Origin of the sequence: Actinoplanes sp. M2I2 (genome assembly GCF_023544445.1) — a bacterium.
Lineage (GTDB): Bacteria > Actinomycetota > Actinomycetes > Mycobacteriales > Micromonosporaceae > Actinoplanes.
This window is the reverse complement of the sequence record NZ_JALPVJ010000009.1, coordinates 114,324-171,340: the sequence shown is the minus strand read 5'-3', so window position 1 is coordinate 171,340 and position 57,017 is coordinate 114,324. Positions and strand designations below refer to the sequence as shown.

50 protein-coding genes (2 of these 50 cut by a window edge) are annotated in these 57,017 nt (G+C 71.6%); 29 read left to right on the top strand and 21 right to left on the bottom strand.

What is annotated here, in order from left to right:
* Positions 1–144, bottom strand: partial view of a glycine--tRNA ligase gene (locus tag HJC40_RS19935; RefSeq protein WP_250002685.1) — the 5' end (the start) only. It extends 2,796 nt beyond the left edge of the window; 144 of the gene's 2,940 nt are visible here — the first part of the coding sequence; the start codon lies at positions 142–144; its stop codon lies off the left edge, out of view.
* A 44-nt stretch (positions 145–188) separates the two neighbouring features.
* Here HJC40_RS19935 and HJC40_RS19930 point away from each other — a divergent pair, with 44 nt between their 5' ends.
* A complete protein-coding gene (locus HJC40_RS19930; protein WP_250002683.1) occupies positions 189–1,334 on the top strand; it encodes an acyl-CoA dehydrogenase family protein in 1,146 nt (381 codons plus the stop codon).
* A 23-nt stretch (positions 1,335–1,357) separates the two neighbouring features.
* The gene (locus tag HJC40_RS46175; RefSeq protein WP_250002682.1) at positions 1,358–3,517 is read left to right on the top strand and encodes an FUSC family protein; all 2,160 of its coding nucleotides are present in this window, start codon (positions 1,358–1,360) and stop codon (positions 3,515–3,517) included.
* Positions 3,518–3,591: 74 nt separating this feature from the next.
* On the opposite strand, the gene trpD is transcribed toward HJC40_RS46175, so the two are convergent.
* Positions 3,592–4,677 (bottom strand): anthranilate phosphoribosyltransferase, encoded by a 1,086-nt coding sequence (gene trpD / locus HJC40_RS19920; RefSeq protein ID WP_250002680.1) that lies wholly within the window; start codon positions 4,675–4,677, stop codon positions 3,592–3,594.
* A gap of 290 nt (positions 4,678–4,967) precedes the next feature.
* Here trpD and HJC40_RS19915 point away from each other — a divergent pair, with 290 nt between their 5' ends.
* The gene (locus HJC40_RS19915) at positions 4,968–5,582 is read left to right on the top strand and encodes a hypothetical protein (protein WP_250002679.1); all 615 of its coding nucleotides are present in this window, start codon (positions 4,968–4,970) and stop codon (positions 5,580–5,582) included.
* Between the two features lie 28 nt (positions 5,583–5,610).
* On the opposite strand, the gene HJC40_RS19910 is transcribed toward HJC40_RS19915, so the two are convergent.
* Positions 5,611–5,985 carry a VOC family protein gene (locus HJC40_RS19910; protein WP_250002677.1) on the bottom strand — a complete coding sequence of 125 codons (375 nt, stop codon included), beginning with the start codon at positions 5,983–5,985 and terminating at the stop codon, positions 5,611–5,613.
* 55 nt (positions 5,986–6,040) lie between these two features.
* Between HJC40_RS19910 and HJC40_RS19905 the strand changes: the two genes are divergently transcribed.
* Entirely contained in the window at positions 6,041–7,096 is a 1,056-nt protein-coding gene (locus HJC40_RS19905; RefSeq protein ID WP_250002675.1) for a YafY family protein, read from the top strand.
* A gap of 7 nt (positions 7,097–7,103) precedes the next feature.
* Here HJC40_RS19905 and HJC40_RS19900 read toward each other — a convergent pair whose 3' ends face one another.
* Positions 7,104–8,615 (bottom strand): sensor domain-containing diguanylate cyclase, encoded by a 1,512-nt coding sequence (locus HJC40_RS19900; RefSeq protein ID WP_250002674.1) that lies wholly within the window; start codon positions 8,613–8,615, stop codon positions 7,104–7,106.
* A 275-nt stretch (positions 8,616–8,890) separates the two neighbouring features.
* Positions 8,891–9,529: a hypothetical protein gene (locus HJC40_RS19895; protein ID WP_250002673.1), complete on the bottom strand. Its 639-nt coding sequence runs from the start codon at positions 9,527–9,529 to the stop codon at positions 8,891–8,893.
* 171 nt (positions 9,530–9,700) lie between these two features.
* On the opposite strand from HJC40_RS19895, the gene HJC40_RS19890 reads away from it, so the two are divergent.
* Entirely contained in the window at positions 9,701–11,461 is a 1,761-nt protein-coding gene (locus HJC40_RS19890; protein ID WP_250002672.1) for a glycoside hydrolase family 6 protein, read from the top strand.
* 80 nt (positions 11,462–11,541) lie between these two features.
* Positions 11,542–12,300: a protein phosphatase 2C domain-containing protein gene (locus HJC40_RS19885; protein WP_250002671.1), complete on the top strand. Its 759-nt coding sequence runs from the start codon at positions 11,542–11,544 to the stop codon at positions 12,298–12,300.
* A 7-nt stretch (positions 12,301–12,307) separates the two neighbouring features.
* Here HJC40_RS19885 and HJC40_RS19880 read toward each other — a convergent pair whose 3' ends face one another.
* Positions 12,308–13,126: a hypothetical protein gene (locus tag HJC40_RS19880; protein WP_250002670.1), complete on the bottom strand. Its 819-nt coding sequence runs from the start codon at positions 13,124–13,126 to the stop codon at positions 12,308–12,310.
* A gap of 474 nt (positions 13,127–13,600) precedes the next feature.
* On the opposite strand from HJC40_RS19880, the gene HJC40_RS19875 reads away from it, so the two are divergent.
* From HJC40_RS19875 to HJC40_RS19860, 4 genes are read left to right on the top strand one after another with little or no spacing between them, the layout of a single operon-like run.
* On the top strand, positions 13,601–15,214 hold the full coding sequence (locus HJC40_RS19875) for a translation initiation factor III (protein WP_250002669.1): 1,614 nt from the start codon (positions 13,601–13,603) through the stop codon (positions 15,212–15,214).
* A complete protein-coding gene (locus tag HJC40_RS19870) occupies positions 15,211–16,680 on the top strand; it encodes an NADH-quinone oxidoreductase subunit NuoF family protein (protein ID WP_250002668.1) in 1,470 nt (489 codons plus the stop codon). The genes HJC40_RS19875 and HJC40_RS19870 overlap by 4 nt, the downstream gene beginning before the upstream one ends.
* Complete coding sequence (locus HJC40_RS19865; RefSeq protein ID WP_250002667.1) at positions 16,677–17,228, top strand: redoxin family protein; 552 nt, start codon at positions 16,677–16,679, stop codon at positions 17,226–17,228. The genes HJC40_RS19870 and HJC40_RS19865 overlap by 4 nt, the downstream gene beginning before the upstream one ends.
* Before the next feature lie 37 nt (positions 17,229–17,265).
* Positions 17,266–18,165 carry a cytochrome c biogenesis protein CcdA gene (locus tag HJC40_RS19860; RefSeq protein ID WP_250002985.1) on the top strand — a complete coding sequence of 300 codons (900 nt, stop codon included), beginning with the start codon at positions 17,266–17,268 and terminating at the stop codon, positions 18,163–18,165.
* A gap of 3 nt (positions 18,166–18,168) precedes the next feature.
* On the opposite strand, the gene HJC40_RS19855 is transcribed toward HJC40_RS19860, so the two are convergent.
* Complete coding sequence (locus HJC40_RS19855) at positions 18,169–18,417, bottom strand: PspC domain-containing protein (protein WP_250002666.1); 249 nt, start codon at positions 18,415–18,417, stop codon at positions 18,169–18,171.
* Positions 18,418–18,624: 207 nt separating this feature from the next.
* On the opposite strand from HJC40_RS19855, the gene HJC40_RS19850 reads away from it, so the two are divergent.
* Both HJC40_RS19850 and HJC40_RS19845 read left to right on the top strand, forming a co-directional pair.
* Positions 18,625–19,203 carry a helix-turn-helix domain-containing protein gene (locus tag HJC40_RS19850; RefSeq protein WP_250002665.1) on the top strand — a complete coding sequence of 193 codons (579 nt, stop codon included), beginning with the start codon at positions 18,625–18,627 and terminating at the stop codon, positions 19,201–19,203.
* A complete protein-coding gene (locus tag HJC40_RS19845; RefSeq protein ID WP_250002664.1) occupies positions 19,200–20,453 on the top strand; it encodes an MFS transporter in 1,254 nt (417 codons plus the stop codon). Before HJC40_RS19850 ends, HJC40_RS19845 begins: the two co-directional genes overlap by 4 nt.
* A 33-nt stretch (positions 20,454–20,486) precedes the next feature.
* Here the strand turns inward: HJC40_RS19845 and HJC40_RS19840 are convergent, their stop codons facing one another.
* Positions 20,487–21,206, bottom strand: a complete 720-nt coding sequence (locus HJC40_RS19840) for a PP2C family serine/threonine-protein phosphatase (RefSeq protein WP_250002663.1) — start codon at positions 21,204–21,206, stop codon at positions 20,487–20,489.
* Positions 21,207–21,403: 197 nt separating this feature from the next.
* Between HJC40_RS19840 and HJC40_RS19835 the strand changes: the two genes are divergently transcribed.
* Positions 21,404–23,836, top strand: coding sequence for a Tex family protein (locus HJC40_RS19835; protein WP_250002662.1), 2,433 nt, complete (start codon positions 21,404–21,406; stop codon positions 23,834–23,836).
* 6 nt (positions 23,837–23,842) lie between these two features.
* On the opposite strand, the gene HJC40_RS19830 is transcribed toward HJC40_RS19835, so the two are convergent.
* Positions 23,843–25,564, bottom strand: coding sequence for a serine/threonine-protein kinase (locus HJC40_RS19830; protein WP_250002661.1), 1,722 nt, complete (start codon positions 25,562–25,564; stop codon positions 23,843–23,845).
* Positions 25,565–25,679: 115 nt separating this feature from the next.
* Between HJC40_RS19830 and HJC40_RS19825 the strand changes: the two genes are divergently transcribed.
* On the top strand, positions 25,680–26,222 hold the full coding sequence (locus HJC40_RS19825; RefSeq protein ID WP_250002660.1) for a GNAT family N-acetyltransferase: 543 nt from the start codon (positions 25,680–25,682) through the stop codon (positions 26,220–26,222).
* Between the two features lie 73 nt (positions 26,223–26,295).
* Positions 26,296–26,679: a VOC family protein gene (locus HJC40_RS19820; RefSeq protein ID WP_250002659.1), complete on the top strand. Its 384-nt coding sequence runs from the start codon at positions 26,296–26,298 to the stop codon at positions 26,677–26,679.
* Positions 26,680–26,742: 63 nt separating this feature from the next.
* Here the strand turns inward: HJC40_RS19820 and HJC40_RS19815 are convergent, their stop codons facing one another.
* Positions 26,743–27,255: a GNAT family N-acetyltransferase gene (locus HJC40_RS19815; RefSeq protein ID WP_250002657.1), complete on the bottom strand. Its 513-nt coding sequence runs from the start codon at positions 27,253–27,255 to the stop codon at positions 26,743–26,745.
* 135 nt (positions 27,256–27,390) lie between these two features.
* Here HJC40_RS19815 and HJC40_RS19810 point away from each other — a divergent pair, with 135 nt between their 5' ends.
* Positions 27,391–28,176, top strand: coding sequence for an SDR family oxidoreductase (locus tag HJC40_RS19810; protein WP_250002656.1), 786 nt, complete (start codon positions 27,391–27,393; stop codon positions 28,174–28,176).
* 187 nt (positions 28,177–28,363) lie between these two features.
* The gene (locus HJC40_RS45360; RefSeq protein WP_284043451.1) at positions 28,364–28,495 is read left to right on the top strand and encodes a hypothetical protein; all 132 of its coding nucleotides are present in this window, start codon (positions 28,364–28,366) and stop codon (positions 28,493–28,495) included.
* A gap of 18 nt (positions 28,496–28,513) precedes the next feature.
* Here the strand turns inward: HJC40_RS45360 and HJC40_RS19805 are convergent, their stop codons facing one another.
* The 7 genes from HJC40_RS19805 to HJC40_RS19775 form a co-directional block, all read right to left on the bottom strand.
* Complete coding sequence (locus HJC40_RS19805; RefSeq protein WP_308200920.1) at positions 28,514–29,296, bottom strand: aldo/keto reductase; 783 nt, start codon at positions 29,294–29,296, stop codon at positions 28,514–28,516.
* A 488-nt stretch (positions 29,297–29,784) separates the two neighbouring features.
* A complete protein-coding gene (locus tag HJC40_RS19800; RefSeq protein ID WP_250002653.1) occupies positions 29,785–31,491 on the bottom strand; it encodes an HEXXH motif domain-containing protein in 1,707 nt (568 codons plus the stop codon).
* A gap of 128 nt (positions 31,492–31,619) precedes the next feature.
* Positions 31,620–33,734, bottom strand: coding sequence for a 1,4-alpha-glucan branching protein GlgB (glgB, locus tag HJC40_RS19795; RefSeq protein ID WP_250002984.1), 2,115 nt, complete (start codon positions 33,732–33,734; stop codon positions 31,620–31,622).
* A 58-nt stretch (positions 33,735–33,792) separates the two neighbouring features.
* Positions 33,793–35,112 (bottom strand): maltokinase, encoded by a 1,320-nt coding sequence (locus HJC40_RS19790; RefSeq protein WP_250002652.1) that lies wholly within the window; start codon positions 35,110–35,112, stop codon positions 33,793–33,795.
* The gene (gene treS, locus HJC40_RS19785; RefSeq protein ID WP_250002651.1) at positions 35,109–36,869 is read right to left on the bottom strand and encodes a maltose alpha-D-glucosyltransferase; all 1,761 of its coding nucleotides are present in this window, start codon (positions 36,867–36,869) and stop codon (positions 35,109–35,111) included. The genes HJC40_RS19790 and treS overlap by 4 nt, the downstream gene beginning before the upstream one ends.
* A 32-nt stretch (positions 36,870–36,901) precedes the next feature.
* Positions 36,902–38,869: an alpha-1,4-glucan--maltose-1-phosphate maltosyltransferase gene (locus tag HJC40_RS19780; RefSeq protein WP_250002649.1), complete on the bottom strand. Its 1,968-nt coding sequence runs from the start codon at positions 38,867–38,869 to the stop codon at positions 36,902–36,904.
* Positions 38,870–38,996: 127 nt separating this feature from the next.
* Entirely contained in the window at positions 38,997–39,761 is a 765-nt protein-coding gene (locus HJC40_RS19775; protein ID WP_250002648.1) for a spermidine synthase, read from the bottom strand.
* A 93-nt stretch (positions 39,762–39,854) separates the two neighbouring features.
* Between HJC40_RS19775 and HJC40_RS19770 the strand changes: the two genes are divergently transcribed.
* The 3 genes from HJC40_RS19770 to HJC40_RS19760 all read left to right on the top strand — a co-directional run bounded on the left by HJC40_RS19770 (position 39,855) and on the right by HJC40_RS19760 (position 42,066).
* Positions 39,855–40,427, top strand: coding sequence for a hypothetical protein (locus tag HJC40_RS19770; protein WP_250002647.1), 573 nt, complete (start codon positions 39,855–39,857; stop codon positions 40,425–40,427).
* A 195-nt stretch (positions 40,428–40,622) separates the two neighbouring features.
* A complete protein-coding gene (locus HJC40_RS19765) occupies positions 40,623–41,129 on the top strand; it encodes a SigE family RNA polymerase sigma factor (protein ID WP_250002646.1) in 507 nt (168 codons plus the stop codon).
* A complete protein-coding gene (locus tag HJC40_RS19760; RefSeq protein ID WP_250002644.1) occupies positions 41,119–42,066 on the top strand; it encodes a hypothetical protein in 948 nt (315 codons plus the stop codon). The genes HJC40_RS19765 and HJC40_RS19760 overlap by 11 nt, the downstream gene beginning before the upstream one ends.
* Before the next feature lie 373 nt (positions 42,067–42,439).
* Here HJC40_RS19760 and HJC40_RS19755 read toward each other — a convergent pair whose 3' ends face one another.
* Positions 42,440–42,901: a PPOX class F420-dependent oxidoreductase gene (locus tag HJC40_RS19755; protein WP_250002642.1), complete on the bottom strand. Its 462-nt coding sequence runs from the start codon at positions 42,899–42,901 to the stop codon at positions 42,440–42,442.
* 4 nt (positions 42,902–42,905) lie between these two features.
* Entirely contained in the window at positions 42,906–43,703 is a 798-nt protein-coding gene (gene ppgK / locus HJC40_RS19750; RefSeq protein WP_250002641.1) for a polyphosphate--glucose phosphotransferase, read from the bottom strand.
* A 211-nt stretch (positions 43,704–43,914) separates the two neighbouring features.
* On the opposite strand from ppgK, the gene HJC40_RS19745 reads away from it, so the two are divergent.
* The gene (locus tag HJC40_RS19745; RefSeq protein ID WP_250002640.1) at positions 43,915–44,679 is read left to right on the top strand and encodes an RNA polymerase sigma factor SigF; all 765 of its coding nucleotides are present in this window, start codon (positions 43,915–43,917) and stop codon (positions 44,677–44,679) included.
* A 173-nt stretch (positions 44,680–44,852) separates the two neighbouring features.
* On the opposite strand, the gene HJC40_RS19740 is transcribed toward HJC40_RS19745, so the two are convergent.
* Together HJC40_RS19740 and HJC40_RS19735 are read right to left on the bottom strand one after the other, a co-directional pair.
* Positions 44,853–45,410, bottom strand: coding sequence for a general stress protein (locus HJC40_RS19740; protein ID WP_250002639.1), 558 nt, complete (start codon positions 45,408–45,410; stop codon positions 44,853–44,855).
* Positions 45,411–45,456: 46 nt separating this feature from the next.
* A complete protein-coding gene (locus HJC40_RS19735) occupies positions 45,457–46,380 on the bottom strand; it encodes a phosphatase PAP2 family protein (protein ID WP_250002637.1) in 924 nt (307 codons plus the stop codon).
* 222 nt (positions 46,381–46,602) lie between these two features.
* Here HJC40_RS19735 and gsmA point away from each other — a divergent pair, with 222 nt between their 5' ends.
* The 8 genes from gsmA to HJC40_RS19695 all read left to right on the top strand — a co-directional run.
* Positions 46,603–47,760, top strand: coding sequence for a sporangiospore maturation cell wall hydrolase GsmA (gene gsmA / locus HJC40_RS19730; RefSeq protein WP_250002636.1), 1,158 nt, complete (start codon positions 46,603–46,605; stop codon positions 47,758–47,760).
* Positions 47,761–47,829: 69 nt separating this feature from the next.
* Positions 47,830–50,163, top strand: a complete 2,334-nt coding sequence (locus HJC40_RS19725; RefSeq protein ID WP_250002635.1) for an ATP-binding protein — start codon at positions 47,830–47,832, stop codon at positions 50,161–50,163.
* 58 nt (positions 50,164–50,221) lie between these two features.
* Positions 50,222–51,010: an aldo/keto reductase gene (locus HJC40_RS19720; RefSeq protein WP_250002634.1), complete on the top strand. Its 789-nt coding sequence runs from the start codon at positions 50,222–50,224 to the stop codon at positions 51,008–51,010.
* 59 nt (positions 51,011–51,069) lie between these two features.
* Positions 51,070–51,327 (top strand): type II toxin-antitoxin system Phd/YefM family antitoxin, encoded by a 258-nt coding sequence (locus tag HJC40_RS19715; RefSeq protein ID WP_250002632.1) that lies wholly within the window; start codon positions 51,070–51,072, stop codon positions 51,325–51,327.
* Positions 51,312–51,713 carry a PIN domain-containing protein gene (locus tag HJC40_RS19710; RefSeq protein WP_250002631.1) on the top strand — a complete coding sequence of 134 codons (402 nt, stop codon included), beginning with the start codon at positions 51,312–51,314 and terminating at the stop codon, positions 51,711–51,713. Before HJC40_RS19715 ends, HJC40_RS19710 begins: the two co-directional genes overlap by 16 nt.
* Before the next feature lie 71 nt (positions 51,714–51,784).
* Positions 51,785–55,693 carry an ATP-dependent RNA helicase HrpA gene (hrpA, locus tag HJC40_RS19705; RefSeq protein ID WP_250002630.1) on the top strand — a complete coding sequence of 1,303 codons (3,909 nt, stop codon included), beginning with the start codon at positions 51,785–51,787 and terminating at the stop codon, positions 55,691–55,693.
* A gap of 75 nt (positions 55,694–55,768) precedes the next feature.
* The gene (locus HJC40_RS19700; protein ID WP_250002628.1) at positions 55,769–56,149 is read left to right on the top strand and encodes a DUF6401 family natural product biosynthesis protein; all 381 of its coding nucleotides are present in this window, start codon (positions 55,769–55,771) and stop codon (positions 56,147–56,149) included.
* A gap of 102 nt (positions 56,150–56,251) precedes the next feature.
* Positions 56,252–57,017, top strand: partial view of a LamG-like jellyroll fold domain-containing protein gene (locus HJC40_RS19695; RefSeq protein WP_250002626.1) — the 5' portion only. The gene runs 2 nt beyond the window's last position; the window shows 766 of its 768 coding nt (coding positions 1–766); its start codon is at positions 56,252–56,254; the stop codon is cut by the window's right edge — 1 of its three bases falls inside, at position 57,017.

Genomic DNA, 57,017 nt, shown 5'->3' with positions numbered 1-57,017 from the left:
CGGCTCCGGACCCAGCACCCGCAGGAAGGTCGCCGGGTTGAGCGTCCCGGCACCGACCTCGGTGTTCATCGGCTGGACGGTCAGGCATCCCTGAGCCGTCCAGTACGCGGTCAACCGGGCCAGGGCGTCCTGCATGGTGAGCATGGCTTGGAAGTCTAGGGCGGCCCGTTCGCGGGTAGGAACGCAATATGCTCGCCGGAGACCTTTACGCCTTTCAGGACCTGCTTTCGGATGACGAGGCCGCGGTCGTGGAGCGGGTCCGCGCCTTCCTCGCCGACGAGGTCGCGCCGATCGCCAACGACCACTGGCAGCGCGCCGACTTCCCGCACCACCTGATCAAGAAGTACGCCGACCTCGGCATCGCCGGCCGGGAGGGCTCGTCGTCGCTGCTCAACGGGTGGCTGTCGCTCGAGATGGCCCGGGCCGACGCGTCGATGGCCACGTTCTACGGCGTGCACGCCGGCCTGGCCATGGGCAGCATCAGCATGTGCGGCTCGGCCGAGCAGGCCGAGCGCTGGCTGCCCGCGATGGCGGCCTTCGACGAGGTCGGCGCGTTCGCCCTGACCGAGCCGACGGGCGGCTCCGACGTGGCCGCCGGTCTGCGCACGACGGCCCGGCGCGAGGGCGACGAGTGGGTGCTCGACGGCGAGAAGCGCTGGATCGGCAACGCCACGTTCGCCGACCTGATCGTCGTCTGGGCCCGCGACGTCGCCGACAACCAGGTCAAAGGCTTCGTCGTACGCGGTGACGCGCCGGGCTTCGAGGCGACGAAGATCGAGAACAAGATCGCCCTGCGCACCGTGCAGAACGCCGACCTGCGGCTGACCGGGGTGCGCGTCCCCGAAGCCGACCGCCTGCAGAACGCGAACACGTTCAAGGACACCGCCAAGGTGCTGCGCCAGACCCGCAGCGGCGTCGCCTGGCAGGCGGTCGGCGTGATGCTGGCCGCGTACGAGATCGCCCTGGACTACGCGAAGGAGCGCGAGCAGTTCGGCCGCCCGATCGCCAAGTTCCAGCTCGTACAGGATCTGCTGGTGCGCATGCTGGGCAACGTCACCGGCACGCTCGGCATGTGCGTGCGGCTGGCCCAGCTGCAGGACGCCGGCCAGTACCGCGACGAGCATTCCGCGCTGGCCAAGGCGTACTGCACCACCCGCATGCGCGAGGTGGTCGGCTGGGCCCGCGAGCTGCTGGCCGGCAACGGCATCGTCCTGGAGTACAACATCGGCCGGTTCGTGGCCGACGCCGAGGCTCTCTACTCGTACGAGGGCACCCGGGAGATCAACACCCTGATAGTGGGCCGGGCCATAACCGGTGAGAGCGCCTTCGTCTGACCAAGCGTGCGAGACTGCGCCTTGTGTGGGGGTGGGTGCGCGGGCGGGATCCGCAGCTGATCGTCGTCCGGCGGGCGGTCCGGGTGACGTTGGTGGCCTGCCTGGGGTTCTACCTGTGCCGCTATGTGGTCGGCAGTGCGGACGCGGCGCCGTACGCGTTGTTCGGGGCGGTGGCGCTCGGGGCGCTCTCGCAGATCCCCGGATCGCCCCGGCAGCGGGCCCGCACCCTGATCGCGGTGCTGCCCGTCGGGTGGGCGCTGATCTCGCTCGGCACGCTGCTGTCGGTGAACGACTGGGTCGCCGCGGCCGGGATCTTCGTGCTCGGCTTCGCCGTCAGCTTCGCGGGCGTGGGCGGTCCGCGGCTCGTGGGGCTGGCCGCCGGCATGCAACTGCTCTACATCCTGCCGTCCTTCCCGCCGTACGACCCGGGGTCGCTGCCGGAACGGCTGGCCGGCTTCACCCTGGCCGTGGTGCTGCTGGCCGTGGCCGAGGTGGTGTTCTGGCCCGACCCGGCCCCCGTGCCCTACCGGCACCGCCTGGCCGACGCGGTCTCGGCCGTCGCGGCCTGTCTCGAGGCGCTGGCCGACGACTGGTCCGGCGACCCGACCGGACGCGAACGGCTCGCCGCGCTGGTGCCCGAGGCCACCGAGGCGGCCGACGCCCTGCGCCCCTCCCGGCTCCAGCCGATCGACCGGCCCGCCTCGGCCGGCCGCCGCGACCGCGCGCTGTCCTCGGCCGCCGGCACCTCCCGGCTGCTGCTCGGCCGCGTGGTCGACCTGTACTTCTCGGCCGACCGCGAGGCGATCACCCGGCCGGCCGCCATCGAACTGCTCCGCACCACCGCCGGCTGCGTCGGCGCTACCGGGGCCTGGCTGCGCGACGACGGGCCGCTGCCCGACACCAACCTGGTCGTGGCGGCGATCACCGACTTCCGCGTGGCCCGCATGAACACCGACCCGAACGGGCTGCCCCCCGAGCGTCTGCGGCTCGGCGCGCTCGCCCTGTCGCTCGGCGAGTGGACCAAGACGCTGGTCTTCGCCGTGCGCGTCGCCGCCGGTGAGCCGCCCCGGCACCCCGACCCCACTCCGGTCTCGGGCCGGCCCGGTCAGTTCTGGTTCGCGTACCGCCGCACCCCGGCCCTGTACTGGCACCGCCTGAAGGAAAATCTGACCCCGCGCTCGGTCGCCTTCCAGGGCGCCCTGCGCCTGGCCGCCGCGCTGGCGGTGGCCCGCCTGATCGCCGGCGCGCTCGACCTGTCACACGGCTTCTGGGTGCTGCTGACCATCCTGACCGTGCTGCGCACCTCGGCCGCCGAGACCCGCTCGGCGCTGCGCCCGGCCCTGATCGGCACGGTCGCCGGCTCGATCGTCGCCGCGCTGCTCCTGCTGCTCGGGGCCGACCCGCTGATCTTCGCGATCGCCCTGCCGGTCGTGATGATCGCCGGGTTCGCGGCCGGCCCGCTGCTCGGCCTGGGCTGGTCGCAGGCGCTCTTCACGCTGGTCATCACGCTGGTCTTCGCCCAGGTCACCCCGGTCGACTGGCGGCTGGCCGAACAGCGGGTCACCGACGTGCTGATCGGCGCGGCCGTCGGCGTGCTGATCGGCCTGTTCGCCTGGCCCCGGGGCGGCGCCGGCGAACTGAACCGCGCGACCGGCACGTTCCTGGCCGCGGCGGCCGAAGTCGTCCGCGAGACGATCGCCGTCATGGCCAAGGGCGCCGACCCGGGCGCCGCGCTGCCCGAGGCCCGCCGGGCCGGGCAGCTGGCCGAGGCGTCGTTCGCGCTCTACCAGAACGAGCGGCACCCGGCGGCGACGCTCGACTGGCAGGCCACGCTGGTCGCCGGTCACCACGCCGTCCGGGGAGCGGAGGCGCTCGTACGCTCGTGCCCGGCCGGAGGTCTGCTGCCGTGCGTCACGCAGCTGACCGCGCTGGCCGCCGACGTCGCCGGCTGGTACGACCGGTCGGCGGAGCAGTTGCTGCGCAACGAGACGCCGCCGCGGCCGGGGGAGCAGAAGGGGCCGATGGCATGGCCGGACGACCTCGGGCAGGACCTGTACATCGTCGCCGATCTGCGGGCCTGGCTCGACGGCCTCCGCGAGGACCTGACGAACATGACGGGCCGCCCCGAGCCGGGCGACGACCTGCGGGCCCAGGTGTCCCGGGTCGCCGACGGCGCGACCTGACCCGGTCCGGTCCGGCGGGCCGGTGGCGGCCAGGGCGATTCGGGCTTCGCCAGGGGACGGCTGAGACGCCCGTGTCAAGCAGCGCGGTGGCGATGCCGAGCCTGCGCCGCGCCGATCCATCGCGTCAATGTGTCGCCGGCGGCGCCAGTGTCGACTGCGTGAGCGCACTTCCCGAATGCGAGCCGGATCCGGTCTGTGACGGTGGCGTTCGAGGGAGTTGTCGCGGCCAGCGCAGCGGCGGCGTTGAGAAGGACCGCGTCGCGGATCGGCCCAGCTCTCCCGGCGAGCATTTCGTGCACAACCCGCGTGTTGGTGTCCGCGTCGGCGCCCCGCAGCGCATGGGCAGCGGGAGGGGTTACGCCGAGTGCGCTCGGGTCGATGATCTCATGGCGGACGAGTCCCTCGTGCATGGTCCAGACCTGCGAAGTCGTCGCAGTACTGATTTTGTCGAGGCCGTCGTCACCTCGGACGACCATCCCGCTGGCGCCGCGTGCGCGGAGGACCTCGACAAGGACGGGTAGAAGCGCTGCGTCCGCAACGTCGACAAGCCGGTGGGTCGGGTCAGCCGGGTTGATCAATGGGCCGAGCAGGTTGAACACGGTCGGCACGCCGAGCTCACGGCGGACCGGTCCGGCATGGCGCATGCCGGGGTGGAGGCGGGGTGCGAACAGGAACGTGACGCCTGCTTCAACGGCCACGGCGGCGAGGTCTTCGGCAGCAAGGTCCAACGGGATGCCGAGTCGTTCCACCACGTCCGCCGAGCCGGCGCTGGTCGACGAGGAGGCGCGTCCACCATGTTTGACAACAGTGGTGCCGGTGGCGGCGACGACGATCGCCGCCATGGTCGAGATGTTGACCGCGTTGGTGCCATCTCCGCCAGTGCCGGCGATGTCCAGTGTCGGTCCGGGTACCGATACGGGGACAGCGGCCCGCATGAGCGCATCGACGAAGCCCTCGATCTCCGCTGCGGTCTCTCCTTTGGCTCTGAGCCCGATCAGCACCGCGGCCAGCAGTACTGGTGGAGCATCGCCGCGGATGACCTGCTGCATGATCCAGGTTGTCGCACCGCTGCCCAGATCATGGCGGGCCATCAGTCGGGATATCAATGCCGGCCATGACTCGACCGCTCGTCCGGTCGGCGTCGAAGCGTTTGCGTCCATGGGGTCCTCCACGGGTTGGGCCGCTGGGTGCAAGCCGATTCCGTGGACACAAGAACGGCCGCCCCAGGCGGCCGTTTGAGGTGCATGAGCAAGGGCGGTCCGCCTACGAGACGGGCCACCAGTTGGTCATGCGATCGATCACCCAGACACCATAGCGGCGCAAATCTGCACACGCCACTACCAAAGGCGGTGTGACGCCGCAAGCGCGGCGGCGTCCGTTCGGATGGTGAATGGTGGCGGATTTGCGAATCGGCCGGTGCTTCGGAGTCGACTGGGCGAGGCTGTGACGGGTGAGCCAGAGCAGCCGGGCCGAGGTGACCCGCGGGGTCGAGCAGCGGCTGGAGACGACGCTGCACGCGTATCCCGGGTTGCGCCTCGACCCGGTTCCGGCCGCGCTGCTCACGTCGCCGCCGCCGGCCACCCGGGTCGTGCGCGGCGGCCGCCTGCCCCTGCTGGGTGATGAGACCCCCGAGGTGTACGACGTGACGCGCGACCTCTGGCAGCAGTCCGGCTGCCGCGTCGTCGACTCCGGGCCCGGGGACGGCCGCCGGCTCGTGATCGAGGACCCGGCCGGCTACGTGATCACGCTGGTGCAGCACCCGGGCGACGACCCGGTCCTCACCGTGGCCTCGCCGCCGCTGCCGGCCCGCCTGATCGACCCGCCGCTGCTGGCCGGACTGCTGAGCGGGCTGGCGCTGGGCTGCATCGGGCCGTGCGCCGCGGTCGGGCCGATGACCCTCTTCCCGTCGATGGCCGGGCTGGCCGCCCCGTTCTGGGCCTGGGTGCCGCTCTACCTGCTGATCGGCGTCGGCTCGGTCTGGCGCCCGGAGACCCGCCGTTTCGGCATCGGGCTCCTGGCCACCGGCGCCCTCGTCGGCGTCGCGGTCGCATGGGTCTTCTCGTAGCCGGATCGAGCCGTGCCCCCGGCGACCATCAGCGGGACGGTGGCGTGAACAAGTTGACCAGCGTTCCGTCGGGGTCGCGGACCAGCAGCGACCGGTTCCCCCACGGCATCGTCGTCGGCTCCTGGACGATCTCGCCGAGCACGTCGCGCAGCCGCGTGAAGGCAGCGTCGACGTCGTCCACCCGGAACTCGATGATCGCCGAGCGGTTGGCCGCCGGCTCGGCCGTGCCCTCGCCGAAGAGCCTGACCGTCGCCGTCCCGCCGATGGCCAGCGTCGCCCCGGGCAGGGCGATCTCGGTGAAGTCGGGCGTGTGCCGCCGGGCGGCGACCCCGGTGACCTGCTCGTAGAAGTCGGTGAGCCGGTCGACGTGGTCGGTGATGATGCGGACCGATGCGAAGTTCATGGAGACCACGCTAGGCTCGATACCGGGCACTTTCCGCCCGGTATCGAGGATCAGGATGACGCGACCGACCGCTCGAGTGCTCAGCCTCCTCGAGATCCTGCAGTCGGGCGGCACCCACACCGCCGGCGATCTGGCGGCACGCCTCGGCGTCGACGAGCGCACCCTGCGCCGCTACGTCGAGCATCTGATCGACCTGGAACTGCCCGTGGAATCGGTCCGCGGACGGTACGGCGGCTACCGGCTCGCGCCGGGCCTGCGGATGCCGCCGCTCATGCTGACCGGCGACGAAGCGCTCGCCGTCCTGCTCGGCCTGGTCCGGGCGTCGTCCCCGGCCGCCGGTTCCGCCGCCGCCAAGCTGCGCCGGGTGCTTCCCAAGGCCCTCACCGTACGTCTGGACGCGCTGTTCGCCAGTGCCGAGTTCACCTCGCCCGGGCCGGCCGAGCCGACGCCGGAAGCCGCCGTCCTGCTGACCCTCGCCGAGGCCACCCGGCACCGGCGGCCCGTGCTGATCAGCTACACCGACCGGGCGGGCCGGCCCTCCGAGCGGACGGTCCACCCGTACGGGCTCGTCGCCCACTCCGGTCGCTGGTACGTCACCGGGGCCGACTCCGTCTCGGCGGAGCGGCGCACCTTCCGGCTCGACCGGATCGCGCAGGCCCGGCCGGTCGACGGCGCCTTCACGAGACCCGACGGGTTCCCGGCCGCCGACGCGGTCCTGACCAGCCTGGCCGGCACGCCGTGGCGGCACCGGGTGGTGGTCGCGGTGCGCGGCCCGGCCGACGAGGTGCGGGCCCGGCTGCCACGCGGGCTGGCTGTGGTCGAGCCGTCCGCGGACGGCGCTCTGGTGCGGCTGCGAGCCGAGCGCCTCGACTGGATCCCGGGCCTCCTCGCCGGGCTGGAACTGCCCTTCGAGGTGCTCGAGCCCCCGGGGCTGCGCGACGTCGTGCGATCATGGGCCACCCGCTTCGCAAGCTGGGCAGCCGGAGACCGGCCAGCCGGAGACCGGCCAGCCGAGGCTCGGCCAGCCGGAGACCGGCCAGCCGAGGGTCGGCCAGCCGGACAAGGGCCGGCCGAGAAAAGGCCGGCCGAGGACCGGCCGGCTGAGGGCTGAGCCCCGCTCAGAAGCCGGCCCGGGCCCGCCGGAAGCCGCCGCCGCTGCCCTTGGTGGCCCGCTTGGCCTCGTACATCGCGGCGTCGGCCCGCCGCATCAGCTCCTCGTAGTCGGTGGCGTCGTCGGGGTAGAGGGCGATCCCCACGCTGCCGCCGATCGACAGCTCCCGGCCGTCGATGGCGAAGGGCCGGCGCAGCCGCTCGCAGATGCGGCCGGCGACGACGCTGGCCACCTCCTCGTCGGCGTCGTTGGTCAGCAGGATGGCGAACTCGTCGCCGCCCAGGCGGGACACCACGTCGTTGTCGCGGACGGTGCCCAGCAGGCGCTTGGCCACCTGCTGCAGCAGGACGTCGCCGACCTGGTGGCCGGCGGTGTCGTTGACCAGCTTGAAGCCGTTCAGGTCGAGGACCATCAGCGCCACCCGGCTGCGGGTGACCGCGGCGTCGCGGACCACGCGCTCGGCCCGTTCGATCAGGTGGGTGCGGTTGGGCAGGCCGGTGAGCGAGTCGTGGAACGCCTGGTGGCTGAGCTCGGCGACGTGGGCCTGGGCGGTCTGGCGCATGCCGGCGCTGTCGACGATCAGGCCGCCCTCGCCCGAGAGCTGCTCGGCCAGGATGCGGTCGCGGAACGTCCAGTCCCGGGTGCCGCTCGAGTCGCCGCACATGATCATGCCGACCGGGCCCTGGGCGGACCGCAGCGGCATGGCGACGAACGACTTGAGCTTCATCAGCAGGGCCAGGTCGCACGGGCGTACGGAGGAGGTGGCCGAGTCGTTGGCCAGCGCGACCTTCCCGTCCTTGATCGCCTGCCACACGGGCGACTCGGTCGCGGGCTTGCCCACCACCCCGGCCAGTGTCGCGTCGCCGTCGGGCAGCCCGACGCTGTGCACGTAGCGGACCGTGCTGTCCGGGTCGACCAGGATGACGGCGGCGTGCTCGGTGCGGAAGCCCTCGGCCGAGGAGGCGGCCAGCACCCGGCCGGCGGCTTCGACGCTGGCCGCGGCCATGCCCCGCTCGAAGAGGCCGCGGATCGTGTTCGCCGTGTGGGACACGAACTGGCGCTGCTTCTCGGCCGCCAGACCCTGCAGCGTGGTCGCGAAGTGCAGCGCGAGCGAGGCGAGCACGTCGGCGCGCAGGGCGGCGAGGTCGCTGCCGGTCAGCAGCAGCACGCCCACGGTCTGCCCGCCGATGCGCAGCCGGACGGCCATCTGCTCGCCGCTGACCAGCGGCTTGGCGCCGGCGGCCATCCGGAAGATCTTGCCCGCGGTCAGCTGGTCGCGCGGGCCGGGCGGGCCGACCCGGGCGGTCACCGTGAGCAGGCCGGTCTCCGAGTCGAGCTCGAAGACGGTGGCCGCGGTGAGGCCGGCCGCCTCGCGCAGGTGCGGCTCGCCCAGGTCGAGCACGTGCTGCACCGAGGGGGTGTCCTTGGTCATGAACGAGACGAGCTCGGCCAGCAGCGCGTCCTGGGGGTCCGCCCCGAGGACGGCTCCCGCCGGTCCGGTGCCGCTGCTCATGCTCATGCCATGAACGTCGGCATCCGCACGGTGCGCCTGACGAGCAGGGGGTCGCAGTTCGGGTGCAGACGCTTGCGCTCCGGGTGACCAGGATCAGGGGGGCGCGACCAAGATCAGGGGGCGCGGCCAGGATCAGGGGGCGCGGCCAGGATCAGGGGGCGCGGCCAGGATCAGGGGGCGGCCAGGATCAGGGGGCGGCCAGGATCAGGGGGCGGCCAGGATCAGGGGGCGACCGGGATCAGGGGGCGACCAGGATCAGGGGCGACCAGGATCAAGGAGGGTCAGTGACGGGACGGCGCCGCTTCGGCCTCGCCGGGGGCCGGCGTGGCGGCGGTCTGCCGGCGGGCCTCGGCGACGTCGGCCATCAGCTCGTCCCAGTCCGGGTCGGCCCGCAGCGAGGCGACGCCGACCGGGCCGCCGACGCGCGCGTTCGCGTACTCCCACCACGCCGCCACGCGTACCGGCCAGAGGCCGACCCGCATCGCCCCGGCGAGGAAGCACCGGTGGGCGAGCAGGGTCGCGGCCAGGGTCTCGGCTTCGAGCTCGAGAGCCGGATCGTCGATGGCCTTGCCGAGCGCGCGGACGTCGCGGTGCATCTCGGAGTACGAGATGAGGTTGGGCAACGCGGGCAGTTGGCGGTGGGCGCCCGGCTCGACCAGGTCGTCGGCGTAGGCCGGGTTGAACACCAGGTCGTCGACGGTCACGATCAGCGGCAGGACGGCCCGCCCGTCGCGGACGTCGAGCTGCACGGCCGGAGCCCGGGTGGGCACGAAGACCGGTTCGGCGGCCAGGATCTCGTCGGGATCGAGCCTCGCCGTGTCACCCAGCGCGGGCATGTGAATGGCCAGGAGCCCCCGGCGAACAGCGACTTCGACACCCGGAACCTCGGCCAGCGCCTCGGTGAGCTCCCATACCTGCACGCGTCTGTTATACGCGATGCATCCAAGTCGAGCCCGTTGTTAACAGACGATTGCGGTGGGAGCGCTCCCATGTCATGCTGTCGAAACAGCCGGGGAACGATGCCCCTCGATGTATCTCCGGCTCATCCCCGGGCGCTACGGGCGCCGCCGCATGTCTCGAGGAGCCACCACATGAGACCTGTCCTCATCCGCGGTCTGACCGCGGCCGCCGCCGTGTCGCTCGTCTCCGGTCTCGGCGTGTTCGCCGCGACCAGCGCGAGCGCCGCGGCCGGCTGCCGGGTCGACTATTCCGCCAACAGCTGGAGCACCGGCTTCACCGGGTCGGTCAGCGTGACCAACCTCGGCGACCCGATCTCCGGTGGCTGGCGTCTGACCTGGGCGTTCCCCGGCAACCAGCAGATCAGTCAGGGCTGGAGCGCCACCATCACCCAGTCCGGCCAGAACGTGACGGCGGCCAACCCGTCCTGGTCGCCCTCGCTGCCGACCAACGGCAACGTGACTTTCGGCTTCAACGCCAGCTACTCCGGTACGAACACCGCGCCCGCCACGTTCTCGCTGAACGGCACGGCCTGCACCGGCGCGACGACGCCCTCGACGCCGCCGACCACGCCGCCGACGACCCCGCCGACGACTCCTCCGACCACGCCGCCGACGACTCCGCCGACCACGCCCGGCGTCAAGGTCGACAACCCGTACGCCGGCGCCCGCGGTTACGTCAACCCGGAGTGGAAGGCCAAGGCCGAGTCCGTGGCCGGCGGCAGCCGGATCTCGAACACCCCGACGGCCGTCTGGATCGACCGGATCGCCGCCATCAACGGCACGGCGGACAGCAGCTCGAACGGCGCGATGGGCGTCCGTGACCACCTCGACGAGGCCGTCGAGCAGGGCGCGGGCTACATCCAGTTCGTCATCTACAACCTGCCCGGCCGGGACTGCGCGGCGCTGGCCTCCAACGGTGAGCTCGGCCCGAACGACCTGCCGAAGTACAAGACCGACTACATCGACCCGATCGCGGCCATCCAGGCCGACGCCAAGTACGCCGGCCTGCGAATCGTCAACATCGTCGAGATCGACTCGCTGCCGAACCTGATCACCAACACCTCCGGCCAGGCCGGCGGCACGGCGACCTGCGACACGATGAAGGCCAACGGCGGCTACGTGCAGGGCATCGGCTACGCCCTGAACAAGCTGGGCGCGCTGTCCAACACGTACAACTACGTCGACGCCGCCCACCACGGCTGGATCGGCTGGGACTCCAACTTCGGCCCCACCGCCGACATCATGCTCGAAGCCGCCCGCGCCTCGGGCAACGTCAGCAACGTGACCGGCTTCATCACCAACACCGCGAACTACTCGGCGCTGCGGGAGCCGTTCGTCCAGCCGACCACCACGGTCGGTGGCCAGAGCGTCCGGCAGTCGAAGTGGGTGGACTGGAACCAGTACACCGACGAGCTGAGTTTCGCCCAGGCGTTCCGCCAGAAGCTGGTCTCGATCGGCTTCAACGCCAACATCGGCATGCTGATCGACACCAGCCGCAACGGCTGGGGCGGCTCGGCCCGGCCGACCGCGGCCAGCACCTCCACGAACATCGACACCTTCGTCAACCAGTCTCGCGTCGACCGCCGGATCCACGCCGGCAACTGGTGCAACCAGGACGGCGCCGGCCTCGGTGAGCGTCCGACCGCGGCCCCGGCCAGCGGCATCGACGCCTACGTCTGGGTCAAGCCCCCGGGTGAGTCGGACGGCTCCTCCTCGCTGATCCCGAACGACGAGGGCAAGGGCTTCGACCGGATGTGCGACCCGACCTACACCGGCAACGCCCGCAACGGCAACAGCCTGACCGGCTCACTGCCGAACGCGCCGATCTCCGGCGCTTTCTTCCCGGCCCAGCTCACTCAGCTGATGAACAACGCTTACCCGGCGCTTTCCTGACGGGTAGACAGGACCGCCGGACCCCGCTCTAACCCACGAGGAGCGGGGTCCGGTGTATGAAACAGGTGTAAAAAGGACGGGTGGACATCAGCAAGGTCGCCTGGACAACTGCCGGTCGTCGCCTCACCGCGGCGGCCGGCAGTGTCGTCGGGAAGCGCTACCAGGACAACTACGACGTGGTGCACCTCGAGCCGGGCGACCCGCTGGCGGTGGTGGCCGACGGGATGGGTTCCGGCCCGGGCAGCACCGTCGCCGCGCACACCGCCGTCGAGGTCTTCCTGCGCGAGGTGATGGTCGGCGAGACACCCTCCGCGCTGCGAGCCGCGGTCTCCGCCGCTCAGGACGCGGTCCGCAAGGCCGGCAGCAACCTCGACGAGCTGACCGGCAGCACGCTGACCGCCTTCGTGGCCGAGCACGACGGCGAGAACGCGGCCGCCTGGATCGTCCAGCTCGGCGACTCCCGCGTCTATCGCCTGCGCGACGGCCTGCTCGAACTGCTCACCGTCGACCACACGATCGCCTGGGTCGGGGTGCTGCACGGCTGGTTCGGGGCCGACTCCGAGGAGGCCCGGGCCGCCCGGTACCGGCTGACCCGCTACGTCGGGCACCCCGACGCCCCCGAGCCGGACCTGCTCAACGTCACCCTGCGATCCGGTGACGTCTACCTGCTCGGCACCGACGGCGTGTCCGACCAGCTCAGCTACGAGCGCCTGACCCGCATCCTGGCCACCGACGACCCTGCCGCGGCCGTGCACACGCTGCTCGACGACACCCTGGCGGCCGGCGGCGACGACAACGCCACCGCCGTCGTCATCCGCGTCGAGCGTTCCGTGGAATGAGGCCGGTTCATCGGCGGCGACGGTCCGGCATGCTGTAGAAGCCGGTCGGCAGCGTCGGGGCCGGGCCCGGGACGGCCGGTTGCCGGCGGTTGCGCAGACGCAGCCGCAGGAGCATGCCGACGCCCAGGAAGACCATGACCGCGCCGACGATCAGGCCGATGCCCAGCACGCTCGAGTTGCTCGACGCCGGGTTGAGCGCGGCCGGCTCCGGCGAGGTCTCGTCCGCCGGCGGCTCGTCGGCCACGGCCTCCTCGTCCTCCTCGGCCGGGGGCGCCGTCCGGGTCGGCGTGGGGGAGGGGGTCGCGCTCGGGCTCGGGCGGGCTGCGACCGGGCTGACCACCCGGGCCTCGGCGCCGGTCGAGCTGAGCAGGCGGCCGGCGCCGTCGAAGGCCTGGGCCGCGAACGTCACCTCGCCGTCGTCGGGTCCGGTGAACGCGACGTCCCAGCGGCCGGTGACCGTGCGGCCGGGGCAGAGCCGGCCGGGGTCGAGGCGCTCGTCGACAACGGTGGCCGCCTCGTCGCGCACGTCAGCGCGTACGGGGAAGGACCGGCCGTTCTCCACCCGGGTCACCCGGATCTGATCGAGGCTGACGCCCTTGGTCTCGACGGTCAGGGCCCAGCGCACCTTGAGACAGCGGCCCCGGTCGGTCGAGGCGACCGCGGTCAGCGTCCCGGCGTCGCGGCCGATGGTGAACGTCGACGGGGCCTGGCCCACCTTGACCTCGAAGCCGGGCACGTCGGCCCGCGCCGGCGAGCCCACGCCCACGGCCAGCGCGACCAGGGCGGCGGCGCCGATCCCCGACGCGATCCGGGCCAGGTGTCGCATGCCGATCATCTCCTTCTCGCACGGCAGCCGATACGCGTGCACACGAGATGGTTCGCACCTCGCGGCCGAAAGGTTCACCGAGTGCGATGGGTCACTGATTCGTGACGCCTTAATTTTCGCTTAGGCATCAAAATCTTCGGCGTGTCCGCGCTGCTCAGCATCGGTTCGAGGCGCCCGGCTGGAAAGTTCCCGACAAAAGTCGCCCCGGGCGTTCATCCGAACTCGCTCGCCGCACGTAGTTGGGGGATGGGCAGAGACCGGCCAGGCGCCGATCGCTGCCCGGCACCAACCTGAAGCAGGGGGCATTCCCCACGGATGCCTGCGTCCCACCGCCCACGGGACGTGACCACTGCGGAGAACGAGGAGTCAATGGCCCGGACGAAGAACACCCAGCGATCCGCCAATCGTGTGGCCGTCGATGTCGGAGCTACCGGAACCCGTCCGCCCTCGCGGGGGGCTGTCGCGATCCTCGCCGTGAGCGTGATCGCGGCCCTCTGGGCGGTCGCGATGCTGACCGGCCCGGGTCGCCAGGGGTACATCTACTTCTTTTACTACGCCAAGTGGTACATGGGCGTCATCACGCTGGTGTCGCTCTCGATCACGATCATGATCGGGCTGGTCGCCACCGACCGGCTGGTCCTGTCGATCCGTCAGCGGGTGCTGCTGCAGTCCGCCCACCGCACCACCGGCGTGATCGCGGTCGCCGCCCTGTTCGTGCACGTCTGGACCAAGGTCGTCGCGCAGAACGCCTCGCTGATCGACGTGTTCGTCCCGTTCCTGCACAACGGCCCCAACAAGCTCTACGTCGGCTTCGGCACGCTGTCCGGTCTGATCATGGTGCTGGTCATGTGGACGGGCATCGCGCGGTCCCGGTTCATCGGCCGGGGCAGCCCCTGGATGTGGCGCAGCCTGCACGCGGTGTCGTACCTGATGTGGCCGATCGCCCTGATGCACGGCCTCAACGCCGGCCGGGCCGCGGCCACCTGGGTCACGGTGAGCTACATCGTCTGCGTGCTCGCCGTGCTCGTCGGCCTGGCCGTCCGCCTGTCGGTCTCGCTGAACCGCCGCAAGGACTTCTCGACCGCCGCGTCGGGCGGCCTCAAGCCGGTCGGCTCGCTGGTCCCGACGACCTCGCCCGGTCTCAAGCGCCCGAGCCGGCGCGAGAAGGCCCCCCGCGTCGAGCCCGAGGTGCTCGGCCCGGTCGCCGCGATCGACACCTTCCGCCCGGCCGCCCACCCGGTCACCGCCCCGCCCGTGGCCCCGCCGCCGCTCGGTGACGACCTGGTCGCGCCGGCCGCCCCGCGTCAGCGCCGGGCCCGCGGCGACGAGATGTACGACGAGCCCACCGGCATGATGCCGCGGTACGACCAGGAGGAGCGCCCCCGTCGCGGCCGCCGGGTCGAGGACGAGATCGAGTACGACGAGCCGCGCGGCCGCCGCTACCCGGGCGAGGACACCAGCACCCGCCTGCGCCGCGACGACATCGAGAACACCGGCACCCGGATGCGCCGCGACGAGATCGAGAACACCGGTACCCGCCTGCGCCGCGATGAGATCGAAGGCACCGGCACCCGGATGCGGCGGGACGAGCCGGAGGACACGGGCACCCGCCTGCGGCGCTCCGAGATGACCCCGTACGAGGAGCCGGCCCCGCGCCGCCGCCGGTATGCCGAGGACGAGGAGCCCGCGCCCCGGGCCCGGCGCCGCGGTGGCGACATGCCGCTCTACGAGGAGCCGCCGCGCGGCAGCCGGCACGGCGACCGCGACGAGTACGACGAGGTGCCCCGCCCGCGCGGCGGTCAGTACCCCGACGCGCGTTACGAGGACGACTTCGACGACGCCCCGCGCGGCCGGCGGGCCGACGACTCGGGCCGGCACAGCCGGGCCGGGTTTGTCGACGGCGCCGGCTTCGTCGAGGCCGACGAGACTCCGACCCTGGTCGACATGGCGTCCCGCCGCGCCCGCCGGGACGGTCCGGACCCGGCCCGCGTCCCGGCCGCCCCGCGCGGTCGCCGCGGCCGCGGGCGGGAGAACGACGAGGCGGCTGACGACGGCTACTGGTCGCAGCTGCGAGGGGAAGCGAATTGAGCGCGTCGCAGGTTCCGCCGGTCACCTCGATCGGCACTCCGCGCATCACCGCGGGCTTCGACGAGTACGGCCGTCTCGACCTGCTCGCGCACCAGGAGGTGCACGGCGGTTTCGCGGCGCTGTCCTCCGGCGAGCTGATCGGGCTGGCCGACCGCATCGAGCTGCGCGGCCGCGGCGGCGCGGGCTTCCCGTTCGCCCGCAAGGTGCGGGCCGTGCTCGACTCGTGCCGCCGGCAGGAACTGCCCCCGGTGATCGTGGTCAACGCGACCGAGGGCGAGCCGCCGTCGTGGAAGGACAAGGCGATCCTCACCCGGGCGCCGCACCTCATCCTCGACGGCGCCGCCCTGGCCGCCGCCGCGCTCGACGCCGAGGAGATCGTCATCGGCATCGCCGACGACGGCATCGGCCAGAGCTCGATCACGGCGGCCCTGGCCGAGCGCCGGATGCCCTGCCCGACCCGCATCGTCACCGTGCCGCACCGGTTCATCTCGGGTGAGGGCGGCGCGCTGGTGCGCGGCATCAACGGCGAGGCGCACATCCCGCCCGGCCGCAAGGTGCGCTCCAGCGACAACGGCGTGATGGGCCTGCCCACCCTGCTGTCCAACGCCGAGACGTACTCGCAGCTGGCGATCGCCGCCCGGCTCGGCCCGTGGGAGTACAACGCGGTCGGCATCCCCGAGGAGCCCGGCACGGTGATGCTGACCGTGGGCGGCTCGGCCAGCAACCCGGCCGTGATCGAGGCCCCGACCGGCACGCCGCTGATGGACGTGCTCCGGATGTGCGGCGCCGACATCGGCCCCGGCCTGCTGGTCGGCGGCTACCACGGCAAGTGGATCACCGCCGAGGCCGCGCAGACGGTCACCATCTCGCGCAAGGGCTTCGCCGCGGTGGGCGGCACCCTCGGCGCCGGCATGCTCATCCCGATCGGCTCCAAGACCTGCCCGCTCGGCGAGATCTCCCAGGTCGTGCAGTACCTGGCCGGCGAGTCGGCCGGTCAGTGCGGCCCGTGCCGGCTCGGCCTGCCCGACCTGGCCCGCGCGGTCACCCTGGTGTCGCTGGGTGGCAACGCGGTCGAGAACGTGCGGCAGGCCGCCGGCGTGGTGAAGGGCCGCGGCGCCTGCAGCCACCCGGACGGCACGGCCCGGTTCGCGCTGTCGGCCCTCGAGGTCTTCGCCAAGGAGGTGGAGGCCCACACCAACGGTGAGGGCTGCGGCAAGAGCGTCCGCGGCATCCTCCCGCTGCCGTACACGGCCGAGCAGGGCGCGCGGCGGCTGGCGGTCGACTGGTCACGCTGCGACGGGCACGGCCTCTGCTCGGCGGTCGCCCCCGAGATCATCCGGCTCGACGCGAACGGCTTCCCGGCGTTCCCGCAGACGCCGCTGCCACCGTGGCTCGAGAACGGCGCCCGCAAGGCCGTCAACGTCTGCCCGGCGCTGGCGCTGCGGCTGACCGAGGCGACGAAGTGAGGCGGCGGGCGCTGCTGCTGTCGGCCGCGGGCGTGCTGCTCGCGGCCGGGTGCGGATCCGGAGAGGACGAGCCGGCGGCGTTCGTCGACCCGCCGCCGTCGTCGGCCTCCTCCCCGGCCTCCGCGCCGGCGGCGCCCGTCACCGTGCCGGCGACCCTGAAGTTCGGTGGCCGGACCCTGGACGGCAAACCGTTCGAGGCGAGCACGCTGGCGGGCAAGCCGGCCATCCTGTGGTTCTGGGCGCCGTGGTGCGCGACCTGCGCGAGCGAGGCGCAGAGCGTGCAGACCCTGCAGGAGGAGTACGAGGGCCGGCTCAGCTTCCTCGGCATCGCCGGCCTGGGCGGCAACAAGGAGATGCACCAGTTCGTCGCCGACCTCGAGGTCAGCAACGTGACCCACCTCGACGACGGGGCCGGCAAGATCTGGAAGAAGTTCAAGATCACGGAGCAGAGCCTGTACGTGGTCCTGGACCGCGCGGGCAAGGTGGTCACCACCGGCTACCTGGACGATCAGCAGCTCCGGTCGCAGGTGAAGTCGCTGGTCGCCTGACGTGGCCGGCGAGCTGCTGCTGGCCCTGACCGCGGGCATGCTCGGCGCGGTCAACCCGTGCGGCTTCGCGCTCCTGCCCGCGTACCTGTCGGTCCTGGTCGCCGCCGACCCCGCGCACCCGCGCCGGGCCGTGCTGCGGGCGCTCCGGGCCGGTGCGGCCCTCGCTCTCGGGTACGCGCTGGTGTTCGGCGCGTTCGGGCTGGTGCTGACGCCGATCGCCGGTGCGCTGCAGCCGCGCCTGCCCTGGCTGACCGTGGTGCTCGGGCTGGGTCTGGGCGCGCTCGGGGTCTGGCTGCTCGCCGGGCGGTCGCTGCCGTCGCCGACCGTACGGGCGCCCGCCCTCGGGGCGACCGGCTCGACCGTGCTCTTCGGGATGGCGTACGCGGTGGCCTCGCTCGGCTGCGCGGTCGGGCCGTTCCTGGCGCTCGTCGTCTCGAGCCTGCGGGCGGGATCGATCGGGTCCGGCGTCGCGCTGTTCCTGGCCTACGCCGGGGGAATGGCCCTCGTGGTCAGCGCGGCCGCGGTGGCCGTCGCGCTGGTGCGGTTCTCGCTGCTCGGCCGGGTGCGCCGCCTGCTCGGCGTGGTGCCCCGCGTCGGCGGAGCGATCCTGGTGGTCTGCGGCCTCTACGTGGCCTACTACGGGTGGTACGAGGTGCGCCTGGCCGGGGATCTGCGCCGGGCCGGCACCGACCCGGTGATCAACGCCGCCGCGGTGGCCCAGCGCGGGCTCAGCGACCTGGTCTCCTCGGCCGGGGCGATCCCGTTCGTGATCGTCGTGGGGCTGGCCCTGCTCGTTCTCACGAAAAAGCGGCCCGCACGAGGCGGGCCGCTTCCCAGCGAAGGGCTTTCGGAGGCCGGCGATCCGGTTGCCGGCGGCCTGGTGGGTGAACCGGTCCCCGAGCGGCCGGTGGGCGGCCGGCCGTCCCGGGCGACCTGAGGATCAGGCGACCGGCGGGTACGGGGTGGCGGCGAAGGCCGGCTTCTCCGACGGCATCAGGATCCAGAGGATCGGGTAGACGAGGATCTGGCTGCCCGGGATGACCAGCAGGACCACGACGAAGAGCAGCCGGGCCAGCCACGGGTCGATCCCGAAGCGGCGGGCCAGCCCTGCGACGACACCGGCGATGAGCCGGCCCTCGCGCGGCCGGGTGAGGCCCTGGCGGGACATGCTGTCGTGCACGGTGTTCATGGCTGTCTCTCTCATTCCTTCTGGCTCGTTCGGCCTGATGTATCCATGGTCGGTCGCACGGGTGCCGGACGGCATCGGGATCTGCCCTGGCTCGACCCTGATCCGCCGACCCTGAGACGGCTCGCCGCTCAGCTCTGCCCCCTATTTCTGCCCGATCGGCGCTCGCAGCCACTTGCTAGAGGAGTCTTTCTAAAGCATGCTCTAGGAATGTCGACCCCCGATGCTGTGAAGATCACCGATCCGCGCACGCTGCGGGCCTATGCGCATCCATTGCGCATCCGGCTGATCGGGCTCCTGCGCTCCGAGGGGCCGATGACGGCGACCCGGGCCGCGGCCGCGCTCGGCGACAATGTGCCGAACTGTTCGTTCCACCTGCGTCAGCTGGCCAAATACGGCTTCGCCGAGCGCGTGCCCGGCGCGGACGCCCGCGAACGACCGTGGCGCGCCACCGCCCGCATGACCTCGTGGGACGACGACAGCGACGACCCCGTCATGCGGGCCGCCACCGATCAGCTCAACAGCGTGCTGCTCGGGGTCTTCACCCAGCGCGCCCAGGACTACCTCGCGTCGCGGGCCGACGAGCCCACCGAGTGGCGGGCGGCCGCCGGCTTCGGCGACGCGCTGGTCCACGTCACCGCGGCCGAGCTCCTCGAGCTGGTCGAGCAGATGGAGGCCCTCACCGCCCGCTTCGCCGACCGGGCGACCGCCCCGGCGGCCCGCCCGCCCGGCACCCGCCCGGTGCAGCTGATCCAGCTGGCGATCCCGCGCGGTCCGGCCGCGCGATGACGGCGACCGTCGGCGTCCCGGGCGGCCCCGTCCGGCTGCTGCGCGAGACCGCGTTCCGGCGCTACTGGTCGGCCCAGACCGTGTCGCTCGTGGGCGACCAGATCACGCTCATCGCCGTACCGCTGCTGGCCGTCCTGGCCGTCGGGGCCGGCCCGGCCCAGATGGGCTATCTGACCGCCGCCGCGCTGCTGCCCAACCTGTTCCTCTCGCTGCCGGCCGGCGCCTGGGCCGACCGCCGCCGCGACAAGCGCCAGGTCATGGTCGTGGCCGACGTCAGCCGGGCCGTCCTGCTGCTGGCCGTGCCCGTGCTCTGGTGGACCGGTGGGCTCACCCTGCCGCTGCTGTACGCCGTGTCGTTCCTGGTCGGCGTGTTCTCGCTGCTCTTCGAGGTGGCCCACGCCAGCCTGTTCGCCACCCTCGTGCGCCGGGACGACTACGTCGACGCCAACTCCCTGCTCAACGGCAGCCGCGCGGCTTCGTTCGTGGCCGGTCCGAGCCTGGGCGGCCTGCTCGTCCAGGGACTGACCGCCCCGGTCGCCCTGATCGCCGACGTACTGACCTACCTCGCGTCGGCCGCCTTCCTCAGCCGGGTGCGGCTGCCCGACGCCCCCGCCGAGACGGGCGAGGAGATCCGCGGCATGGTGGCCGGCATCCGGTACGTGGCCCGGTCGGCCGTGCTCCGGGCGGTGCTGCTGGGGGCCACCACGCTCAACCTGTTCAACTACATGTTCGCCGCGCTGTTCGTGCTCTATGTGACCACCAGCCTGCACCTGTCGCCGGGCTCGCTCGGCCTGGTCATCGGGCTCGGCTCCGTCGGCGGCCTGCTCGGCGCGGTGCTGGCCGGCCCGCTGACCCGGCGCATCGGCATCGGTCCCACGGCGATCCTGGGCTTCCTGCTGTTCCCGGCCCCGCTGATCCTGGTCCCGCTGGTGTCCGGCCCGGCCTGGCTGATCTTCACGGTCCTGGTCGTCGCCGAGTTCTTCGCGGCGCTGGGCGTCCTGGTCCTCGACATCGCCGTCGGCTCGGTCCAGACCGCCGCCACCCCGCCGTCCCTGCTGGCCACGGTGTCCGGCTTCAAACGCACGGTCAACTACGGCATCCGCCCGATCGGCGCCCTGATCGGCGGCGCGCTCGGCACCGCCCTGGGCGTCCGCCCGACGCTGTGGATCGCCACGGTCGGCGCCCTGCTGGGCGTGTTCTGGGTGATCTTTTCCCCGCTGCGCACCATGCGGGTCCTGCCCCGCTTCTGAGCGCCGGGACGCCCGGGCGCCCGCGGCGGGCGGTCAGCCCTCGGTGATGTCGGCGACGATGACCGTGACGTTGTCGGGCGCGCCGTTCTCGAGGGTGCGGTGCACCAGCTCGGCCGCCGCGGTCTTGCGGTCGGCGTTGGCCAGCAGCGTCTCGGCGATCACGCTGTCTTCCACGTAGTCGGACAGGCCGTCGCTGCAGAGCAGGAAACGGTCGCCGGGGCGGACCGGGATCATGCGGCCGGCCGGGCGGAACGGGCCGCCCTGCACGGCCTGCGTCACCAGGGCCCGCTGCGGGTGCCGGCGGGCGTCGGCCGCGCTCAGCACGCCCTGGTCGACCAGCGCCTGCACGTAGGTGTCGTCGCGGGTCAGCTGGGTCATCTCGCCGTCGCGGACCAGATAGCAGCGGGAGTCGCCGACGTTGAGAGCGGCCACCCGGTCGTCGGACAGCATGATCGCGGTGACCGTCGTGCCCATGCCGTCGCGGGCGTCGTCGTCGGCCACCGCGGCCTCGATCTGGCCGTTCGCCGTGTCCAGCGCGGTGATCAGATCTTGCAGCGGCTCACCCGACTCAGGCATCGCGTCGACGACGCTGAGCGACTGCACCAGGATGTCGCTGGCCAGCTCGCCGGCCGGCAGGCCGCCCATGCCGTCCGCGACCACGAGAAGCCGGTTTCCCACGAAGACCGCGTCCTCGTTGTTGGACCGGACCAGGCCCTGATCGGTGGCGGCGACCGCCCGGACAACAAGCGTCATGTGACAAGACTGCCAAAGCCCCGATCAGATGTCTCTAGTACCTCCTGCGTCGTGCGTGCGGGAGTTTGTGTTAGAGCGCGGCCCGACGCTGTGAGCTGGGCAAACGCGGAACGCCCGGAAATGCGGGCGACACCCGACGGGACTACAGAAGGGGCCCGTCGGGACAGCGGAGGTCGTCGTCGGTGACAATCGTCGTCGTGACGCTCACCATCCAACAGCGCATTGCCACCGAACTCGGCGTCCGTGAGGGCCAGGTCACCGCCACGGTCGACCTCCTCGACGGCGGGGCCACCGTCCCCTTCATCGCCCGGTACCGCAAGGAGGTGACCGGCGCGCTCGACGACACCCAGTTGCGCACGCTCGAGGAGCGGCTCGGTTACCTCCGCGAGCTCGAGGACCGGCGGGCCGCGGTGCTGGAGTCGATTCGTACGCAGGGAAAGCTCGACGACGCGCTGGAGCAGGCGATCCTGGCCGCCGACTCCAAGGCGCGCCTCGAGGACATCTACCTGCCCTACAAGCCCAAGCGGCGCACCCGGGCCCAGATCGCCCGCGAGGCCGGCCTCGAACCGCTGGCCGACCAGCTGCTCGGCGATCCGACGCTCGACCCGAAGGCCACGGCGGCCGCGTTCACCAACGAGAACGTCGCCGACGTGCAGGCCGCGCTGGACGGCGCCCGCGCCATCCTGATCGAGCGGTTCGCCGAGGACGCCGACCTGATCGGTGAGCTGCGCGAGCGGATGTGGACCCGCGGCCGCCTCATCGCCAAGGTGAGCGAGGGCAAGCAGACCGAGGGCGCCAAGTTCGCCGACTACTTCGACTTCGCCGAGCCGTACGCCAAGCTGCCCTCGCACCGCATCCTGGCCATGTTCCGCGGCGAGAAGGAGAACGTGCTCGACCTGACGATGGAGCCCGAGCCCGAGGACGAGTCGACCTTCGAGCCGCGCGTCGCCGCCCGCTTCGGCATCACCGACCACGGCCGCGCGGGCGACCGCTGGCTGCTCGACACGGTGCGCTGGGCCTGGCGGACGCGCATCCTCATCCACCTCGGCGCCGACCTGCGGGTCCGGCTCTGGCAGGCGGCCGAGGACGAGGCCGTGCGGGTCTTCGCGGCCAACCTGCGCGACCTGCTCCTGGCCGCGCCGGCCGGCACGCGCGCGACCATGGGCCTCGACCCCGGTTTCCGTACGGGTGTGAAGGTGGCCGTGGTCGACCCGACCGGCAAGGTCGTCGCGACCGACGTGATCTATCCGCACGTGCCGCAGAACAAGTGGGACGAGTCGATCCACCGGCTCGCCGCCCTGGCCAGCAAGCACAACGTCGACCTGATCGCGATCGGCAACGGCACCGCCTCGCGCGAGACCGACCGGCTCGCCGCCGACCTGATCAAGCGGCACCCCGAGGCCGGGCTGACCAAGGTGATGGTGTCGGAGGCCGGCGCGTCGGTCTACTCGGCCTCGGCCTACGCGGCGCAGGAGCTGCCGGGCATGGACGTGTCCCTGCGTGGCGCCGTGTCGATCGCCCGCCGCCTGCAGGACCCGCTGGCCGAGCTGGTGAAGATCGACCCGCGCTCGATCGGGGTCGGCCAGTATCAGCACGACCTCTCCGAGTCGAAGCTGTCCAAGTCGCTCGACGCCGTGGTCGAGGACTGTGTGAACGCGGTCGGCGTCGACGTCAACACCGCCTCGGCGCCGCTGCTGGCCCGCGTCTCCGGCATCGGCACCGGTCTGGCCGAGAACATCGTGCTGCACCGCGACTCGAACGGCCCGTTCAAGAACCGCGGCCAGATCAAGAAGGTGGCCCGGCTCGGCCCCAAGGCGTTCGAGCAGTGTGCCGGCTTCCTGCGCATCCCGGACGGTGACGACCCGCTCGACTCCTCCGCGGTGCACCCGGAGTCGTACCCGGTGGTGCGGACGATCCTGGCCGAGGCCAAGACCGACATCAAGTCGCTGATCGGGAACAGCCCGCTGCTGCGCGCGCTGCGACCGGAGCAGTTCGTCACCGACGCGGTCGGCGTGCTGACGGTGACCGACATCCTGCGCGAGCTGGACAAGCCGGGCCGCGACCCGCGCCCCGGGTTCACCACGGCCACGTTCGCCGAGGGGGTCGAGAAGATCGCCGACCTCACGCCGGGCATGGTGCTCGAGGGCGTGGTGACCAACGTGGCCGCGTTCGGCGCGTTCGTCGACATCGGCGTCCATCAGGACGGGCTCGTGCACGTGTCGGCGCTGTCGAACACGTTCGTCAAGGACCCGCGCGAGGTCGTGAAGTCGGGCGATGTCGTCAAGGTGCGGGTGGTCGAGGTGGACGAGCAGCGCAAGCGGATCTCGCTGACCATGCGGCTCTCCGACGAGCCGGCGCGCAAGCCGCGCGAGGATCGCCCGCAGTCCGGCCAGTCCGGCCAGGGCGGCCAGGGCGGCCAGGGCCGTCCGCGCCAGGGGCAGCAGCCGGGTCAGCCGCGCCAGCAGGGTCAGCGGCAGCCGGGACAGTCCGGTCAGCCGCGTCAGCAGGGGCAGCGTCAGCAGGGACAGCAGGGTCAGCGTCAGCAGGGGCAGCGCCAGCAGGCGCCCAGCACCTTCAACGGCGGGGCGATGGCCGACGCCTTGCGCCGGGCCGGCCTGACCAAGGATTGAGCGGGGTCAGCGGGGGCCGGCGACGGCCGGTCCCCGCACCTCGATGTGGTCGAAGGCCACCTCGGCGCTGCCCGTGCCGGGGGTGTCTCGGTCGAGGAAGACCCCCAGCAGCACCCGGTTGCCGCTGATCTCGGCCTCGCCCAGCGGGGCGTCGCCGAGCGGCACACCGTCGCGCGAGACGCTCACCATGTCGCCCAGGACGCGCAGACCGATCCGGGCCGGCGGGCCGCCCGCGACGATCGGGTTGTCGAGCGGCAGGGTCCGCGTGACAGTGACGTCGGAGCTCTGGTGGGTGCCGACGAAGATGTTGTCGCGGCAGACCCGGACGAGATGACCGCCGCGCGGCAGCTTGAAGTGGAACCAGACCGCGGCGCAGGCCCCCTCGCTGACCAGCCGCACGCCGACGTCGACGCTCAGGTCGGCGGGCAGCGTGTCCTGCGGGCCGCGGCACTTGTAGAGCGGCTTGGCGTCGATCCGGACGTGCAGCTCGCCGCCGGTGAACACGCAGGACGACCGGCCGTCCGGCTCGGCCTTGGCCAGCCACAGCCGATCCTTGTCGAGGGCGTCGGCGAGCAGCAGCGGCCCCGCGGGCGCGGTCGAGGTGGGCGGCGCGGCCACCGGCGAGGGCAGGCCCGGACCGGCCGTCGGATCGGGCGGGGGGCCAAAGACGATCATCATCGTGCCGGCGATCACGGCCAGCACGAGCAGCGCGATCGCGGCCGGCAGGAACCAGCGGCGCCGGGTGTCCGCCGCGTCCGGCTCGTCCATGCCGGGCACGGCCGACACCTGCGCCGTCGCTTCCTCGGGCGGCGGGGTGGGCATCAGGCCGGTCACCGACTGGGCCTGGCTGGCCGCGGCGCGCAGGTCGGGCTGACCGGCCAGGGCGGCGGCGGTGGCGGCGGGCCGGGACGGGCCGGCCACCAGGCGGTCCAGCAGCTCGCGGGCCGAGGGCCGGTCGGCCGGGTTCTTGCTCAGCGCGTCCGCCACCAGCTCGCGCAACGGGTCGGCCAGGCCGGACAGATCCGGCTCCTGGGTCAGGATGCGACCGGCGGTGGCCAGCGGCGAGTCGCCCTCGAACGGGGTGCGCCCGGTGCCCGCGTACGCGACCACGCCGCCCCACGCGAAGATGTCGGCCGCGGCGGTCAGCGGCACGTCGGCCTCGCCGAAGCGCTCCGGCGCCATGTAGGCCACCGTGCCCATCATGAACTCGGGCGACGTGTTGCCGGTGGCGGTGCCCCCGACCGCCCGGGCGATGCCGAAATCGATCACCTTGGGCGTGCCCGGCGCGAGCAGCACGTTGCGCGGCTTGAGATCACGGTGGATGACGCCGGCGCCGTGGATCGCGGTGAGCGCGGTGGCCACGCCGATCGCCACACTGTGGAGGTTGGCCGCGGTGAGCGGGCCCCGCTCGTCGACCACCTGCGCGAGCGTGGGGCCGTCGACGTACTCGACGACCAGGTAGGGGTGATCCGCGTCGGGGTCGGCGTCGAGCACCTCGGCCGTGCAGAACGGCGGCACCTGCCGGGCCCGGGCCACCTCGCTGCGGAACCGGCGGCGGAACTCGTCGTCGGGGGTCAGGTCGGCCCGCACGACCTTGACGGCCACCTGCGTACCGGCAGCCGTCCTGGCCAGATAGACGGTGCCCATGCCGCCCTCGCCGAGCCGGCCGACGAGCTCGTAGGAGCCCAGCCGGACCGGGTCGTGCGGACGTAACGGCTCCGGACGCATGACCGCCCCCAGTCCCGGAGAAATCAGAAGGTGTCACTCTAACGGGTGGTGTCCCGGCTCTCGCCCCCGCTGTCGGGTTTCTTGCGGGTCGTGATCAGCGGCCTATGCTCGGCAAATGCTGATCGAGACGGAACGGCTCGTCCTGCGGCGCTTCCGGAAGGCGGACGCCGCGACGCTCGCCGCGTACAGATCCGATCCGGAAGTCGCCCGCTATCAGTCGTGGGACGCGCCGTTCTCGTCGCTGCGGGCCGAGACGGCGGTGGCCAACTTCATCGCCTCCGACCCGGACAAGCCCGGCTGGTTCCAATACGCGGTCGAACGCACCGCCGACCGCGTGCTCATCGGCGACGTGGCCGTCCACCTGCACGACAACCTCCGGCAGGCCGAGATCGGCTTCACCCTGGCCCGGGAGCATCAGAAGCAGGGGTACGCCTTCGAGGCGGTCACCGCCGTGCTGGACCGGTTGTTCCGGGTGCAGGGGCTGCACAAGGTCGCGGGGGAGTGCGACGCCCGCAACGTGGCGTCGGCGGGCCTGCTCGAGCGGCTGGGCTTCACGCGCGAGGGCCTGCTCCGGCAGCAGACCTACATCAAGGGCGAGTGGACCGACGACCTGATCTACGGCCTGCTGTCCACGGAGTGGCTCATCCCGGCGCCCTGAGAAAAGTGTCGGACCCGTCTGGTTGAGTGCCGGTCAAGCACTTCCGTCGTCCACACCCTCCGGAGGCACCGTCATGGCCCACCGCAGCCGGTTGTCCACCATCCTGATCGACGTCCCCCAGGACCAGACCGACAGCGCCGCCGCCTTCTGGTCGGGGGCCCTGGGCGTGGCCGCGCGGCCGGTGCCCGATGAGCCGCAGTTCACGTCGCTGCCCGGCGTGCTGCCCGGGCTCACGCTGGCGATCCAGTCGATCGACGGCACCGCGCGCTACCACCTCGATTTCGAGACCGACGACGTCGAGGCCGAGACCGCACGGCTGATCGCGCTGGGCGCCGAGCAGATCGACCAGTGGCTCGACTGTCACATCCTGCGCATCCCCGGCGGCCAGCTGGTCTGCGTGATCCCCCGCCACAGCGACGACGAGACCTTCGACCGTCTGGCCACCCGCTGGGACTGACCGGACAAGTCCCCTCCGGCGGATCGGATCTTCTTCTCGTCGGGAGGTGCCATTCCGGCGAAGCTAACCGACCGCGCCGCCATGGTCATCCGGATGACGCCGCAGCACGTGGTGGACGATGCCCTCGAAGTCGGGCTCGGGATCGTCGGGGCGGAAACCGGCCGCCGCCGCGCACCGGCTGCTGGCCACGTTGGCCGGTTCGATGCCCGCGGTGAAGACGGCGACGTCGGCCACCGCCGGGTGCTCGATCAGGGCGAGCAGGGTCGCGGTCCCGTATCCCTGCCGCCACCGGGCCGGGTCGACGACGTAGGCCAGACCCAGCTCGGGCCCGGGGTCGTAGACGTCGCCCCCGGTGAGGGCCACCGGATCGCCGTGGCTGTCCAGCGCGACCCAGGTGTGGTCGCGCAGCACCCGCCGCCCCCGGTAGATCTCGCCGATGCCGTGCCCCCGCAGGCGCAGGGCCCGGGCCGGCCAGTCGGGGCCGCCGAGCCACCGCCCGACCTCGGTGTCGGTGAACCACACCTGCACCAGCTCCGCGGTGAACGGCACGAGAGTCACGGCCGGCAACCGATCCATGGGTCCATCCTCGCTCACCGTCCCGGCCGAGCCGCTCCGGTCGCGGCACGAGATTTCCCCGGTGACGGCGGGATTCCCCGGTCAGGGCGTGCATACTCGGTCGCGCATCGAGGGCCGTACGGCGACGATGAAGCGGTGTCTGTGCCATCGTTGCAAGACCGGGTCGTGGTCGTGACCGGCGCGAGTCGCCGGATCGCGATCGGAGCAGCCATCGCCCGGAGGCTGGTTGCGGACGGTGCCGTTGTGTTTCTGCATTCCTGGGCTCCGCACGACGCCGAGCAGCCCTGGGGCGCGGATCCCGGCGGCCCTGAGGCGCTTGTCGACGAACTTCGTCAGGCCGGCGGCCGGGTCGAGCACTTCTCGGCCGATCTTGCCGATTCCGACGCTCCGGCCGCCCTGATCAGCGCTGCCCGAAAAGCGTTCGGGCATGTCGATGCCTTGGTGGTGAACCACGCCCGGGGTGTCAACCAGTCGCTGGAGGATCTGACGGCTGACGAGCTCGACCTGAGCTACGCCGTCAACACCCGGGCAGCGCTTCTCCTGGCCCAGGCATTCGCTGCCCAGCATGACGACACGCTATCCGGCGGGCGCGTGCTGTGGATGACCTCGGGGCAGTACCACGGCGCCATGCCTGGCGAGCTTCCCTATATCGCTTCCAAGGCGGCACTGCACGAGCTCACCCGCACTCTCGCGACGCACCTGATGCCCCGCGGTATAACCGTCAATTGCATCAACCCGGGGCCCAACGACACCGGCTACGCCGACGATGACCTCCGGGCCGAGGTGAGCCGGCTGAGCCCCGGCGGGCGCTGGAGCACACCAGCCGACACCGCGCGTCTGGTCGCCTGGCTGGTGAGCGACGAAGCGGACTGGGTCACTGGTCAGACCATCGCTTCGGACGGCGGATGGTCATCACGATGACGCCGTCCTATTGATCTATCAGCTCGGAGAAGCGGCCGACGAGACAATGCCTGCCAAGGCCATCGCCCGCTACGGCTGAGTCGATCTCGTATGTATCGAAGATCTCGGCTACCTGGAACGGCCTGATGCCGCGAAGGGCTTCAAATATCACTGTCGTGCACTGCTAGCGGCTCCCTGTGGTCCTCGAATGAGGATCACGCTGCGAGCTCTGACAGACGAGGACATTGAGGCGCACAACGCCGGCGAGGACGAGCACACCGTTCGCCGGCTGACCGGCGCCCCCGGCACCGCCGAGACGACGGCCGCCCACTTCAACTAGCTCGCCGGGAACCACGGCTCACTCCAACCGGGACTGCTGCTCAGCGGTGAGGCGTACGGTCCCGGCGGCCACGTTGTCCTCGAGGTGGGCCAGGCTCGCGGTGCCGGGAATGGGCAGCATGACGGGGGAGCGGGTCAGCAGCCAGGCCAGCACGACCTGGGCCGGGGTGGCGCCGAGCTCGGCGGCGACCGCGTCGACCTCCCCGCCGTCGTGCGCCAGCGGGCGCCACGGCAGGAAGGCGATGCCGAGCCGGGTGCAGGCCCGCAGCACGGGCTCGTGCGTCCGGTCGAGCAGGTTGTAGCGGTTCTGCACGGTGGCGATGTCGACGATCGTGCGAGCCTCGTCGAGCTGATCCACGGTGACCTCCGACAGCCCGATCCGCTCCACCTTGCCCTCGGCGGCCAGCTCGGCCAGGGCGCCGACCTGGTCGGCCAGCGGCACGTCGGGATCGACCCGGTGCAGCTGCAGCAGCGATATCCGCTCGACACGCAACCGGGTCAGGCAGCCGTCCACCTGCCGGCGCAGCGAGTCGGGCCGGCCGTCCAGCCGCCAGTCGCTCAGCGCCCCTGAGCCGGACACGCCCACCTTCGTCGTGACGACGACCTCTTCGGGGTACGGGTGGAGGGCCGCGGCGATGAGCTCCTCGTTGGCGCCGCCGCCGTACAGGTACGCCGTGTCGATCAGCGGAACGCCCAGCTCGACGGCCCGCCGCAGGACCGCGACCGACGACGCCCGCTCGTCCGGCGACGTCGGCAGCTGCATCGCCCCGAACCCGATCCGTCCAGTACTGATATGCGGCACTATTTTCCCTCTCGATCAGGAACCGGTGGAACGCCGTCGGCTGGGCCGGAGTTCGACCCGGTGAATGGCTGCGTGCCGCCGCCCGCATTCCGCTGGAGCGGCGGTGAGCGTGGCCGGGCTGTCAGCCGGTTCTGGTGTGCGGGCGATGAGCTGGGTTGCTTCGGCTCGGCCGGCGGGACGCTGGTGGGCGGGGTCCAGCCGGTCCGTCGGTTGAGCCTCACCAAGGTCACGGGACTCCAACGCGCCGGGATGCCCGCACTTTAGCTTTTCGGGAAGATGCGCGTCGTCCCGTCTCGAAGCCGCCCCGCACGTGAGTCTCGACCCGTGCGGCGCGGTCATCGGGTGGTCGAGGTCTTCTTCAGCGGTTGCGCTGCTGGGACGGCTTGATCTGGTGACGATGTGGACCTCGCAGCGGGATGCTGGTTGCGGCGTCAGTGGCCGGCCCGTCCCGGCTGCGCCCCGCAACGCGAGGAGGCGGCTGCGCAGGATCAGGTGGCGAGCCAGGTGGTGAGCCCGGTGATGTCGCCCGGCGCGGCCCGGTGCAGCGCGGCGACCAGCTCGGGGCGCCGGAAGAGCGCGGCGACTGTCTCCTCGTCGGCCAGGTGGCGCAGGCAGAGCGCCACGCCGGCCCAGGACTCGGGGCTGTCCGGCGAGGCGGTGTAGAGCGCCAGCGCCCGTTCATAGTCGCCGTCGGCGTAGGCCACGTCGGACGCCGGGGTGTCCGGGCCGGGCTCCACCCCGGCGGCCCGGTTGAGCTTGAGGTGGCCGACCGGCAGCCGGGTGGGCGCCGGCACGTCGGCGGCCGGCACCACGACCGACTCGGGCAACGGGCCCGGGGGCAGGCCGGCGAGCCGGCGTTCGTGCAGGCCGGTGACGTCGACGGTCATGTTGCGCACCCGCCACGCCACCAGGTGCCCGGCCGACGACTCGCGGGCGAGCGACTCGAGGTGGCCGGGGACGTCCTCGGAGGACCAGTGCCGGATCGCCCGGCCCATCGCGGTGACGAAGGCCGTCCCGGCGTCGGTGAGCAGCGGCGACGCGGCCGCCACGAGCAGGGCCTGGCGCACCTGGGCGCGGCGGCGGGCGAACTCGACGTCGGCCGTCAGCGACCGGGCGCCCGCCTCGCGCCGGGAGGTGCGCCAGAAGTCGGCCACCCCGAGGTGTGCGTAGATGCCCTGCAGCAGGCCGGACAGCGGCCGCGGGTCGTCGCGCCAGGGCGCGTACAGGTCGCTGACGGTCGACGGTTTCTGCAGCTCGACCTGGTCGGTCAGCGCGCTCAGCTTGGCGTGCTGGCACTGACGGATCAGCGTGAGCGCGAACTGGTGCGGCCCACCCGCGGCGCTCATGGTCACCGCGCCGTAGGCGTGCGGCGAGGTGGTGCTGACCCCGTCGGCCATCGGCTCGGCGGTCAGCGGCTCGGCGGTCAGCGGCACCACCGTGCGCAGCACCTCGTCGATGCCGGCCGAGTAGCCCTCGTACTGCCGCCGGAGGATCTCCAGCGCGCCCAGGAAGGCCCGGGACCAGGCGGCCGCCTGCGCCGCCGTCAGCCGCGGGGGAGGGGCGGTCGGCTGCGCCCCGGTGTACGGGTCGGAGAGGTCCCGGAACGGGTCGAGATCATCGAGGTGGATCGTCCGCAAGGTCGAGTAGGTGGTGCCCAGCTTGCGCAGCGGCAGCCACCGCTCGTCGGCCTCGCCGCCGGGGTCGCGCACCAGCAGCCGGGTGTCGCCCATGGTGAACTCGAACCGGCCGGACAGCGTGGCCGAGCCGTGCGTGCCCGGCGCGGCGAGCCGGGCCAGGCCCAGCCCGGGCAGCATGACGGCGCCGTCGCGGACGACGACCTCGACGCTGCCGGCCTGACGCGACGTGATGAACCGGGCGGCCCGCAGCCAGCCCAGGTAGCCCAGGTCGGCCCAGAGCGGCACGTCACCGTCGTCCGGGCGGGCGAGCCGGCGAAGGCAGTGCGTCAGCCAGACGCCCAGGTTCGGGTGGTCGAGCACCTCGTCGGTGACGTGCCGGGCGGCCTCGGCCAGCCCGGAACGCTCGATGCCGGCCGCGTCGTCGAGCAGCATCCTCAGCTGCACCTTGCGCTTCTGCCGCTGACCGGCGGCCAGCCGGGCCAGGCCGGCGGGCGATCCGAAGCCCGTGCCGAGGTCCCGCACCAGCACGTCGGCGTTGTTCTCCACCGGTACGTCCATGGTGATGGGCGTACACCTCCGTCTGGTCCGGCCCGCCAGGGTGACCCCGGCGGGCTTTACCCGAACCTATTGACGAAGGTCGAACGGTTGAAGACGCCTGTCGCCTTCGCGACAGTCGCCGCGACGGATCAGGGGACGAGCCGCAGCCAGACCGCGCCGAGCGGCGGGACCCGCAGCGACACCGATTGGTCGAAGCCGTGCCACGGCAGGTCGTCGGTGTGGACCTCGCCGAGATTGCCGACCCCGGAACCGCCGTACAGCTCGCTGTCGGTGTTGATCACCTCGGTCCACCGGCCGGGGCGGGGCAGACCGATGCGGTAACCCTCCTGCGGGACCGCCGAGTAGTTCACGACGCAGGCCAGCGGGTCGCCGTTCGGTGCGAACCGCACGAACGAGAACGTGTTGTGCTGCGAGTCCTCGCTGGTGATCCAGCGGAACCCGCTCGGCGACGTGTCCTGCGTCCACAGGGCCGGCGTCTCGCGGTAGACCCGGTTGAGGTCCTTGACCAGCGTCTGGATGCCACCGAACTGCGGGTCCTCGAGCAGCTGCCAGTCGAGGCCGCGCTCCTCGCTCCACTCCCGCAGGTCACCCATCTCGCTGCCCATGAAGATCAGCTGCTTGCCGGTGAAGGCCCACATGAAGCCGAGCAGGGCGCGCGTGTTGGCCAGTTTCTGCCACAGGTCGCCGGGCATCTTGCCGGTCAGCGAGCCCTTGCCGTGCACGACCTCGTCGTGGCTGATCGGCAGGACGTAGTTCTCGCTCCAGGAGTACACCGTCGCGAACGTCATCTGGTGGTGGTGCCACTGGCGGTAGATCGGCTCCTTCTCCATGTAGGACAAGGTGTCGTTCATCCAGCCCATGTTCCACTTGAAGCCGAACCCGAGGCCGCCCAGGTGGGTGGGGCGGGTGACGCCCGGCCACGCGGTCGACTCCTCGGCGATGGTCATGACGCCGGGGTTGTTCTTGTAGACGGTCGCGTTCATCTCCTGCAGGAAGCTGATCGCGTCCAGGTTCTCCCGGCCGCCGTACTGGTTGGGGGTCCACTCGCCTTCCTTGCGCGAGTAGTCCAGATAGAGCATCGAGGCCACCGCGTCGACCCGCAGGCCGTCGGCGTGGAACTCCTCGCACCAGTAGAGCGCGTTGGCCACCAGGAAGTTGCGGACCTCGGTGCGGCCGAAGTCGAAGACGTACGTACCCCAGTCGGGCTGCTCGCCGCGGCGCCAGTCGCCGTGCTCGTACAGCGGGGTGCCGTCGAAGCGGGCCAGCGCCCACGCGTCCTTGGGGAAGTGGGCGGGCACCCAGTCCAGGATCACGCCGATGCCGGCCTGGTGCAGCTTGTCGACCAGGCAGCGGAACTCGTCCGGCGTGCCGAAGCGGGACGTGGGCGCGAAGTAGCCGGTGACCTGGTAGCCCCAGGAGCCGCCGAACGGGTGCTCCATGACGGGCATCAGCTCGACGTGCGTGAAGCCGGTCTCGAGCACGTACTCGACCAGCTGCTCGGCCAGCTCGGTGTAGGACAGGCCGGGCCGCCACGAGCCGAGGTGCACCTCGTAGGCGCTCATCGGCTCCTGGTGCCACTGCTTGGTCGCCCGCTCGCGCATCCACTCCGCGTCGGCCCACTCGTACGAGGTCTCGTACACCACCGAGGCGGTGGCCGGCGGCACCTCGGTGTGCTGGGCCAGCGGGTCGGCGTGCTCGCGCCACACGCCGTCCCGGCCGAGGATCTTGAACTTGTACTTGCTGCCCACCTTGGCGTCGGGCAGATAGATCTCCCACACGCCGCTGGAGCCCAGCGACCGCATGGGCCACCCGTCGTACGGTCCCCAGCCGGTGAAGTCGCCGATGACCTGCACCCCGCGAGCGCTCGGAGCCCACACCGCGAACGCGACGCCCTGACCCTCGGGCCCGCGCGGCTGCGCGCCCAGCACCTTCCAGAGCTTCTCGTGCCGGCCCTCACCGATCAGGTGCAGGTCGAGCTCGCCCAGGCTCGGCAGGTGCCGGTACGGGTCGTCGACCACCTCGCCGTCGACGTCGAGGCGGTAGTCGAGCACGAGCCCGGGCACCTCGGCGGCGAAGATGCCGTCCGGGTGCACCGCGGTCATCTCGACGCGCTCGCCCTCGTGCACGAGCGTGACCGACTTGGCCCCCTTGCGCAGGGTCCGGATCACGGTCCGCCCGCCGCTCGGGTGAGCGCCGAGGATGCCGTGCGGGTCATGGGTGTCACCGGCCACCACGCTGTTCATGGCGCGCTGGTCGGCGGCGAGCGGGTTGGCGGTGTGGCCGATCACGAGGGGGATCTCCTTAGACGTCTTGGCTGACCAGGCGCGCGATGGACCGCAGCGGGATGCGCAGCCATCCGGGCCGGTGCCGGGCTTCGTACGCGGCCTCGTAGACCGCCTTGTCGAGTTCGTAGGCCGAGAGCAGCGAGCCCTGCTCCCGCGGGTCGACGCCGGCCACGTTGGCGTAGCCGTCGCAGAAGGCGGCCCGGTTGCGGTCGACCCACTCGCGGGCCCGCGCGGCCAGGTGCTCGTCGTCGTCCTGGTCGACCAGCAGCTGGTAGGCCGCGTACTCGTACGAGCGGAGCACCCCGGCCACGTCGCGCAGCGGCGAGTCGGGCAGGCGGCGCTGATCGAGCGGCATGCCGGGCTCGCCCTCGAAGTCGATCAGGAGCCAGCCCGCGGGCACCCGCAGCACCTGGCCCAGGTGCAGGTCGCCGTGCACGCGCTGCACGTCGACCGGTACGCCGTCGAGGTCGCGGAACCGGGCCTCGATCGACGGGACGTACTGCTGGATCTCGGCGACCGCCTGGGCCGCGCCGCGCAACCGGGCCAGCATGGCGTCGACCGGGAACACCGACGGGCCGGAGCCGAGCGCCTCGGCCAGGTCGGCGTGCACGGCCGCGACCGCCTCGCCCAGCCGGTAGGACTCACCCTGGAAGTCGCCGCCGACCTCGTCGGCGCGCATCTCGGCGTCCGCGAACAGGTCTCGCGCCGAGGCCGTGGCCATCGCCCAGCCCTCGGCCGAGTTGCCCGCGTACGCCGTGACCATGCCGAGGGGGCAGGGCTCGCCGCTCTCGGTGGTCTGGAACGAGCCGAGCAGCCGGGCCACGTGCGGGTTGTCCCGCCGCCCGAGCACCCGGTTGAGCTCGACGTCCGGGTTGATGCCGGGCGAGACGCGGCGGAAGACCTTAAGGATCGCGTCCTGCTCGAAGATGACGCTCGTGTTGCTCTGCTCGGAGTCGAAGACCCGTGGCCACGCCTCGACCGGGAAGGTCGCGCCCGGCTCGGGCTCGAACGAGACGTCCCCGTGGGTGCCACCGGCGGCGATCAGACCGAGCAGCTTGCGCGCGGCGGCGGTGTCGTACAGGGCGTCGTAGCCCGTCCGGTCACCGTCGGTGCCGATCGTCGCGACCTCGCTGTACTCGATGATCGGGCCGGACTCCCAGGCCACGATCACCTGGTACCGCTCGGAGCTGCCGTCGGTGTACTCCACGTCGATCAGTACCAGGTCGAGGTTGTCGTCGAGCGCCGTGCTCGACGCCTCCTTGACCGACGACAGGGTGCGGGATTTTCCGGCGTACCACCGCTGCAGGGGCAGCCATTCGGCGAAAGGCAACGTCATTGCTTCTCCTCGGACCCACACAGCTGGAACCAGTAGAAGCCGTGCCCGGGGAGCGTGAGCAGGTACGGCAGCTGGCCGATGCGCGGGAAGTTCACGTGCCCGGTCAGTTCAACGGGGGTATACCCGTTCCAGTGCTGCAGGTTCAGCTCGATCGGTTGCGGGAAGCGCGACAGGTTGTTGACGCAGAGCACGACGTCGTCGCCGTCCTCGCGCAGGTACGCCAGCACCGAGGGGTTCGATCCGCCCAGTTCGCGGAAGGTCCCGACGGCGAACGCTTCGTGGCGGCGTCGCACCGCCAGCATGGTACGCGTCCAGTTCAGCAGCGACGTGGAACTGTCGCGCTGAGCCTCCACGTTCACCGCCTGGTACCCGTACACCGGGTCCTGGTTGGCCGGCAGGTAGAGCCGTCCCGGGTGGGCCGTGGAGAAGCCGGCGTTGCGGTCGGGCGTCCACTGCATCGGCGTGCGCACGCCGTCGCGGTCACCGAGCCAGATGTTGTCGCCCATGCCGATCTCGTCGCCGTAGTAGAGCACCGGCGAACCGGGCAGCGACAGCAGCAGCGCGGTGAACAGCTCGATCTGGTTGCGGTCGTTCTCCAGCAGCGGGGCGAGCCGGCGGCGGATGCCGACGTTCGCCTTCATCCGCGGGTCCTTGGCGTACTCCGAGTACATGTAGTCGCGTTCCTCGTCGGTCACCATCTCGAGCGTGAGCTCGTCGTGGTTCCGCAGGAAGATGCCCCACTGGCAGTTGTCCGGGATGGCCGGCGTCTGGGCCATGATCTCGGAGATCGGGAAGCGGGACTCGCGGCGGACCGCCATGAAGATGCGCGGCATCAGCGGGAAGTGGAACGCCATGTGGCACTCGTCGCCGCCCGCCTTCGGGTCGCCGAAGTACTCGACCACGTCGGCCGGCCACTGGTTGGCCTCGGCCAGCAGCACCCGGCCGGGGAACTCGTCGTCGATCACCTTGCGGCAGTGCTTGAGGAAGGCGTGCGTCTCGGGCAGGTTCTCCCCGTTGGTGCCGTCCCGCTCGAACAGATACGGCACGGCGTCCAGCCGGAAACCGTCGATGCCCAGGTCGAGCCAGAAGCGCAGGACGTCGAGCATCGCCTCCTGCACGGCCGGGTTGTCGTAGTTGAGGTCGGGCTGGTGCGAGAAGAACCGGTGCCAGAAGAACTGCCGGCGCACCGGGTCGAACGTCCAGTTCGACTCCTCGGTGTCGACGAAGATGACCCGCGCGTCCTGGTACTTCTCGCTGGTGTCGCTCCAGACGTAGAAGTCGCCGTAGGGCCCGTCGGGGTCGCGCCGCGACTCCTGGAACCACAGGTGCTGGTCGGAGGTGTGGTTCATGACCAGGTCGGTGATGACCCGGATGCCCCGCTTGTGAGCCGCGTCGAGCAGCGCCACGAAGTCCTCGACCGTGCCGAACTCGGGCAGCACCTGGTAGAAGTCGCTGATGTCGTAGCCACCGTCGCGCAGCGGCGACTGGTAGAACGGCGGCAGCCAGAGGCAGTCCACGCCGAGCCACTGCAAGTAGTCGAGCCGTTCGATCAGGCCGCGCAGGTCACCCGAGCCGTCGGTGCCGGAGTCGTAGAACGCCCGGACCAGAACCTCGTAGAAGACGGCTCGCTGGAACCAGGTCCGGTCGGCCGGCAGGGTCCGGGCGTGCTCGAAGTCCTCCGCGTTCGGGTGCTCCACCACGCCCTGCTCGACGTGGCTGCCCTCCGTCGGATCGGCGCTGAGTTCGTTCTGGTCCATCAGGTTCCCACCTACCCACCCGCAGGTACTTGTTAACTAGCCGGCTGGATCACGAAGACGTGCGCCGGCTCGACGTACGGATCGATCCGCACGGCGTTGTGCTGCCCCCACTCGTACGTGGCTCCGGTGATCTGGTCGACCACCGTGAACCGGTCGTGCCAGTCCAGGCCGAGTTCCGGCATGTTCAGCACGGTGTTGCCCCACTGCACGGTCGTCGAGTCGAAGCTGACGACGACAAGAACCGTGTTATCGGTGTCGGGGTCACGCTTCGAGAAGCACAGCAGTGCCCCGTTGTCGATGTCGTGGAATTTGAGGTTCCGGAGCCAGTGCAACGCGGGGTTCTCGTCGCGGATCCGGTTGAGCCGGGTGATGTACGGCGCCAGTGACCGGCCGGACCGCTCCGCAGCGGCCCAGTCGCGCGGCTTCAGCTCGAACTTCTCGTTGTCGATGTACTCCTCGGCGCCCGGCCGCGGAACGTGCTCGAAGAGCTCGTACCCGGCATACATGCCCCACGACGGCGTGAGCATGCTTGCCAGTACCGCGCGAATCTTGAACATCGGCGGCCCGCCGTTCTGCAGCGACTCGTGCAGGATGTCGGGGGTGTTGGGCCAGAAGTTGGGGCGCATCCAGTCGATCGTGGTGAGCAGCGTTTCCATGTACTCGCGCATCTCCCAGGCCGTGGTGCGCCAGGTGAAGTACGTGTACGACTGGGTGAAGCCGACCTTGCCGAGCCCGTTCATCATGGCCGGGCGGGTGAACGCCTCGGCCAGCCACAGCACCTCGGGGTTGGTCTCCTTGACCTTGGCGATCAGCCACTGCCAGAAGTTCAGCGCCTTGGTGTGCGGGTTGTCGACCCGGAAGATCTTGACGCCGGTGTTCACCCAGTGCATGACGACGCGATAGACCTCCTCGCGCAGCGCCTTGTAGTCGTTGTCCCAGTTGATCGGGTAGATGTCCTGGTACTTCTTGGGCGGGTTCTCGGCGTACGCGATGGTGCCGTCGGCCCGCCGGGTGAAGAACTCGGGGTTCGACTTCACCCACGGGTGGTCGGGGGCGGCCTGCAGGGCCAGGTCCATGGCGATCTCGAGGCCGTGTTGCTCGGCGGTGGCGATGAAGGCCTTGAAGTCGTCCAGCGTGCCCAGCTGCGGGTGGATCGCGTCGTGACCGCCCTCGTCGGAGCCGATCGCCCACGGCGAGCCGACGTCCTCGGGCCGGGCCACCAGCGTGTTGTTGCGGCCCTTCCGGTTGATCTTGCCGATCGGGTGGATCGGCGGCAGGTAGAGCACGTTGAAGCCCATGGCGGCGACCGCCGGGATCCGCTCGGCCGCGGTGGCGAACGTGCCGTGCCTGATCGGGGTCGCGTCCGGGCCGACCTCGGCGCCCTCCGAGCGGGGGAAGAACTCGTACCAGGCCGAGTAGAGCGCGCGCTCGCGGTCGACCCAGATCGCGTACGACCGGGTGGTCGTGACCAGCTGGCGCACCGGGTTGTGCCAGAGCAGCTCCTCGAGGTCGAGGGCGGGGGAGACCCGGGCGAACAGCGACCGCTGCTCGTCGCGCAGGGCCGCGGCCGCGTCGCGCACCCGCTCCTCGTCGTGCTGCGGGACGATCTTGGTGGCCAGGTCGAGCAGGTCGGCGCCCTCGGCCAGGTCGTTGGCGAGGTCCTCGAGGCCCTGGCCGGCGCCGATCTTCTTCACCACCGCGTGGCGCCAGGTGCGGTAGGGGTCGTCGAACGCCTCCACCGTGAACGTCCACCGGCCGACCCGGTCGGGGCGGATGAACCCGTGCCACTGGTCGAGGCCGGGCTCGCCCGGGCGCAGGCGGGTGAACGGCTCGGACTCGCCGTCGGGCCCGCGCCATACCACGTTGACGCCGAGCGCGTTATGACCTTCCCGATAGGACACGGCGGAGACCGGCACCAGTTCGCCGACGACCGCCTTTGCCGGATAGCGGCCACACGACACCGAGGGCGTCACGTCTTCGATGGGAAAGCGACCGGTCATGATCTCCACCGTAATCTGAGGGCGCGGACGGGTTCGGCGAATTCAAACCGCCGTCAGGGCATACTTCTCCGCTGTGGAGGCGCCGCAAACGGTGGCGTGCCGATGCGCTCAACCTACCGGAGCCGGGTCAGCCCGGCTCATCCAGGCGAGGCCTCGCGCCCCCGATGAAATCCGCCAATCCGGTCCCGTCGATGATCCGCTCATCCTTGCCGATTTTGATCATCGGCACGTTACCGGCCAGCAAAATGATGTTTCCCGCGCGTCGGCCCCGCAGCACCGCCGCCGGCCCCAGCAGAGCCACGTCGGCGAAGGCGGACCGGATCGTCGCGGCCTGGACGCGGGTGTGCGCGAGCGGCGGCACGTCGGTCAGGTTGACCACCAGCAAACCGTCCGGCACCAGGGCTCCCCGGAGCTTCGCGGCGAAGCCCGCCGACGACACGCTGGCCGGCATCGCCGCACCCTCGAACACGTCCAGGATGATCAGGTCGTAGCCGGTCGCCCGGTCGACGCTGCGGCCGGCCTCGCCGACCTCGACGGTGATCGACGACGGGATCGGCAGGAACCGCTCGACCAGCGTCACCAGCCCGGCGTCGCGCTCGACGACCCGCTGCCGGGCGGCCGGCCAGAGATGCGCGATCAGCCGGGGCATCGTCAGCCCGCCGCCGCCCAGATGCAGCACCGAGTGCCGCCGCCGCGACCGCACCACCCGTCCCAGCTCTTTCGCGTACGGGAACTCCAGGTGCTCCGGGTCGGCCAGATCCACGTACGACTGGGCGACCCCGTCGACCAGCACGGTCCACCCGTGCTGCCGGGCCGGGTCGGGGCGCAGTTCGGCCGTTCCGAGGTCGACGACAGCGTGTACGGGAGCGCGTCGGTTGCCGGGCGGTCCCATCCTGGTGACCCTACTCAGGTACCCCTGCCCCGCCGCCGAGAGAACCGGTGTGACGCGGCCGACCGGGCCGCGCCGAAGCGGAGGAGTACCCACGTGGCCGGACCGTCTGTCGAGCTGTCGCCCGTCATCGCGGCGAGCACGCACTGGCTGTCGCGTGCTTACCCCTCGGGGAGCGCGGACACGATCGCGCACACCCTCTCGGAACTGCAGGCCCGGCAGGCCGTGACCGTGGCGGCCTGGCTGCGCTACCCGACCGCGGTCGACGCGGCGCTCGTCGCGATCGCCGGCCCCGGCGGCTCGGCGGTGCTCGACTGGCGGGCCGGCAGCGAGCCCGCCGACGAGGAGGCCGAGGAGGAGGGCTGGCGCACCTGGGTCGACGAGGTCGTCGTCAGCTGGGCCGCCTGCCTGCTGGCCGACCCCGAGCTGGCCCGCCGGGGCGTCGACGCGGTGATCGCCGCGGTGCCGCTGGCCCAGGACCGGCCGCTGCCCTACCCGCGCGTGGGCAAGGCTCCGGCCGAGTTCCGCCGCCTGCTCGAGCCCGACCGGCGTGACCTGGACGCGACCGTCCTGCTGCGCCACCCCGACCTGCTCGAGCCGATCGCCACCCTGCACCGCGACACCCTGCTCTACCTGCTCGACGCCGAGCACGTCGAGCAGACCGCCTGATCTCCCGGTGATGAAGGCCGGCACCCCGCGGGGTGCCGGCCTTTTCGGCGCCTGGCCCGATCCCGATTCGGCGCCTGGCCCGAATCCGGTTCGGCGCTTGGCCCGAATCCGGGAAGAAATCTTCGCGCGAATGCAGCATTCTTGCGGCGCCGGGCGTTACCGGTGCACAAGCGAAGACGAACGGGGAGTTCGCGGATGCGTGATGCGGACAGCTTCGACGAGTTCTACCGGGACACGTCCGCCAGGATGTTGCGCTACGGCTACGCGCTGACCGGGGATCTCGCCGAGGCTCAGGATGTGGTGCAGGAGGCGTACACGAGAGCGTGGCGCCACTGGGGGAGGGTCGCCGCCCACCCGACGCCCGAGGGGTGGCTGCGTCTCACCGTCACGCGTCTGGCCACCGACCGGTGGCGCCGGCTCAGCGGCTGGCGGGCCGCCGTCCGCCGCGCCGGGCCGCCCGAACCGGTCGGGCCGCCCAGCGAGGACGCGGTCTGGCTCACGACCGCGCTGCGCCGGCTGCCGGGGCCCATCCGGCAGGCGGTCGCGCTGCACTACCTCTTCGATCTGCCGGTGGCCGCCATCGCCGCCGAGACCGGCGCTCCGGTCGGCACGGTGACCGCACGGCTGCACCGGGGCCGCACCGAGCTCGCCGCGATCCTCACGCCGGGTTCACGTACGCCGGAGGTCAAGAATGCCGAATGACATCGAGCGCGGATTCGCCGCCCTCTCCACCGACACCGACCGTGGCCTGCTGCTCTCCGGGCCCGAGCTGCGTCGCCAGGCCGCGCGTCGCGGGTCCCGCCGGGTCGCGCTGACCGCCTCCGCCGCCGCGGTGCTCGTCGTCGGGGCGATCGGCGCCGGCTGGGCCCTGGCCGGCGACGACGGGCGGCAGACGGTACTGCCGACCGCGGCCGGCAGCACCGGCGTCGGCGAGCCGTCGGGCGCGGCCTCGCTCGGTGACCCGGCGCCGAGCCTGCCCACCCCGTCCTCGGCCCCGCCCTCTCCCTCGGCGCCGCCGACGACGACGCCGTCCTCCGCGTCGCCGACCAGCCGGCCGCCGGCGATCCCGCCGTCGGTCCCGGCCCGGGCGTTGCTCTCGGGCGCGGACGCCGGCATCTCCGACGTGGCCCGCTCCGAGGATCGCTTCGAGCCGCTCGAGTTCTGCTCCAAGGCGAAGTTCGGCAGCGAGGACGAGGTCGGCGTACGGGCCACGGTGCGCATGTTCTACCGCGGGCCGGAGGCCGGCGCCGGCTCGGTCCCCGACGACACGGTCTACAACACCGTCACGGTCTATCGCGGCGACGGCGCCGGGAACTACCTGGACGAGCTGCGGCGGGCGGTGGAGGTGTGCCCGACCGGCAAGGTCGGCGACTCCCAGGCGCAGTTCGACTCGCTCGGGTCGCTCGGCGTGGGCGACGAGTCGATCCTGATCGACCGCTCGTTCGAGTCCCGCGACGGCCAGGGCGAACCGGTCGACAACGGCTCCCGCAACCACACGTACATCGCGGCCATCCGGGTCGGCGACGCGGTCACCCTGGTCGACGGGCGGGGCTACGAGGGGTGGGGCGCCAGCCGGGCCAACTTCACCAAGCAGCTGGCCGGCCGCGCGGCCGCCCGGCTCGAGGACTGGCGAGGCTGAAGCGGCGTCGCTCCCGGCGGCAAGTCGGTGCCCGGCCAGCCGGCCCAGGACCCCGACGGCGGCTGAGCGCACCGGATCAACTGGACCGGAGCTGTAGAACCGCCGGCCGGGCATCGGCCAGGTCAGGATTCCTCGCTGACGGCCCGGACGGCCCGGACGGCCCGGACGGCCCGGACGGCCCGGACGGCCCGGACGGCCCGGACGGCCCGGACGGCACTGACGGCCCGGACGGCACTGACGGCCCGGACGGCACTGACGGCTCGGTCGGCACTGACGGCTCGGTCGGCACGAGGCCTCCGGTAGGGGCGGTTCAGCCTGGTCGCCGAACCGACCACCGGAGACCTCGTCGTCGGGGGGCCGCCGTGTGAATCGCCTAAGCCAGGCGGGCCGGGAAGCCGCCGGTGGCGATCGGGCCCCAGCGGTCGACGGTGATGCGGATCAGGGACTTGCCCTGCTCGCGCATCGCCGTGCGGTATTCGTCCCAGTTCGGGTGCTCGCCCGAGATGACCCGGAAGTATTCGACCAGGGGTTCGAGCGCCTCGGGCAGGTCGAGCACCTCGGCCGTACCGTCGACCTGCACCCACGGGCCGCCGAAGTCGTCGGAGAGCACACAGACCGACACCTGCGGGTTGCGCCGCAGGTTGAAGACCTTGGCCCGCTCGGGGTAGGTCGAGATCACGATGCGGCCCTCGGTGTCGACACCGCACGTGTTGGGCGAGGCCTGCGGGCGGCCGTCGCGCCGGGTGGTCATCAGGATGGCCTTGTGACGCGGGCGCAGGAACTCGAGCAGTTCCTCGCGGGAGGCCTCGGTGTTGGTGGCGATCGTGCGTGGCATGGCTTTACTCCGTCACCCTCGCGCCGGCCTCGTGCGGCGTCACTCCGGCGTCAGCGGTCTTGCGCCCGTCGATCTCGGCGACCCGGGCCGCCCCGATGATGCCGGCGTTGTTGAGCAGGGTGGCCGGGACCATCGGCGTCCGGATGTCGATCAGCGGCAGGAAGCGGTCGGATTTCTTGCTGACCCCGCCGCCGATGATGAACAGCCGGGGGGAGAGCAGCATCTCGACGTGGGCCAGGTAGTCGCGGACCCGGCCGGCCCATTTCTCCCAGCTCAGGTCCTCGTTCTCGCGGGCGCGGTCGGAGGCCTTGAGCTCGGCGTCGTGACCGTCGAGCTCGAGGTGGCCGAACTCGGTGTTCGGGATCAGCGTGCCGTCGAGGAACAGCGCGCTGCCGATGCCGGTGCCGAAGGTGAGCATCATGATCAGGCCGGTCTGGTCGCGGCCCGCGCCGAAGGCCACCTCGGCCACCCCGGCGGCGTCGGCGTCGTTGAGCACGGACACCGGACGGCCGAGCCGCTCGGTGAACAGCTGCGCGGCGGGGGCGTCGAGCCACGACTTGTCGACGTTGGCCGCGGTGCGGGTGACCCCGTCGACCACCACGCCGGGGAACGTGATGCCGACCCGGTCGTAGCCGCCCTCGAACTGCGCCGCCACCTCGGCGACCGCCTCGACGACGCGGGTGACGTCGGACGGCTGCGGGGTGGGCACCCGGAACCGCTCGGCGAGCAGCTCGCCCTTGGCGGTGTCGACCGGGGCGCCCTTGACCCCGGAGCCGCCGATGTCGATGCCGAGAATGGCCATTCTGTTTCCCGTCTTGAGGTGCTGGTTGTGCCCCGCTGTTTACCACGGAGCCCCGACATTAAATCCCGTCGTCGATTCGGGCGCTGCAGCGGTTGCCGGGTGACACTCGTACTTTCGGCTAGTCACGGCTCCCCTTCTCGGTTAGCGTTGAAGGACTGAACGGTCGCCGCGTGCGGGCACGGCTCTCTGCCCGCCCCCTGGAGGACCTCTGATGACCGTGTCCGTCGCCGAGCGCACCGCCGCCGATCTGCTGGCCGGCCTGGCCGCCCTGCCCGATGACCACCACGACCGTCCCCGCCTGCGGGACCGCGCCATCGAGGCGTGGCTGCCGCTGGCCCGCCACCTCGCCCAGCGCTACTCCGGGCGGGGCGAGCCGACCGACGACCTGGTGCAGACCGCGACCGTCGGCCTGATCAAGGCGGTCGACAAGTTCGACCCTTCCCGCGGGGTGGATTTCGCGGGTTACGCGATCCCGACCATCATCGGTGAGATCAAGCGTCACTTCCGCGACCGCACCTGGTCGGTCCGGGTGCCGCGCCGCCTGCAGGAGCTGCGCCTGGCCATCACCGAGGCCAACAGCACCCTGACCCACAGCCTGGGCCGCTCCCCGACAGTCGCCGACGTGGCCACCCACCTGGGGGTCAGCGAGGAAGACGTCCTGGAGGGCCTCGAGGGCGCCCGCGCCTACAACGCGACCAGCCTCTCGACGCCGGTGACCGCGGACGGCACCACCGAGCTGGGCGACACGCTCGGCGGCGAGGACAACGAGTTCGAGCTGGCCGAGACCCGCGTGGCGCTGGGCCCGGCTCTCGCGCGGCTGGACGAGCGGGAGCAGAGGATCCTGACGCTGCGCTTCTACGGCAACCTGACCCAGTCGCAGATCGCCGACCAGGTGGGCATCTCGCAGATGCACGTGTCCCGCCTGCTGACCCGCGCCCTGGCCAAACTCCGCTCGGAGCTGCGCGACGCGCTCTGATCCGACGCGCTCCGATCCGCGGCTCTTCGGCGTGACCACTCACTCACGTCGCCCGGGTGTGGTGAGCGTTCTGGGCGCTCCGGCGCCCTGCTCGCCGCACCCGGGCCCTCGACGGGAGTGACGGTCCGTACCCACCGCCCCACTACGACAGCTTGAAGCCCTTGATCGAATGCTTACTGGGCGCCTGAAGCCTGCCAGTTGAGCGAGACGAGAAGCGACCGCGCCTGCTCCGCCACGTCCGGGTCGGTGACGACCGCGTACTGGCCGGCCTGGATCGAGGACCGGGACGCGAAGTCGCGGCGCCCACCGGTGGCGGCGTGGGCGATCGCGCCGAAGACGGCTCCCCAGGCCGCGCCGATCAGCAGGCAGACCAGGATGACGGCGAGCCAGCCGGAATCGCTGAACAGGCCGAACAGCAGGCCGACGAAGAGACCGAACCAGGCGCCGCTGGCCGCGCCGGCGAGCGCCGCGCGACCGACCGTCAGGCGCCCCAGCACGTTCTCGATCAGGCGCAGGTCGGTGCCGATGATGGCGGTGCGCTCGACCGGGAACTTGTTGTCGCTCAGCGTGTCGACGGCCTTCTGCGCCTGCGCGTACGTGGGGTAGGTGCCGACCACGACGGTCGGTGATCCGCCGCCGGCGACGGTCTGTGCCGGCAGGCTGGGCACTCCGGCCGGACCGGGCGGGATGCCGCCGGCCGAGGTCGGGTTGTCGGGGGTGGGTGCGGTCATTTCTGCCTCCCTTGACGCGGCGACCGGCGGCTGCCGGAGCACCGGACTACTTCTTCGCGGGCATCGGGTCGGGCACCGAGGGGGGCGCCGGAGCGGACGTCGGAACGGGGTAGGCCGCGGCCATCCGGGCCCAGATGAGGAACGCCGCGGCCGCGGCGGCGGTGATCGCCGCCGAGCCGGCCAGGAAGGCGAACCGGCCGGAGACGAGATCGGGCATGGCTCCCTCGGACAGGGCGACCGCGGCCAGGCCGAGCAGGCCCGCGGCGGCGGCCACGGCGCCGAAGACGAGCAGCGGCATGCTGACGACCCGGCTGGCCGCCCGGGTCTCGACCGGCGTGCGCAGCCGGATCACGAACACCGCGAACGCGCCCCAGGCCAGCGTGACCAGCAGCGCGGCCAGCGTGTCGCTGGGGCGGTGCCATTCGGCCCAGACCGTGGCCACGGCGATGACGGTGACGTAGCCGAACCCGACCAGGGCGACCATGCCCCGCAGCGCCTGCGGCAGCACCAGGATCACCGCGAACGCGACCGAGGCGGCGGCGGTGGTGTGGCCGCTGGGAAAGGAGTTGGCCATGGCCGTCCCGTCCAGGTCGGGCCGGGGCAGTTGGGTCTTGAGCAGCTGGGTCGTGCCGTTCGCGCCGATGACCAGCAGGGCCGCGCCGACCGCGAGGTCGAGCCGGCGGCGCAGGGCGCCGAACACCGCGGCGAACAGGCAGACCAGCACGAGGCTGACCAGGGTGGTGCCGTTGAGCGTGCGCTCCAGCACCTCGACCACCCGGGGATGGTGGACGTCGGCGCCGCGCATCACGAGGGTGTCGACCCGCTGGCCCATCGTGCTGCGCACGGCGACCTCGTAGAGCGCGACGACCGCGAGCGTGGCCAGCACGGCGACGGACAGCGGCGCGAGCAGGTGACGGGAGGCACGCGAACGCGCGGCCGTCGCCGGCTGGGGGGACGCCAGGACCGTCATGGGCGGTGTCCTTCGAAAGGGCTGAGCAGGGCGCTAGGCGCTTTTCCCCACCGGCTGTGTTTCTAAGCGCGCCGCATCATAAGTCTCAGGAAGGTTCCGGCGACACATCCGTCCCGGATGGATCCGGTCGCAACTTGTCTGCACCCGTGCGCGCTCTCGCCTCGCAACGCCCCGACGCCATCTTCGTAACCGACGCCGCCCGTTACGAAGGAGACGTTTTAGATGAGGCAGTACGCCCGCCGGTTCGCCGGCCCGTTGCTCGTGTTCACCGTCGGCGCCGGTCTGGTGGCCGCGCCGGGTGCGGCGAACGCGGCCGCGGTCCCGGCCACGATCGACGTGCGCACCACGCTCAAGGTGCGGTCCGCGCCCTCGCTGGCCGCGCAGGTGGTCGGCTCGCTCCGCGACAACCAGAGGATCACTGCCGTCTGCGCCGTCACCGGCCAGAGCGTACGGGGCTCCGTGCGCACCACGACCCAGTGGGACAAGCTCAGCACGGGTGGCTACGTCACCCACGCGTACGTCCGTGGCGGCGCGACCGTCAAGCGGTGCGCCACCACCTCACCGCAGGCCGAGGCGGTCAAGGCCAAGCCGGTCAAGGCCAAGCCGGCCCCGGCCAGGAGCGCCGCCTACCAGGTCGGCACCGTGCGCAGCGCCGACGGCAAGGTCAACATCCGGTCCGCCCCGTCGACCACCGCCCCGGTGCGCCGCGTCGTCGCCAGCGGCGTCAAGGTGAACGGCGTCTGCTCCGTGCCCGGCCCGATGGTCAGCGGCACGGTCCGCTCGACCACGCTGTGGAACAAGCTGACCGACGGCAACTACATCTCCCACGCGTACGTCGTGACGGCCGCGCTCAAGGCCTGCCCGGGCACGCCGTCCACCCCGTCGGCCCCGGCCGTGTCGCTCACGCCGGAGCAGTTCGTCCAGGCCGCCGTGCCGGGCGCGCAGCTCGGCTGGCGCGAGTACGGCGTACCGGCCTCGGTGACGATCGCGCAGGCGATCCTCGAGTCGGGCTGGGGCCGCAGCGGCCTCGCGGCGGTCGACCGCAACTACTTCGGCATCAAGTGCCAGAACGGCCGCTACGGCACGCTGGCCAACGGCTGCCACGACTACCGCACCCAGGAGTGCACCAAGGCCGGCAACTGCTTCACCACGACGGCGACCTTCCGGACGTACGCCTCGATGGCGCACTCGTTCCGCGACCACGGCAACTTCCTGCGGGTCAACCCGCGGTACACGCCGGCGTTCTCCTACACCAAGAACGCGAACGCCTTCATCTGGAACGTGTGGAAGGCCGGGTACGCGACCGACCCGAACTACTACACCAAGGTCACCACGCTGATGGCGCAGCAGAAGCTGTACCAGTACGACGTCTGGAAGTAGTCCGCCTTTCCTCACCCCCGTCCGCCGAACCCGGTGGGCGGGGGTGATTTGCGCCTTATGCTGGTTTTGGTGAAGCGACGGGAACTCTCGGCCGCCGCGGCGGATGCCCGCCGCGGACGTTTCACCGGTCTTCTGCTGGCCGCGACGATCCTGCTCGCCGGGCTCACCGTCGTCATCTCGGTCTATGCCGTGATGCGCTCCGGGCAGCGCCAGAGCGCCGAGCGGGTGATGGACCAGCGCACCGAGATGGCCCGCGCGGCGGTGCAGACCGAAACCGAGCGCTACCGGTCGCTGCTCGAGACCGCGGCCGCCGGAATCGGCACCGACCCGTCCCTGACCTGGGAAGACTTCGACGCGGCGACCGCGCCGCTGGCCTCGGCCAACCTCGTCGGCGCCGCCTCCCTCGCCTACGTCGTGCCGACCACCACGAACCGCATCCCGGACGTGCAGAGGCTCTGGCGTTCGCGTGGCTCCGAAGGACTCACCCTGCGCCCGGCCGTCGCCGGTCAGGAGCACTACTTCTCGATCTTCACCCGTCCGCTCAACGTCGCCGGCCCGCAGATGAACGGGCTCGACGTGGCCGCCGCGCCCGAAGCGGCCGCCGCGCTGCGCGAGTCGCGCCGGATCGGCCAGCCCAGCGTCTCCGACACGTACGTGCTGCTGCGCGACCGGAATCTGCCGGCGGCCCAGCAACAGCGCTCGTTCATCTTCGCCGCCCCGATCTGGACCCGCGCCAGTCACCCGGAGTTCCGCGGCTGGATGGTCCTCGGCCTGCGCGGCGAGGACTTCCTGCGGGGCATGCTGGCCACCGTCAGCCAGGGCCAGCTGGACGGCCGGCTGCTCGCCACCAACCGCGACGGCGGCCGGCCGGTCGTCGCCGAATACGCGGTCCCCGGGCGGACGGACCTGCGACGCGAGACCGACTTCATCGTCGCCGACCGCAAATGGGCCCTGGTCACCCGGGCCGCGGCGGCACGCCTGCCGGGCGCCTCGAGCACGCTGCCGCTGACCATGCTGCTCACCGGCAGCGGCATGTCGGTGCTGCTCGCCGGTCTCGTGTACGTGCTGGCCACCGGCCGGGCCCGGGCCTGGGCCCGGGTGCAGGTGGCCACGGCCGACCTGCGGGCGGCCGAGGAGGAGAGCCGCCGCCAGGCCGGTCTGCTCGGCGCGATCATGGCGAGCATCGGCGACGGGGTCGGCGTGGTCGACGAGCACGGAGCCTTCCTGTTGCACAACCCGGCCGCGAAGACGCTGCTCGGCGTGACCGAGGACTTGAACGACCCGGCCGGCTGGCAGCAGCACTACGGCCTCTACCGGCCGGACGGGCGCACCCCGTTCCCGCTGGAGGAGACACCGCTCATCCGGGCCCTGCACGGCGAGTCGTGCGACGGCGTCGAGATGCTCGTGCGCAACGACCGGCGCCCCGAGGGTGTGCTGGTCAGCGTCGACGGACGGCCGCTGGACACCAGCGCCGGCCGGCGCGGCGCGGTCGCCGTCTTCCACGACATCACCGCGATGCGGCGCTACGAGAACGACCTCGCGGTCTTCGCCGGCGTCGTGGCCCACGACCTCAAGGCGCCGCTGAGCGTCATCCGCGGCCACTGCGAAGTCGCCCGCGAGGACCTCGACGACGGCGAGCCGGCGGCCGCCCGGGAAAGCCTCGGCCGCATCACTCTCGCAGTCGACCGGATGGCCGGGTTGATCGACACGCTCCTGGCCTACAGCACCGCCCGCGATGCGCCGCTGCGCACGCGCCGGGTCGACCTCGACGAATTGGTCGGCGAGGTGGTGCACGACCGCACGGCCCACCTCCGCCCCGGTGACCGGCCGGTGATCACGATCGGCGCGCTGCCCGCGGTGACGGCCGACCCGGCGATGCTGCGGCACGTGCTCGACAACCTGATCGGCAACGCCCTCAAGTACGTGCGGCCGGGCACCGCGCCGCACGTGGACATCACCGGTTCCGTGGCCGGCGGCCGGGCCCGCGTCGAGGTGGCCGACCGCGGGATCGGCATCCCCGACGACGCCAAGGACGACGTGTTCGAGACCTTCCACCGGGCCCACGCCGAGGCCGGGTACGCCGGCACCGGCCTGGGCCTGGCCATCTGCAAACGCATCGTGGAGCGCCACGGCGGCGAGATCGGGGTGTCCGACAACCCCGGCGGCGGCACGCGGTTCCACTTCACGGTGCCCCACCCCGAGGAGACCGAGATGAAATCCACGTCCGACGACGAGGCCACCACCCGCGCGGCCCTGGAACGGGCCCTGGCCGAACGGACCGCGATGGAGAACTCGCGGCTGCCCGGCCTCAGCGCCCTGCCCGCCGCCGACCCGTCGTCGCACGACCCCGCCGCGGCCCGCCTGCGCGCGCCCGTGCCCGACCACCACCCGCGCCCCGAATAACCCGGGCCACCGGCGGCCGGAGGTGTCGCACCCCTGATCGAGGGGCAGGATGGGAGTCATGACGATTCCCGCACTGCCGCTACCCAAGGCGGCCGACGGCACCCCGGTCGAGATGCCGCTGCTCGGCTTCGGCACCTGGCAGCTGAAGGGCGAGTCCGCGTACCAGGCGGTCCGGGACGCGCTCGAGGCCGGCTACCGCCACCTGGACACGGCCACCATGTACGGCAACGAGGCCGAGGTCGGCCGCGCCCTGAAGGACTCGGGCGTCCCGCGGGACGAGGTCTTCCTCACCACCAAGCTGCCGCCCGAGCGGGCCGGCCAGGAACGGGCCACGATCAGCGCCTCGCTGCGAGCCCTGGGCGTCGAGGCGGTCGACCTGTGGCTGATCCACTGGCCGCCGCACCGGGGCCGCTCGGTCCAGGTGTGGCAGCAGTTCGTCGCCGCCCGCGAGGAGGGCCTGACCCGCGCGATCGGTGTCAGCAACTTCGACGCGGCCGAGATCGACGAGCTCACGTCGGAGACCGGCCAGACCCCCGCGGTCAACCAGATCCGCTTCGGGCCGTCGCTCTACGACCCCCGCATCCTGGCCGCGCACCGCGAGCGCGGCGTGGTCCTCGAGGGCTATTCACCCTTCAAGACCACGAACCTGAACGACCCGGTCCTGACCCGGATAGCAGCCACCCACGGCGTCGACCCGGCCCGCGTCGTCCTGCGCTGGCACATCCAGCACGAGATCGTCGTGATCCCCAAGTCCCAGACCCCCGAGCGCATCGCCCGCAACGCCGACCTGAACGGCTTCGTCCTCACCGACGACGAGATGCGAGAGATCGACACCCTGAGAAACTGACCGATCGGAGACGTCGGCGGCGTCGGAGTGAAATCTGATTCTCAGATAAGGTGGGCTGTATGCGGACGATGACCGCCACTGAAGCCTCCCGTAACTTCTCCGACCTGCTCGACGCCATCGAGCGGGGCGAAACCGTGACCATCACCCGGGGCAACCAGCCGATCGCGGAGATCGGACCGGCTCGCCGTCGGACCGGCGCGGACCTGCGTGCCGCTCTGGCCGGCCTCCCCGCACCGGACGATCGATTCGAGGAAGACATCGCAGCTGCGGTGCGCCTTCTGGATTCCGAGCGTGGTGACCCGTGGGCCGACGCCTGATTCTCGATACCAACGTGTTGATCGCCTACGAGCGGGGAGCGATCGACCGATCAGCGCTGGACCACGACGAACTGGCGGTCGCCGCCATCACCATCGCCGAATATCGCGTCGGCATAGAACTCGCCGACACGGCGGAACGGGCGGCCAGCCGCGCGCGTGCGCTGGCCGCCATCGAGAGCGTTGTCGATGTTCTCGACTACACGAAGACCACGGCGACCCACCATGCGCGCCTGATAGCTCAGGTGCGTAGAGCGGGCACTTCCCGAGGCGCGCATGGTCTGATCATCGCGGCTCATGCCGCCGAAACGGGCCGGACGGTTCTGACTCGTGACGTCAAGGCCGCCTTCGCTGACCTTCCGGGAGTCTCGGCGATCGACACGCCGTAGGTGATTCCCGACTCGGGGGCGGTGTTAATCACCAGGCGTTCGCGGCCGGATCCGCCTATTCTTGCTGCGCGATGTCGACAACACCTGCTGCACCGGCCCTGGCTGAACTGCGCAACCGGATCAACGAACTCCTTCCGCGGGACGAGCGGCGCCTGCACCGACGGCTCGAGGGCACGCGGCGCCTCCGGGACGAGGAGTCCCGGGCCGCCGCCCTCGGCGAGATCTCGGCCGAGGTCGAGAAGGCCGCGGCCCGTCTCGCCGCGCGCGTGGCCAGTGTGCCCCCGATCAGCTATCCCGAGGCGCTGCCGGTCAGCCAGTGCAAGGACGACATAGCCGCGGCCATCCGCGACCACCAGGTCGTCGTCGTGGCCGGGGAGACCGGGTCGGGCAAGACGACGCAGATTCCCAAGATCTGCATGGAGCTGGGCCGGGGGGTCCGCGGGCAGATCGGGCACACCCAGCCGCGGCGGATCGCGGCCCGCACCGTGGCCGAGCGGATCGCCGAGGAGGTCGGGCGGCCGCTGGGCACCACCGTGGGCTACAAGGTGCGCTTCACCGACCAGGTCGGCGACGACACGCTGGTCAAGGTGATGACCGACGGCATCCTGCTGGCCGAGATCCAGAACGACCGCAACCTCTTCCGGTACGACACGCTGATCATCGACGAGGCGCATGAGCGCAGCCTCAACATCGACTTCATCCTCGGCTATCTGCGCGAGCTGCTGCCGCGGCGGCCCGACCTCAAGCTGATCATCACGTCGGCGACGATCGAGACGCAGCGCTTCGCCGAGCACTTCGCCGACCGGGACGGCAAGCCGGCCCCGGTGATCGAGGTGTCCGGCCGTACGTTCCCGGTCGAGGTGCGTTACCGGCCGCTGGTGACGACGACCGAGGACGACACCGAGGAGCCGCTGGACCAGATCGACGGCATCGCCGAGGCGGTCGACGAGCTGGGCCGCGACGGTGACGGCGACATCCTGGTGTTCCTGTCGGGCGAGCGCGAGATCCGCGACACCGCCGACGCGCTCGGCAAGCGCAACCTGCGCAACACCGACATCGTCCCGCTCTACGGCCGGCTCTCCGCCGCCGAGCAGCACAAGGTCTTCGAACGGCACTCCCAGCGCCGAGTCGTGCTGGCCACCAACGTGGCCGAGACCTCGCTGACCGTGCCGGGCATCCGCTACGTCATCGACCCGGGCACCGCGCGGATCAGCCGCTACTCCAGCCGGCTCAAGGTGCAGCGCCTGCCCATCGAGCCGGTGTCGCAGGCCAGCGCCAACCAGCGCAAGGGCCGCTGCGGCCGGGTCGCCGACGGCATCTGCATCCGGCTGTTCTCGGAGGAGGACTTCGAGTCCCGCCCGGAGTTCACCGAGCCCGAGATCCTGCGGACCAACCTGGCCAGCGTCATCCTGCAGATGACCAACCTGGGCCTGGGCGACCTGGCCAAGTTCCCGTTCATCGACCCGCCCGACCGGCGCAACATCACCGACGGCGTCAAGCTGCTCGAGGAGCTGGGCGCGCTCGACGACCGCAAGCTCACCCCGCTGGGCCGCCAGCTCGCGCAGCTGCCGGTCGACCCGCGGCTGGCCCGCATGGTCATCGAGGCCGACCGGCAGGAGTGCGTCGCCGAGGTGATGGTGATCGCCGCCGCGCTCTCCATCCAGGACCCGCGCGAGCGGCCGGTGGACAAGCAGCAGCAGGCCGACGAGAAGCACGCGCGGTTCACCGACAAGGAATCGGACTTCTTCAGCTACCTCAACCTGTGGCGCTACCTGCGCGAGAAGCAGCAGGAGCTGAGCGGGAACCAGTTCCGCCGGCTGTGCCGCAGCGAGTTCCTCAACTACCTCCGGGTACGCGAATGGCAGGACATCTACGCCCAGCTGCGCCAGGTGGCCCGTACCCTCGGGTTGTCCCTGGTGGAGGACCGGGAAGAGATCGCCGGCGGGCAGAACGTGCACACCGCCCTGCTGTCCGGCCTGCTCTCGCACATCGGTCTCAAGGAGACCGACAAACGCGAGTACCTGGGTGCCCGTGGGGCCAAGTTCGCCATCTTCCCGGGCTCGGCGCTGTTCAAGAAGCAGCCGCGCTGGGTGATGTCGGCCGAGCTCGTCGAGACCAGCCGCCTCTGGGGCCGCGTCAACGCCCGCATCGAGCCCGAGTGGGCCGAGAAACTCGCCCCGCACCTGGTCAAACGGTCCTACAGCGAGCCGCACTGGGAAAAGAAGCAGGGCGCCGTGATGGCGTACGAGAAGGTGACCCTGTACGGGTTGCCGATCGTTCCGCGGCGCAAGGTCGGCTATTCCAAGGTCGACCCCGTGGTCTCGCGGGAGCTGTTCATCCGGCACGCGCTCGTCGAGGGCGACTGGGAGACCCACCACAAGTTCTTCGCCGAGAACGCCCAGCTGCTGGCCCGGATCGAGGAGATCGAGAACAGGGCCCGCCGCCGGGACATCGCGGTCGACGACGAGACCGTCTACGCCCTGTACGACGCCCGCATCCCGGCCGACGTCGTCTCCGCGCGGCATTTCGACTCGTGGTGGAAGAAGGCCCGGCGCGACGACCCCGACCTGCTCACGTTCACGCGCGACATGCTGGTCAACGCCGGTCGCGACGGTGTCGACCCGAACGCCTACCCCGACGCCTGGCTGGCCAACGGCGTGCGGCTTCCCCTGACGTACGCGTTCGAGCCCAACTCGCAGGCCGACGGGGTGACCGTCGAGGTGCCGATCGCGCTGCTCAACAAGCTCGACGCGGACGACTTCGGCTGGTCGGTGCCGGGCTTCCGCAAGGACGTGGTGATCGCGCTGATCCGGGCCCTGCCCAAGGCGCTGCGCACCAACTTCGTACCGGTGCCGGACTGGGCCGAGGCGGTGCTCGACCGGGTACCGGCGCGGCGGGGCCCGCTGCCCGACGCCATCGGCAACGAGTTGCGGCGGCTCACCGGGACGGTCGTGCCGCGCGACGCCTGGCGGCCGGACGAGGTTCCCGGCCACCTGCGGGTCAACTTCCGCGTGGTCGACGAGCAGGGCGAGGTGCTGGCCGAGGGCCGCGACCTGGACGTGCTGCGGCGCTCGCTGGCGCCCAAGGTGCGGCAGACCATCGCCCGGGCCGCCGGCGACATCGAGCGGCGCGGGATCACCACCAACGACTTCGGCATGCTGCCCCGCCGGGTCGCCCAGGTCCGCGGCGGCTACGAGGTCAACGTGTTCCCGTCGCTGGTCGACGAGGGCGACAGCGTGGCCGTCAAGGTCTTCGAGACGGAGGCCGAGCAGCGGGTGGCGATGGTGGCCGGCACGCGCAAGCTGCTCCTGCTGACGTTGCCGCCGGCCGCGCGTTACCTGCAGGGCCGGCTCGACAACCGGGCCAAGCTCGAGCTGACCCGGGGCAACCCGTACCGGTCGATCGCCGACCTGCTCGACGACTGCGCCGGCGCGGCCGTCGACAAGCTGGTGGCCGACGCCGGCGGCCCGGTCTGGTCGTCGATCGAGTTCGCCTCGCTGCGCGACACCGTCCGGCAGGACCTGGTCGACGCGGTGGCGAACGTGGTCACCCAGGTGCGGCAGGTGCTGTCGACCGCGTACGACATCGAGCAGCGCCTGAAATCGCTGCGGGACCCGACGCTGCTGCCCGCCCTGGCCGACATCCGGCAGCAGCTCAAGGGGCTCGTGCACGCCGGCTTCGTGACCGAGACGGGCTGGCGTCAGCTGCACCACCTGCCGCGGTACCTGCGCGGCATCGTCCACCGGCTCGACCGGCTGGGCGGCAACCTGGCCCGCGACCGGCAGCTGACGGCGCAGATCCACGAGATCGAGTCGGAGTACCGCGAGTTGCGGACGCTCGGCGCGCCCGAGGAGGGGCTGCGGGAGATCCGCTGGATGATCGAGGAGTTGCGGATCAACTTCTTCGCTCAGTCGTTGGGTACCGCCTATCCGATATCGGACAAACGGATCTATAAGGCGATGGACCAGCTACCGGTGTAGCGCGCTCGTTGGCGCTCGGGTGCCGTTCGGTTACCCCCCTGTCATGGGGTTCCCGGAGGCCCTAGCGTTCTGGCCATGACGAACGAATTCCTGGCTTTCGCCCCGATTTCCGCGCTCGTTCCGGCCTCGCCGGCGACCGGCCTGCTGGACGAGATGATGGCGCGTGTGGGCGTCGACGGGATCGTCGCCGCGCTGGCCGACCCCGGCCTGCTCGCCCTGGTCGACCAGCACGCCGCCGCTGTCCGGGACACCCTCGCGTCGGCCGGCCGGGAGGCCGACGCCGACGGTCTCGCCGGGTATGCCCGGGCGATCGCCGCCGGCGCCCGCCGGATGAGCCGGGTGCTGCCCGAGCCCGGTCAGGCGCCGGCCGCGCCGGCCGAGTGGAAGGCCGCCGACTGGCACCTGCTGCGCCTGGTCGCGATCTGCATGATCGCCGAGGAGCACGGCGTTCTCTGACGTTTCCGCCGGGCGCGGGCGAGCCGTCCACCTTTCAGGCTCGCCCGAAACGCCTATAGGGGGGTGTTGCGGCGAAATCGGTCAATACGCCATCTTGTACGTATGAAGCTCGCTCTCGCTCTGGCCGCCATCACCGGCCTCGTCGTTCCCGCGGTGCCCGCGGCCGCAGCCCCGGCGCCCGCTCCCTCGGTCACGCCACCCGCGACCACCACCCCGGCCACGCCACTCCTGGTGGCCCGCTGGACCTTCGACGCCGGCGCGGTCGACGGCCGCGTCGCCGACACCTCGGGCCGCGGCCCGGCCCTCACCACCCGCACGGTCGACCAGGGCGTGATCCGCTTCGACACAGCGACCCCGAGCGGCCGTTACGCCTCGTTCCCGACCGCTTGTGCCACCACCGCACCCAAGTGCCCGCGTGCGCTGCTGGAAACCGCCAGCGTCCCCAACCTCAACCCGGGCACCCGCAACTTCCGCTGGTCGGCCCGGATGCTGACGATCAAGACGCAGATCACCGGCTCCGCCAACATCATGCAGAAGGGCGTGGCGACCACGTCGAGCCAGTGGAAGATGCAGGTCGGCAAGACCAACGGCCGCGCCCAGTGTGTCCTCGTCGGCACCGGATCACCCACCGTCTACATCGCCCGCTCCTCCGCGTCCGTCGCCGACGGCGAGTGGCACAAGGTGCTGTGCCAGCGCCGGGGCACGAGCCTCTCGGTGTGGATCGACGACCAGCTCGGCGGTCAGACCACGGTGCCGGCCACCCTGTCGATCAGCAACGCCCTGCCGCTGCGCATCGGCGGGCCGAACTTCAACACCAAGACCGACATGTACCACGGCCGCCTCGACGACGTCTACGCCGAGCTGGGCT

What these genes read in the sequence shown, in the direction of transcription:
- HJC40_RS19780 (WP_250002649.1), bottom strand. Translation starts at nt 38,869, where the DNA reads ATGACCGGTCGCTTTCCCATCGAAGACGTGACGCCCTCGGTGTCGTGT.
- HJC40_RS19825 (WP_250002660.1), top strand. Translation starts at nt 25,680, where the DNA reads ATGCTGATCGAGACGGAACGGCTCGTCCTGCGGCGCTTCCGGAAGGCG.
- HJC40_RS19830 (WP_250002661.1), bottom strand. Translation starts at nt 25,564, where the DNA reads ATGCGTCCGGAGCCGTTACGTCCGCACGACCCGGTCCGGCTGGGCTCC.
- HJC40_RS19845 (WP_250002664.1), top strand. Translation starts at nt 19,200, where the DNA reads ATGACGGCGACCGTCGGCGTCCCGGGCGGCCCCGTCCGGCTGCTGCGC.
- gsmA (WP_250002636.1), top strand. Translation starts at nt 46,603, where the DNA reads ATGAGGCAGTACGCCCGCCGGTTCGCCGGCCCGTTGCTCGTGTTCACC.
- HJC40_RS19765 (WP_250002646.1), top strand. Translation starts at nt 40,623, where the DNA reads ATGCGTGATGCGGACAGCTTCGACGAGTTCTACCGGGACACGTCCGCC.
- HJC40_RS19775 (WP_250002648.1), bottom strand. Translation starts at nt 39,761, where the DNA reads ATGGGACCGCCCGGCAACCGACGCGCTCCCGTACACGCTGTCGTCGAC.
- HJC40_RS19755 (WP_250002642.1), bottom strand. Translation starts at nt 42,901, where the DNA reads ATGCCACGCACGATCGCCACCAACACCGAGGCCTCCCGCGAGGAACTG.
- HJC40_RS19860 (WP_250002985.1), top strand. Translation starts at nt 17,266, where the DNA reads ATGCTCGGCGCGGTCAACCCGTGCGGCTTCGCGCTCCTGCCCGCGTAC.
- HJC40_RS19720 (WP_250002634.1), top strand. Translation starts at nt 50,222, where the DNA reads ATGACGATTCCCGCACTGCCGCTACCCAAGGCGGCCGACGGCACCCCG.
- HJC40_RS19700 (WP_250002628.1), top strand. Translation starts at nt 55,769, where the DNA reads ATGACGAACGAATTCCTGGCTTTCGCCCCGATTTCCGCGCTCGTTCCG.
- HJC40_RS19910 (WP_250002677.1), bottom strand. Translation starts at nt 5,985, where the DNA reads ATGAACTTCGCATCGGTCCGCATCATCACCGACCACGTCGACCGGCTC.
- treS (WP_250002651.1), bottom strand. Translation starts at nt 36,869, where the DNA reads ATGGACCAGAACGAACTCAGCGCCGATCCGACGGAGGGCAGCCACGTC.
- HJC40_RS19745 (WP_250002640.1), top strand. Translation starts at nt 43,915, where the DNA reads ATGACCGTGTCCGTCGCCGAGCGCACCGCCGCCGATCTGCTGGCCGGC.
- HJC40_RS19760 (WP_250002644.1), top strand. Translation starts at nt 41,119, where the DNA reads ATGCCGAATGACATCGAGCGCGGATTCGCCGCCCTCTCCACCGACACC.
- HJC40_RS19790 (WP_250002652.1), bottom strand. Translation starts at nt 35,112, where the DNA reads ATGACGTTGCCTTTCGCCGAATGGCTGCCCCTGCAGCGGTGGTACGCC.
- HJC40_RS45360 (WP_284043451.1), top strand. Translation starts at nt 28,364, where the DNA reads ATGAGGATCACGCTGCGAGCTCTGACAGACGAGGACATTGAGGCGCAC.
- HJC40_RS19930 (WP_250002683.1), top strand. Translation starts at nt 189, where the DNA reads ATGCTCGCCGGAGACCTTTACGCCTTTCAGGACCTGCTTTCGGATGAC.
- HJC40_RS19840 (WP_250002663.1), bottom strand. Translation starts at nt 21,206, where the DNA reads ATGACGCTTGTTGTCCGGGCGGTCGCCGCCACCGATCAGGGCCTGGTC.
- HJC40_RS19890 (WP_250002672.1), top strand. Translation starts at nt 9,701, where the DNA reads ATGAGACCTGTCCTCATCCGCGGTCTGACCGCGGCCGCCGCCGTGTCG.
- HJC40_RS19880 (WP_250002670.1), bottom strand. Translation starts at nt 13,126, where the DNA reads ATGCGACACCTGGCCCGGATCGCGTCGGGGATCGGCGCCGCCGCCCTG.
- HJC40_RS19740 (WP_250002639.1), bottom strand. Translation starts at nt 45,410, where the DNA reads ATGACCGCACCCACCCCCGACAACCCGACCTCGGCCGGCGGCATCCCG.
- HJC40_RS19850 (WP_250002665.1), top strand. Translation starts at nt 18,625, where the DNA reads ATGTCGACCCCCGATGCTGTGAAGATCACCGATCCGCGCACGCTGCGG.
- hrpA (WP_250002630.1), top strand. Translation starts at nt 51,785, where the DNA reads ATGTCGACAACACCTGCTGCACCGGCCCTGGCTGAACTGCGCAACCGG.
- HJC40_RS19735 (WP_250002637.1), bottom strand. Translation starts at nt 46,380, where the DNA reads ATGACGGTCCTGGCGTCCCCCCAGCCGGCGACGGCCGCGCGTTCGCGT.
- HJC40_RS19855 (WP_250002666.1), bottom strand. Translation starts at nt 18,417, where the DNA reads ATGAACACCGTGCACGACAGCATGTCCCGCCAGGGCCTCACCCGGCCG.
- ppgK (WP_250002641.1), bottom strand. Translation starts at nt 43,703, where the DNA reads ATGGCCATTCTCGGCATCGACATCGGCGGCTCCGGGGTCAAGGGCGCC.
- trpD (WP_250002680.1), bottom strand. Translation starts at nt 4,677, where the DNA reads ATGGACGCAAACGCTTCGACGCCGACCGGACGAGCGGTCGAGTCATGG.
- glgB (WP_250002984.1), bottom strand. Translation starts at nt 33,734, where the DNA reads ATGAACAGCGTGGTGGCCGGTGACACCCATGACCCGCACGGCATCCTC.
- HJC40_RS19820 (WP_250002659.1), top strand. Translation starts at nt 26,296, where the DNA reads ATGGCCCACCGCAGCCGGTTGTCCACCATCCTGATCGACGTCCCCCAG.
- HJC40_RS19905 (WP_250002675.1), top strand. Translation starts at nt 6,041, where the DNA reads ATGACGCGACCGACCGCTCGAGTGCTCAGCCTCCTCGAGATCCTGCAG.
- HJC40_RS19715 (WP_250002632.1), top strand. Translation starts at nt 51,070, where the DNA reads ATGCGGACGATGACCGCCACTGAAGCCTCCCGTAACTTCTCCGACCTG.
- HJC40_RS19900 (WP_250002674.1), bottom strand. Translation starts at nt 8,615, where the DNA reads ATGAGCATGAGCAGCGGCACCGGACCGGCGGGAGCCGTCCTCGGGGCG.
- HJC40_RS19800 (WP_250002653.1), bottom strand. Translation starts at nt 31,491, where the DNA reads ATGGACGTACCGGTGGAGAACAACGCCGACGTGCTGGTGCGGGACCTC.
- HJC40_RS19815 (WP_250002657.1), bottom strand. Translation starts at nt 27,255, where the DNA reads ATGGATCGGTTGCCGGCCGTGACTCTCGTGCCGTTCACCGCGGAGCTG.